Annotated in this window: 58 protein-coding genes, 1 pseudogene and 2 riboswitches (2 of these 61 cut by a window edge); of the genes and pseudogenes, 42 read left to right on the top strand and 17 right to left on the bottom strand. The window is 37.6% G+C overall.

Features of this window, described 5'->3' with window-relative positions; genetic code table 11:
- From AB9L17_RS06165 to AB9L17_RS06190, 6 genes are all read left to right on the top strand, one after another.
- Positions 1-793, top strand: partial view of an ABC transporter permease gene (locus AB9L17_RS06165; protein WP_223552648.1) — the 3' portion only. The gene continues 50 nt to the left of window position 1, outside the view; the window shows 793 of its 843 coding nt (coding positions 51-843); the start codon falls outside the window, past its left edge; its stop codon occupies positions 791-793.
- Positions 793-1,578, top strand: coding sequence for an ABC transporter permease (locus tag AB9L17_RS06170; RefSeq protein ID WP_068983071.1), 786 nt, complete (start codon positions 793-795; stop codon positions 1,576-1,578). The genes AB9L17_RS06165 and AB9L17_RS06170 overlap by 1 nt, the downstream gene beginning before the upstream one ends.
- Positions 1,575-2,576 carry an ABC transporter ATP-binding protein gene (locus tag AB9L17_RS06175; protein ID WP_068983070.1) on the top strand — a complete coding sequence of 334 codons (1,002 nt, stop codon included), beginning with the start codon at positions 1,575-1,577 and terminating at the stop codon, positions 2,574-2,576. Before AB9L17_RS06170 ends, AB9L17_RS06175 begins: the two co-directional genes overlap by 4 nt.
- Complete coding sequence (locus AB9L17_RS06180; protein ID WP_068983069.1) at positions 2,573-3,358, top strand: DeoR/GlpR family DNA-binding transcription regulator; 786 nt, start codon at positions 2,573-2,575, stop codon at positions 3,356-3,358. Before AB9L17_RS06175 ends, AB9L17_RS06180 begins: the two co-directional genes overlap by 4 nt.
- Positions 3,355-4,359: a histidinol phosphate phosphatase domain-containing protein gene (locus AB9L17_RS06185; RefSeq protein ID WP_068983068.1), complete on the top strand. Its 1,005-nt coding sequence runs from the start codon at positions 3,355-3,357 to the stop codon at positions 4,357-4,359. The genes AB9L17_RS06180 and AB9L17_RS06185 overlap by 4 nt, the downstream gene beginning before the upstream one ends.
- Positions 4,360-4,458: 99 nt before the next feature.
- Positions 4,459-5,706: an ATP-grasp domain-containing protein gene (locus tag AB9L17_RS06190; RefSeq protein WP_375200764.1), complete on the top strand. Its 1,248-nt coding sequence runs from the start codon at positions 4,459-4,461 to the stop codon at positions 5,704-5,706.
- 348 nt (positions 5,707-6,054) lie between these two features.
- Here the strand turns inward: AB9L17_RS06190 and AB9L17_RS06195 are convergent, their stop codons facing one another.
- Positions 6,055-6,234: a hypothetical protein gene (locus tag AB9L17_RS06195; RefSeq protein ID WP_375200215.1), complete on the bottom strand. Its 180-nt coding sequence runs from the start codon at positions 6,232-6,234 to the stop codon at positions 6,055-6,057.
- Positions 6,235-6,647: 413 nt separating this feature from the next.
- On the opposite strand from AB9L17_RS06195, the gene miaB reads away from it, so the two are divergent.
- The 12 genes and pseudogenes from miaB to cobT all read left to right on the top strand — a co-directional run bounded on the left by miaB (position 6,648) and on the right by cobT (position 21,767).
- A complete protein-coding gene (miaB, locus tag AB9L17_RS06200; protein ID WP_223552651.1) occupies positions 6,648-8,192 on the top strand; it encodes a tRNA (N6-isopentenyl adenosine(37)-C2)-methylthiotransferase MiaB in 1,545 nt (514 codons plus the stop codon).
- Positions 8,193-8,630, top strand: coding sequence for a RicAFT regulatory complex protein RicA family protein (locus AB9L17_RS06205; protein WP_068983065.1), 438 nt, complete (start codon positions 8,193-8,195; stop codon positions 8,628-8,630).
- A gap of 218 nt (positions 8,631-8,848) precedes the next feature.
- A complete protein-coding gene (gene cotE / locus AB9L17_RS06210; protein WP_254660102.1) occupies positions 8,849-9,514 on the top strand; it encodes an outer spore coat protein CotE in 666 nt (221 codons plus the stop codon).
- A 128-nt stretch (positions 9,515-9,642) separates the two neighbouring features.
- On the top strand, positions 9,643-12,213 hold the full coding sequence (gene mutS, locus AB9L17_RS06215; RefSeq protein ID WP_375200216.1) for a DNA mismatch repair protein MutS: 2,571 nt from the start codon (positions 9,643-9,645) through the stop codon (positions 12,211-12,213).
- Between the two features lie 14 nt (positions 12,214-12,227).
- Positions 12,228-14,099: a DNA mismatch repair endonuclease MutL gene (gene mutL, locus AB9L17_RS06220; protein ID WP_068983063.1), complete on the top strand. Its 1,872-nt coding sequence runs from the start codon at positions 12,228-12,230 to the stop codon at positions 14,097-14,099.
- 319 nt (positions 14,100-14,418) lie between these two features.
- Positions 14,419-16,053 carry a glycerol-3-phosphate dehydrogenase/oxidase gene (locus AB9L17_RS06225; RefSeq protein WP_223552656.1) on the top strand — a complete coding sequence of 545 codons (1,635 nt, stop codon included), beginning with the start codon at positions 14,419-14,421 and terminating at the stop codon, positions 16,051-16,053.
- Positions 16,054-16,068: 15 nt separating this feature from the next.
- Positions 16,069-16,988 (top strand): annotated as a pseudogene (locus AB9L17_RS06230) (alpha/beta fold hydrolase).
- Entirely contained in the window at positions 16,975-17,877 is a 903-nt protein-coding gene (miaA, locus tag AB9L17_RS06235; protein WP_068983060.1) for a tRNA (adenosine(37)-N6)-dimethylallyltransferase MiaA, read from the top strand. The pseudogene AB9L17_RS06230 and the gene miaA overlap by 14 nt, the downstream one beginning before the upstream one ends.
- A 135-nt stretch (positions 17,878-18,012) precedes the next feature.
- On the top strand, positions 18,013-18,243 hold the full coding sequence (hfq, locus tag AB9L17_RS06240; protein WP_375200217.1) for an RNA chaperone Hfq: 231 nt from the start codon (positions 18,013-18,015) through the stop codon (positions 18,241-18,243).
- A gap of 99 nt (positions 18,244-18,342) precedes the next feature.
- Positions 18,343-18,645, top strand: coding sequence for a rhodanese-like domain-containing protein (locus AB9L17_RS06245; protein WP_223552660.1), 303 nt, complete (start codon positions 18,343-18,345; stop codon positions 18,643-18,645).
- A 606-nt stretch (positions 18,646-19,251) separates the two neighbouring features.
- Positions 19,252-20,016 carry a YheC/YheD family protein gene (locus tag AB9L17_RS06250; RefSeq protein WP_223552661.1) on the top strand — a complete coding sequence of 255 codons (765 nt, stop codon included), beginning with the start codon at positions 19,252-19,254 and terminating at the stop codon, positions 20,014-20,016.
- 404 nt (positions 20,017-20,420) lie between these two features.
- Positions 20,421-20,596: riboswitch (cobalamin riboswitch) on the top strand.
- Between the two features lie 115 nt (positions 20,597-20,711).
- Positions 20,712-21,767, top strand: coding sequence for a nicotinate-nucleotide--dimethylbenzimidazole phosphoribosyltransferase (gene cobT / locus AB9L17_RS06255; RefSeq protein ID WP_068983056.1), 1,056 nt, complete (start codon positions 20,712-20,714; stop codon positions 21,765-21,767).
- Positions 21,768-22,118: 351 nt separating this feature from the next.
- Here cobT and AB9L17_RS06260 read toward each other — a convergent pair whose 3' ends face one another.
- A complete protein-coding gene (locus AB9L17_RS06260; protein WP_068983055.1) occupies positions 22,119-22,724 on the bottom strand; it encodes a trimeric intracellular cation channel family protein in 606 nt (201 codons plus the stop codon).
- A gap of 260 nt (positions 22,725-22,984) precedes the next feature.
- On the opposite strand from AB9L17_RS06260, the gene AB9L17_RS06265 reads away from it, so the two are divergent.
- The 3 genes from AB9L17_RS06265 (at position 22,985) to glnA (ending at position 26,198) form a co-directional block, all read left to right on the top strand.
- Positions 22,985-24,235, top strand: a complete 1,251-nt coding sequence (locus tag AB9L17_RS06265) for an aminotransferase class I/II-fold pyridoxal phosphate-dependent enzyme (RefSeq protein ID WP_223552664.1) — start codon at positions 22,985-22,987, stop codon at positions 24,233-24,235.
- A 158-nt stretch (positions 24,236-24,393) separates the two neighbouring features.
- Complete coding sequence (locus tag AB9L17_RS06270) at positions 24,394-24,768, top strand: MerR family transcriptional regulator (RefSeq protein WP_068983053.1); 375 nt, start codon at positions 24,394-24,396, stop codon at positions 24,766-24,768.
- A gap of 95 nt (positions 24,769-24,863) precedes the next feature.
- A complete protein-coding gene (gene glnA / locus AB9L17_RS06275; protein ID WP_068983052.1) occupies positions 24,864-26,198 on the top strand; it encodes a type I glutamate--ammonia ligase in 1,335 nt (444 codons plus the stop codon).
- 114 nt (positions 26,199-26,312) lie between these two features.
- On the opposite strand, the gene AB9L17_RS06280 is transcribed toward glnA, so the two are convergent.
- Complete coding sequence (locus AB9L17_RS06280; protein ID WP_223552666.1) at positions 26,313-26,654, bottom strand: CotD family spore coat protein; 342 nt, start codon at positions 26,652-26,654, stop codon at positions 26,313-26,315.
- 813 nt (positions 26,655-27,467) lie between these two features.
- Between AB9L17_RS06280 and AB9L17_RS06285 the strand changes: the two genes are divergently transcribed.
- The 4 genes from AB9L17_RS06285 to AB9L17_RS06300 all read left to right on the top strand — a co-directional run bounded on the left by AB9L17_RS06285 (position 27,468) and on the right by AB9L17_RS06300 (position 31,316).
- Positions 27,468-28,823, top strand: a complete 1,356-nt coding sequence (locus tag AB9L17_RS06285) for a YjiH family protein (RefSeq protein WP_068983050.1) — start codon at positions 27,468-27,470, stop codon at positions 28,821-28,823.
- A gap of 289 nt (positions 28,824-29,112) precedes the next feature.
- The gene (locus AB9L17_RS06290) at positions 29,113-29,652 is read left to right on the top strand and encodes a hypothetical protein (protein WP_068983049.1); all 540 of its coding nucleotides are present in this window, start codon (positions 29,113-29,115) and stop codon (positions 29,650-29,652) included.
- Positions 29,653-30,036: 384 nt separating this feature from the next.
- Positions 30,037-30,083, top strand: a riboswitch (PreQ1 riboswitch).
- A 97-nt stretch (positions 30,084-30,180) separates the two neighbouring features.
- Complete coding sequence (queF, locus tag AB9L17_RS06295; RefSeq protein ID WP_223552667.1) at positions 30,181-30,681, top strand: preQ(1) synthase; 501 nt, start codon at positions 30,181-30,183, stop codon at positions 30,679-30,681.
- Positions 30,681-31,316: a queuosine precursor transporter gene (locus AB9L17_RS06300; RefSeq protein WP_375200765.1), complete on the top strand. Its 636-nt coding sequence runs from the start codon at positions 30,681-30,683 to the stop codon at positions 31,314-31,316. The genes queF and AB9L17_RS06300 overlap by 1 nt, the downstream gene beginning before the upstream one ends.
- On the opposite strand, the gene AB9L17_RS06305 is transcribed toward AB9L17_RS06300, so the two are convergent.
- Positions 31,310-32,311, bottom strand: a complete 1,002-nt coding sequence (locus AB9L17_RS06305) for an acyltransferase family protein (protein WP_375200218.1) — start codon at positions 32,309-32,311, stop codon at positions 31,310-31,312. The genes AB9L17_RS06300 and AB9L17_RS06305 overlap by 7 nt on opposite strands.
- Before the next feature lie 482 nt (positions 32,312-32,793).
- On the opposite strand from AB9L17_RS06305, the gene AB9L17_RS06310 reads away from it, so the two are divergent.
- Positions 32,794-33,216 (top strand): ester cyclase, encoded by a 423-nt coding sequence (locus AB9L17_RS06310; RefSeq protein ID WP_223552669.1) that lies wholly within the window; start codon positions 32,794-32,796, stop codon positions 33,214-33,216.
- Between the two features lie 49 nt (positions 33,217-33,265).
- On the opposite strand, the gene AB9L17_RS06315 is transcribed toward AB9L17_RS06310, so the two are convergent.
- Positions 33,266-34,827 (bottom strand): IS3 family transposase gene (locus AB9L17_RS06315; protein WP_375199824.1). Its coding sequence is split into 2 segments (ribosomal slippage): positions 33,266-34,170 and positions 34,170-34,827, totalling 1,563 coding nucleotides; the frame shifts between segments, so codons are not numbered across the junction.
- A gap of 249 nt (positions 34,828-35,076) precedes the next feature.
- Here AB9L17_RS06315 and AB9L17_RS06320 point away from each other — a divergent pair.
- From AB9L17_RS06320 to AB9L17_RS06335, 4 genes are all read left to right on the top strand, one after another.
- Positions 35,077-35,328: a phage holin gene (locus tag AB9L17_RS06320; RefSeq protein ID WP_068983044.1), complete on the top strand. Its 252-nt coding sequence runs from the start codon at positions 35,077-35,079 to the stop codon at positions 35,326-35,328.
- Between the two features lie 88 nt (positions 35,329-35,416).
- A complete protein-coding gene (locus tag AB9L17_RS06325; protein WP_375200219.1) occupies positions 35,417-37,534 on the top strand; it encodes a DUF2339 domain-containing protein in 2,118 nt (705 codons plus the stop codon).
- A 280-nt stretch (positions 37,535-37,814) separates the two neighbouring features.
- Complete coding sequence (locus AB9L17_RS06330) at positions 37,815-38,567, top strand: prepilin peptidase (protein WP_375200220.1); 753 nt, start codon at positions 37,815-37,817, stop codon at positions 38,565-38,567.
- 33 nt (positions 38,568-38,600) lie between these two features.
- A complete protein-coding gene (locus tag AB9L17_RS06335; protein WP_223552973.1) occupies positions 38,601-39,323 on the top strand; it encodes a gamma-glutamyl-gamma-aminobutyrate hydrolase family protein in 723 nt (240 codons plus the stop codon).
- 305 nt (positions 39,324-39,628) lie between these two features.
- Here the strand turns inward: AB9L17_RS06335 and lexA are convergent, their stop codons facing one another.
- On the bottom strand, positions 39,629-40,246 hold the full coding sequence (gene lexA, locus AB9L17_RS06340) for a transcriptional repressor LexA (protein ID WP_068983040.1): 618 nt from the start codon (positions 40,244-40,246) through the stop codon (positions 39,629-39,631).
- A 163-nt stretch (positions 40,247-40,409) separates the two neighbouring features.
- Between lexA and yneA the strand changes: the two genes are divergently transcribed.
- Complete coding sequence (gene yneA / locus AB9L17_RS06345) at positions 40,410-40,724, top strand: cell division suppressor protein YneA (RefSeq protein WP_375200221.1); 315 nt, start codon at positions 40,410-40,412, stop codon at positions 40,722-40,724.
- Entirely contained in the window at positions 40,721-41,386 is a 666-nt protein-coding gene (locus AB9L17_RS06350; RefSeq protein WP_223552975.1) for a YneB family resolvase-like protein, read from the top strand. The genes yneA and AB9L17_RS06350 overlap by 4 nt, the downstream gene beginning before the upstream one ends.
- A 157-nt stretch (positions 41,387-41,543) precedes the next feature.
- Here the strand turns inward: AB9L17_RS06350 and def are convergent, their stop codons facing one another.
- The 3 genes from def to AB9L17_RS06365 all read right to left on the bottom strand — a co-directional run bounded on the left by def (position 41,544) and on the right by AB9L17_RS06365 (position 43,123).
- Positions 41,544-42,122, bottom strand: coding sequence for a peptide deformylase (gene def / locus AB9L17_RS06355; protein ID WP_375200222.1), 579 nt, complete (start codon positions 42,120-42,122; stop codon positions 41,544-41,546).
- Positions 42,115-42,306, bottom strand: a complete 192-nt coding sequence (locus tag AB9L17_RS06360; protein ID WP_083226907.1) for a helix-turn-helix transcriptional regulator — start codon at positions 42,304-42,306, stop codon at positions 42,115-42,117. Before AB9L17_RS06360 ends, def begins: the two co-directional genes overlap by 8 nt.
- 304 nt (positions 42,307-42,610) lie before the next feature.
- Positions 42,611-43,123, bottom strand: coding sequence for a GNAT family N-acetyltransferase (locus tag AB9L17_RS06365; RefSeq protein WP_375200223.1), 513 nt, complete (start codon positions 43,121-43,123; stop codon positions 42,611-42,613).
- A 205-nt stretch (positions 43,124-43,328) separates the two neighbouring features.
- Here AB9L17_RS06365 and AB9L17_RS06370 point away from each other — a divergent pair, with 205 nt between their 5' ends.
- From AB9L17_RS06370 to AB9L17_RS06385, 4 genes are all read left to right on the top strand, one after another.
- On the top strand, positions 43,329-43,562 hold the full coding sequence (locus AB9L17_RS06370) for a DUF896 domain-containing protein (protein ID WP_068983035.1): 234 nt from the start codon (positions 43,329-43,331) through the stop codon (positions 43,560-43,562).
- Between the two features lie 381 nt (positions 43,563-43,943).
- Positions 43,944-45,938 (top strand): transketolase, encoded by a 1,995-nt coding sequence (gene tkt / locus AB9L17_RS06375; protein ID WP_375200224.1) that lies wholly within the window; start codon positions 43,944-43,946, stop codon positions 45,936-45,938.
- 491 nt (positions 45,939-46,429) lie between these two features.
- Positions 46,430-47,413, top strand: coding sequence for a serine hydrolase domain-containing protein (locus AB9L17_RS06380; protein ID WP_068983032.1), 984 nt, complete (start codon positions 46,430-46,432; stop codon positions 47,411-47,413).
- Between the two features lie 31 nt (positions 47,414-47,444).
- A complete protein-coding gene (locus AB9L17_RS06385; RefSeq protein ID WP_068983031.1) occupies positions 47,445-48,095 on the top strand; it encodes an HAD family hydrolase in 651 nt (216 codons plus the stop codon).
- A gap of 218 nt (positions 48,096-48,313) precedes the next feature.
- Here AB9L17_RS06385 and AB9L17_RS06390 read toward each other — a convergent pair whose 3' ends face one another.
- From AB9L17_RS06390 to AB9L17_RS06410, 5 genes are all read right to left on the bottom strand, one after another.
- Complete coding sequence (locus AB9L17_RS06390; protein WP_068983030.1) at positions 48,314-48,946, bottom strand: response regulator; 633 nt, start codon at positions 48,944-48,946, stop codon at positions 48,314-48,316.
- On the bottom strand, positions 48,921-49,958 hold the full coding sequence (locus AB9L17_RS06395; RefSeq protein ID WP_068983029.1) for a sensor histidine kinase: 1,038 nt from the start codon (positions 49,956-49,958) through the stop codon (positions 48,921-48,923). The genes AB9L17_RS06390 and AB9L17_RS06395 overlap by 26 nt, the downstream gene beginning before the upstream one ends.
- Complete coding sequence (gene liaF, locus AB9L17_RS06400) at positions 49,955-50,638, bottom strand: cell wall-active antibiotics response protein LiaF (RefSeq protein ID WP_068983028.1); 684 nt, start codon at positions 50,636-50,638, stop codon at positions 49,955-49,957. Before liaF ends, AB9L17_RS06395 begins: the two co-directional genes overlap by 4 nt.
- Positions 50,639-50,747: 109 nt before the next feature.
- Positions 50,748-51,386, bottom strand: coding sequence for a PspA/IM30 family protein (locus tag AB9L17_RS06405; RefSeq protein ID WP_375200225.1), 639 nt, complete (start codon positions 51,384-51,386; stop codon positions 50,748-50,750).
- A 15-nt stretch (positions 51,387-51,401) separates the two neighbouring features.
- Positions 51,402-51,755: an ABC transporter permease gene (locus AB9L17_RS06410; RefSeq protein WP_068983026.1), complete on the bottom strand. Its 354-nt coding sequence runs from the start codon at positions 51,753-51,755 to the stop codon at positions 51,402-51,404.
- Positions 51,756-52,077: 322 nt separating this feature from the next.
- On the opposite strand from AB9L17_RS06410, the gene sirA reads away from it, so the two are divergent.
- The 4 genes from sirA to AB9L17_RS06430 all read left to right on the top strand — a co-directional run bounded on the left by sirA (position 52,078) and on the right by AB9L17_RS06430 (position 53,842).
- Positions 52,078-52,503, top strand: a complete 426-nt coding sequence (gene sirA, locus AB9L17_RS06415) for a sporulation inhibitor of replication protein SirA (RefSeq protein WP_068983025.1) — start codon at positions 52,078-52,080, stop codon at positions 52,501-52,503.
- Positions 52,504-52,603: 100 nt separating this feature from the next.
- Positions 52,604-52,822, top strand: a complete 219-nt coding sequence (locus AB9L17_RS06420; RefSeq protein ID WP_068983024.1) for a YneF family protein — start codon at positions 52,604-52,606, stop codon at positions 52,820-52,822.
- Positions 52,823-53,006: 184 nt separating this feature from the next.
- Positions 53,007-53,510 (top strand): S-ribosylhomocysteine lyase, encoded by a 504-nt coding sequence (locus AB9L17_RS06425; RefSeq protein WP_375200226.1) that lies wholly within the window; start codon positions 53,007-53,009, stop codon positions 53,508-53,510.
- A 158-nt stretch (positions 53,511-53,668) separates the two neighbouring features.
- Positions 53,669-53,842: a hypothetical protein gene (locus tag AB9L17_RS06430; RefSeq protein ID WP_175401656.1), complete on the top strand. Its 174-nt coding sequence runs from the start codon at positions 53,669-53,671 to the stop codon at positions 53,840-53,842.
- Between the two features lie 21 nt (positions 53,843-53,863).
- On the opposite strand, the gene AB9L17_RS06435 is transcribed toward AB9L17_RS06430, so the two are convergent.
- Positions 53,864-54,835 carry an alpha/beta hydrolase gene (locus AB9L17_RS06435; RefSeq protein ID WP_375200227.1) on the bottom strand — a complete coding sequence of 324 codons (972 nt, stop codon included), beginning with the start codon at positions 54,833-54,835 and terminating at the stop codon, positions 53,864-53,866.
- A gap of 217 nt (positions 54,836-55,052) precedes the next feature.
- Between AB9L17_RS06435 and AB9L17_RS06440 the strand changes: the two genes are divergently transcribed.
- Together AB9L17_RS06440 and AB9L17_RS06445 are read left to right on the top strand one after the other, a co-directional pair.
- On the top strand, positions 55,053-56,237 hold the full coding sequence (locus tag AB9L17_RS06440) for an acetyl-CoA C-acetyltransferase (protein WP_068983021.1): 1,185 nt from the start codon (positions 55,053-55,055) through the stop codon (positions 56,235-56,237).
- Between the two features lie 25 nt (positions 56,238-56,262).
- Complete coding sequence (locus AB9L17_RS06445; protein ID WP_068983020.1) at positions 56,263-56,529, top strand: YqkE family protein; 267 nt, start codon at positions 56,263-56,265, stop codon at positions 56,527-56,529.
- 391 nt (positions 56,530-56,920) lie between these two features.
- Here the strand turns inward: AB9L17_RS06445 and AB9L17_RS06450 are convergent, their stop codons facing one another.
- Positions 56,921-57,391 carry a VanZ family protein gene (locus AB9L17_RS06450; RefSeq protein ID WP_068983019.1) on the bottom strand — a complete coding sequence of 157 codons (471 nt, stop codon included), beginning with the start codon at positions 57,389-57,391 and terminating at the stop codon, positions 56,921-56,923.
- On the bottom strand, positions 57,388-57,671 hold the end of the coding sequence (locus AB9L17_RS06455; protein WP_223552985.1) for an aldo/keto reductase. It continues 616 nt past the right edge of the window; the window shows 284 of its 900 coding nt (coding positions 617-900); the start codon falls outside the window, past its right edge; its stop codon occupies positions 57,388-57,390. Before AB9L17_RS06455 ends, AB9L17_RS06450 begins: the two co-directional genes overlap by 4 nt.

A 57,671-nucleotide genomic window follows, 5' to 3' on the forward strand; every position in this document is an offset into this window, starting at 1 on the left:
CCTAGTACTTGTCTTGTTATTTTTCTTAGTACCATTACTGTATATGCTAATAACAAGCTTTCAAAATAGTGATGGATTTACACTTGCACACTATCAATCTGTACTAACGAATGATTACATTTTACAGGGCTTTAAAAATAGCATTACACTGTCCGTTATTTCGGCAGTCATTGCCTTAATGGTTACTCTATTTGCAGTTTATGCGATTATGAGATTTTCTGAGCCAGTACGTGAGAAGATTTTAATATTAACAAACTTAACATCAAATTTCTCAGGTATTCCATTAGCATTTGCCTTTATCGTATTACTCGGAAACAGCGGGCTCTTTACCTTGCTATTCGATCAATGGGGGATCGACGCATTATCGTCATTTTCTCTTTATAGCTGGGGTGGCTTGTTACTTATTTATATTTATTTTCAGCTACCGTTAGCGCTAATGCTTTTATACCCAATTTATGATGGAATTCAGCAACAATGGAAGGAAGCAGCGGCACTGCTAGGAGCGTCTACATGGCAATTTTGGGTGAAGATTGGTGTTCCTGTAATGCTTCCTGGGATAGTTGGAACATTTAGTGTATTGTTTGCCAATGCAATGGGAGCGTATGCCTCAGCCTATGCGCTAACTAGTAGTAGTTACAATTTAGTCGCCATTCGTATTGGTTCTCTTATTCAAGGAGATATTTTTGCCCAGCCAGAGCTGGCAAGTGCGATTGCTGTAATATTAGCAGTAACGATGGTGACGGCAATGCTGTTAAGTGAATGGAGTATTTCAAAAACAAGGAGGAAGTTATAGTGAAAAAAAGAGGCTTTGCTGATTTATTCTTCCTTCTGTTAGTAGTTTATTTGGTGTTGCCAGTTGGTGCAACAATGCTTTATGCCTTTGCGACGAATTGGAATAAGACCATTTTGCCAGAAGGATTGACATTGAAATGGCTTGCTACCTTATTTCAGGATGCAGAATTTATACAGGCGTTTGGACGCTCTGTTTTATTGTCGAGTGGGGCTGTAATAATCGCATTGCTCGTGATCGTACCAGCCATTTTCGTCATCGTGTTGTATTTTCCAAAATACGAAAAATGGATTCAGATGGCAGTTGTTATGGTGTATTCATTTCCGGGAATTATTTTAGCAGTCGGGCTCATTCGTGTTTATAGCCAATTTGATGTGCCAATGATTTTAGTCGTTTTAGGGGCCTATGTCATCGGAATCCTTCCGTACATTTACCAAGGGACACGCAATAGTTTACGCAATGTAGATGCTCGGCAGCTTTTAGATGCAGCGCAATTACTGGGAGCATCGAAATTGCAGGCATTTAGCAAAATATTATTACCTACTGTTTACCCAGGCTTATTTGCAGGTGCATTATTATCGTTTTCTGTACTTTTTGGAGAGTTTGTACTGATTAATTTAGTTGTGGGTTCTCGCTTTGAAACGGTACAAATTTATTTAATGAAAAAACTTAGTACAAGTGGACATATTGCCAGTGCAGTTGTCTTTATTTATATCGTTCTTATGGGCTTATTAACGTTCGTGATTGCAAAATTAATGAAACGATCGAAAGGTGCTACAAATCTATGAGTTATCTTGTTATTGAAGGACTTCATAAAAAATATGGACAATCAACTGTTTTGACAAATATAGATATGAAGATTGAAAAAGGTGAATTTATAACTCTGTTAGGTCCTAGTGGCTGTGGTAAGAGTACTATTTTACGTATTGTAGCAGGATTAACAGATGCATCGGCTGGCCAAATTGTCATTGAAGGTAAGGATATGATGGGTGTTCAACCAAAGGATCGCCAAGTTGGTATGGTATTTCAATCATATGCACTATTCCCAAATATGACGGTGAAGGAAAATGTAGCCTTTGGTTTACGCATGCAAAAAGTAAATACTTCTGAAGTTGACCAGCGTGTTCAAGAAATGCTTGCGCTTGTCCACTTATCTGAAAAAGCAAATGCTTATCCGAAAGAATTGTCTGGCGGTCAACAGCAGCGTGTTGCCCTTGCTCGTGCTTTAATTGTCCGACCAAAAGTGTTGTTGCTAGATGAACCACTCAGTGCACTAGATGCCCAAATTCGTAAAAAATTACAGGCAGATTTACGAGCCATTCAACAAAAGCTAGGCATAACGATGATGTTAGTAACGCATGATCAAGAGGAAGCGATGGCTGTTTCCGATAGAATATTTGTAATGAACAATGGGATGATTGCGCAATGTGGAACCCCTACGGCGATTTATACAAGCCCTGAAAGTGAATTTATCGCTAATTTTATTGGACATTACAATGTTTTTACGCGTCCAGCTCTTGAGAACATGATTGGCGAGACGTTACCAAAGGAATGTTCAAAATTTGCAATTCGACCTGAAGCCATTCATCTCGATCAGAGACAGGGGGATGTTTGTATGACTGGAGAGGCGAAGCAGTCGTTAATGAGCGGCAATGTTATTCGAACAACGTTTGAGGGTGAATGTTTCTTTACAATGGAGCAGCTCCATCAACGAGGATATTCGTTTGAGCTGGGCAAAAAATATACGTGCTATGTGGCAAGGGAAGATGTGATTGCATTATCATGACGTATGCAAAAATTGAACGATTTGAATTTATTTTAAAGCAATTAGAGGTTGATGAGAAAATTGTTGTTGCCAATATTGCGGAAGAATTACAAGTGGCACCTGAAACGATTCGCAGAGATTTTGATGAGCTAGAGCAACAGCGTTTATTAACGAGAGTACACGGAGGAGCTGTCAAGTATACACACGTTAGAAATGAACCAGTATTTTTGCGCAAGCTGCAAATGCAAAAAGAGGCAAAACGTAATATAGCTCGTTTGGCAGCTAGACGTATATGTGATGGGGATACAATTGCTGTTGATACCGGTACAACGACGGTGCATATCGCAGATTTTTTACTGGCAGTCGATGATATAACGGTCGTCACGAATTCCATAGCTGCTGCAGTACAATTTAATTTGGCTATTGAAGAGCGACGAATGACGGGTAAGGTAATTTTACTCGGAGGAACGACGAATCCAAGGCAATCCTCAGTAGCAGGAGCTATGACTTTGGAGGTATTAGGGAATATGAATTTTGATAAAGCATTTATATCATGTGGTGGTATTTGTGATGGTATCGTATACGATTACGATTTGGATGAATCGTTAATTTCTAAAAAAATGCTAGACCGTAGCAAGATGAACTTTTTATTAGCGGATGCATCTAAAATAAATGGTAAGTCCTTTTATCAAATATGTCACATCGAGGAGTGCTCGGAAATTCTTTGTGATATTGCTTGTCCAGTGGAGTGGCAAGCATACGAGGAAAAGTGGACGGTATGTAATGGAGGGAAGAGCGGATGATTGATTATCATGTACATTTAGAAGAAGGTCCATATTCATTTCGTTGGCTAGAGCGTACTTCTCAAGCTATTCGTTTTTTTAATGAAGATGAAGCAGCACAAGGTTCTAAAGCATTTGTGGAGTGGCAAATACAGCAGTTGGCAAAGCGATTACAAAGTGGCTGCTATAGTGAGGAATGGTTAGATTTATATCTACAACAGGCTAAACAGCTTGGTTTGCGCGAGGTTGGCATTGTCGACCATCTATATCGTTTTAAGGAGACGCGAACATATTTTGAGCGTTATATGCAGTTGGGTGATAACGAAGTTGGTAAAGTGCAGCGTTACTGGCTTGATCGTGTGATGACGGAAAGCATGGATGATTTTGTGTCAGCTATTAATCGAGCAAAGGCAAAGTGGAGTCGTCATGGTATTTCCTTAAAGCTTGGTATTGAGGCGGATTATTTTGTCGGTGGTGAGGAAGAATTAGCATCATTATTAGCAGCATACCAATGGGATTATGTCATCGGATCTGTCCATTTTGTGGAAGGCTGGGGCTTTGATAACCCTCAAACACAATACATATTTGAGGGTATGAATACAGCTACTTTACAGCAGAACTATACGCGTTTTTTTGCTACAGTAGAAAAAATGATCCTCTCCAATATGTTTGATTTTGTGGCACATTTGGACAACTTTAAAGTATTTGACTATCAAGTGAAGGATACGGTTTTTCTTGACTCTTGGTATGAAAGAATTGCAAAGGCACTTATGACAACACAAACTGCCACTGAAATAAATGCCGGCTTATATTATCGCTATCCAGTAAAGGAAATGTGCCCAGGACCTCGTTTCTTGCAAATTTTAATTGACCATGGTGTAGCCTTTACAATTTCCTCAGATGCACATTTCCCGGACGATTTAGGCAAGTATACATTTGTCAATGCAGAATTACTTAAAAGCTTTGGTGTACAATCAATTGTAGGTTTTGAACAGCGTAAGAAAAAATTAATTCAGATTTAGCACACCGTAGTTCATAATACTTTTAGTTACATAAGTACAAGACAAATTGCATACAAATGATTAAATTCATTTATAAATGAGAGGCGAGTAAATTTGTCAATAAAAGTAGATCAAATCTTTTTGCCGGTAATCATACAATCTGGCCAAAATGCATATGGTGTAGCCCGCTCCTTTTACGAAGCGTACCGTATAAAAAGCCTTGTATTAGAACCCGCATTGAAAACAAAAGGCATTCGAACACTCTTGCTAGGTGGGACACGAGGAATAGCAACTCAAAATAGTCAAATCATCGACTTTCAATATGTGGACCGATTAGATGAACCAGACTATTTTGTACAAGCTTTAATAGACGTCGCGAAGCAGTTCAAAAATAAGAAACTAATCTTACTTGTAGGTGATTGTTATTATGCGGAGCTTATCATTACCAATAAACAGACGCTACAGCGATATTTCATTTTGCCTTATATAGATGAAGATTTAATGAAGCGGATTCGAACAAAGGAAGAGTTTTATAAGTGTTGTGATTTATATAATATTAAATATCCAAAAACGGTGGTAGTGACAAAGGAACATGCAATAAGTGATGTTCCATTTGATTATCCGATGATTATTAAACCATCGAATTCTGTCGAATATACAAGTTGTTCCTTCCCCGAGAAGAAAAAAGTATTTCTTGCAAACAATGAAGAAGAGAAGCAGCGGATTATTAGCAGTATTTATCGTTCTACATATAAAGATTCTTTAATTCTTCAAGAATTTATTCCAGGTGATGATTCTTATATTCGTGTATTAGATGTTTACGTAGGGAAGGATAAGAGGGTTAAATTGATGTGTTTAGGTAACAAACTTCTCGAAGATCCCTCACCACAAAATATTGGGACGTCTCTGGCGATTATGACGGATTTCGACGAACAGCTAATGGACAATATCCGTTATTTTTTAGAGGATATTGGATATGTTGGATATGCGAACATTGACATGAAATTAGATGTTCGTGACGGGGAATATAAAATATTTGAAATGAACTTACGATCGGGTGCTTCTAGCTATTATGTGACAGCGAGTGGTCATAATTTAATGCAGTATGTCGCTAATGATTATATATTCAATGCAAGTCAAGAGCTAACGTATGTTCAGACTAAGCATTTGTGGTCACTGATTCCAGAAAGTGTGTTGTTTAAAGGTTTGAAAAATGAAAAATTGAAAATAGAAGCCAAACGATTAATAAAACAGGGCAAATATTCGAATGCCCTATATTTTAAAGAAGATATGAACGTAAAACGATGGTTAAAGCTGAAACTATACAATTTTTATTTGAATCTAAAATATAAAAAGTACTACAAATAAGGTCAAGCTAAGCGCAGGGACACCTTTGATACAGAATCCTATCAAAGGTGTCCTATTCTTTTTGGGGAATTAAGGTAGCTAAGAGTAATTAAGGCTCATCACCAAAAGTTGTAGATGACATTTGTTAAGACGTATGTTTTGTTTATAAGTTGATTGGAGTGGAGGCTGGGCGACTCCTTGGGGATCAGCGATAGGGGAACGAAGGCTAAGGGCATCACTTCCTGTGATAACGCCTTCGTGACCAACATCGGTGCTGTTGCTGTCGCTGCGCTTTCGCACAAACAAAAGTGCTGTTGCTGTCGCTGCCCTTTCGCACAAACAAAACCCTCTGCTGCCGCTTAGTTAGCACTACGCTTTCGCGCAAAAAGCATCTGTGGCACGAGACCCTGCAGCGAAGCGGTATGGGGAACGAAGGCTAAAAACATCACGTCCTGTGATAACGCCTTCGTGACCAACATCGTTGCTGTTGCTGTCGCTGCGCTTTCGCACAAACAAAAGTGCTGTTGCTGCCGCTGCGCTTTCGCACAAACAAAACCCTCTGCTGGCACTTCGTCAGGACTACGCTTTCGCGCAAAAAGCATCTGTTGGCACGAGACCCTGCAGCGAAGCGGTATGGGGAACGAAGGCTAAAAACATCACGTCCTGTGATAACGCCTTCGTGATCAACTTCCTGTCACTGCCGCTACGTTGCACTGCACTTTCGTACAAAAAACATCGATTGCCCCGACGCCCTTAGGAAGCTTTGCTCTGTGCGACAGCGGCAAATGTTTTATCCCCAGCAGGAACGGAAATCAATCATACGTTTTGGTAATAAGCCGTAATTAAGTCTAAACCACGACATTTAGTACGCAAACCTTGTAGGATGTAGCAATTATTAAGTATAATAGTAAAATGGGAATTCAAGTGTATGGAATTCGTTTGAAAGGAGTTACCTGATTGCGATGAATGAGGAACAACGTTTAGCTAATCAACAAGTCAATCAACCAAAAAAAGAAGACAAGCTTGAAAAGGATTATAGTAAATATTTTGAAACGGTCTTTACGGCACCTTCATTAAAAGATGCTAAAAAACGTGGGAAAGAAGAAGTTAAGTACCATAAGGACTTTAACATTGCAGCAGAGTTTGCAGGTATGGGCATAGGACGTACATTTTATATTCGTACCTATGGCTGCCAAATGAATGAGCATGATACAGAAGTAATGGCTGGGATCTTTATGCAGCTTGGTTATACGCCTACAGATGTGATCGATGAGGCTGACGTCGTGCTACTGAATACGTGTGCCATCCGTGAAAATGCAGAAAATAAAGTATTTGGAGAACTTGGTTTCCTGCTGAAATATAAACGTAAAAATCCAGAAATGCTTATTGGGGTTTGTGGCTGTATGTCACAGGAAGAATCCGTTGTAAATAAAATTTTAAGAAGCTATCCTCATGTCGATATGGTGTTTGGTACACACAATATTCACCGTCTACCAAACATTTTGAAAGAAGCATATATGTCAAAGGAAATGGTCATTGAGGTTTGGTCTAAAGAAGGCGATGTTATTGAGAATCTGCCGAAAAAACGTCTTGGCTCTATCAAAGCTTGGGTAAATATTATGTACGGCTGTGATAAGTTCTGTACGTATTGTATCGTACCTTATACGCGTGGTAAGGAGCGTAGTCGCCGTCCGGAAGAAATCATTGCTGAAGTTCGTGAACTAGCAGCTTCCGGCTATAAAGAAATTATGCTACTTGGACAAAATGTCAACGCTTACGGTAAGGATTTCGAGGATATTGATTACCGACTTGGTGATTTAATGGACGAATTACGAAAAATTGATATCCCGCGTATTCGCTTTACAACGAGTCATCCACGCGACTTCGATGATCATTTAATCGAAGTCCTTGCAAAACGTGGTAACTTAGTAGAGCATATTCACTTACCAGTACAATCTGGTTCGAATGAAGTGTTAAAAATTATGGCACGTAAATATACGCGTGAGCATTTCCTTGGATTAGTAGCAAAAATTAAAGCGGCTATTCCTGAAGTAACGCTAACGACTGATATTATTGTTGGCTATCCGAATGAAACAGAGGAGCAATTTGAAGAGACGTTAGCCTTGTACCGTGAAGTAGGCTTTGAAATGGCCTTTACTTATATTTACTCTCCTCGTGAGGGTACACCTGCTGCCAAAATGGTGGATAATGTACCTGAAGAAGTGAAAAAAGAACGTCTTCTGCGATTAAATGAGGTTGTAGGGGAATACTCTCGCAAAGCATTAGAGAGCATGAAGGGTGAAATTGTCGAAGTATTAGTCGAAGGTACAAGTAAAAAACGCGATGATGTGTTAGCTGGCTATACTCGTAAAAATCGACTTGTAAACTTTAAAGCCCCAGCAGATTTAATTGGTCAATTAGTGAAGGTGAAAATAGTTGAAGCTACTTCATATTCATTGAGTGGAGAATTCGTAGAAGTAGTAAAAAATGAAAAGGTGGAAGCGTAAATGACACAAGTATTATATACAAAAGAAGATCTAATCAAGAAGTCACACGAAATTGCGCATATGATTGCCAATACGCCAGAAGTTGAATTTTTCAAAAAGGCAGAAGCACAAATTAATGAAAACCAACAAGTACGTGAGCGTATTGCAAGTCTAAAAAGCCTACAAAAGCAAGCTGTTAACTTCCAACACTTAGGAAAAGAAAAAGCGCTGAAATTGATTGAAGACAAAATTGCTAAAATCGAAGAAGAAATCAACGCAATTCCAGTAGTCCAACAATTTAAAGAATCTCAAGGTGATGTAAATGATTTATTGCAATTAGTATCAAATACAATTGCTAACAATGTCACAAATGAGATTGTTCGCTCAACAGGCGGCGATGTACTACGTGGAGAAACTGGCTCATACGTAGCAAATACAAAACCAGGCAGCTGCTCATAAAAATAATAGAAGAAAAAGCTCGAATGAATGATTTCATTCGGGCTTTTCCTATTCAGGACACCTTAATTTCATTGACATTATAGTTTTTCAACAATATGAAAAGCTCGAATGATGTTATTAAGGCTATTTTTATGTGTTATTCTTCAATACTCGTGGAAGTTATCGTGATTTAGACATATGAAGTTAAATCCGGATGCAATTTAATTCTATAAAAATATATGTTCACCCAATGGGCGCTACCTGCATATGATGGAGTGAAAAGAGTCGAAGGAGGAATTGCGCTGAAACGTTTACGACAAATCGTGACGAAAGCAGTAGTTGCCAAAGGGAAGAAGAGAACGGAAGAACGTGTAACATTATGTCCATCAAATAAACCGACGAGTATTCTTGGTTGCTGGGTCATCAATCATACTTGCTCCGCAAAAAAAGTCGGTAAATTTGTAGAAGTATCAGGGAAATTTGATGTCAATGTCTGGTATGCCTATAGTAATCATTCGAAAACAGCAGTGTTTTCTGAAACGGTTCACTATAAAGACAAAGTGAAGCTCCATTTTAGAGATGGCGAAGTGAGTGTTAGTGATGAAGTTCGAGTGCGTGTAGTTCAAGAACCAAACTGCATAGAGGCAATCATTTCTCCATGCGGCACAAAATTTGAAATTGTAGTAGAACGCGAAGTCGTTGTAGAGGTAATGGGTGAAACGACGATTTGCATTAGTGTACATCCACTAGATTTCGAAGAGGAATGGAACTTTAAAGATGAGAGCTCATCTTCATCTAGCTCAAGCTCCAGCTCTAGCTCCAGTTCAAGTTCATCGTCTAGTTCTAGCGGAGAAGGAAGGTTTGTTTTAGAGTCCTCATCGTTTCCTGGTGAAAAACCAAGATAATACTAAAAGCCATATTTCTTTCATACATGCGAAACGCTAACATCTTAAAAAAGGTGAATGAGGCGTTTCGCATGTATCTTTTGTTATAATAAAAATATCTATATGGCAAGAGCGAGGTAAATTAAAAAATGACAACATACACACCGATGATGCAACAGTATTTACAGGTAAAGGAAGAATATAAGGATGCCTTTTTATTTTTTAGATTAGGCGATTTTTACGAGATGTTTTTTGAGGATGCAATTAATGCCTCACAAATTTTAGAAATAACATTAACGAGCCGGGATGCAGGTGCGAAAGAGCGTATTCCAATGTGCGGCGTTCCTCATCATTCGGCGAAAAATTATATTGAAACACTTGTGCAAAAGGGCTATAAGGTTGCCATTTGTGAGCAGACAGAAGATCCGAAGCAAGCAAAGGGTGTAGTGAAACGTGAAGTCGTACAACTTATTACACCGGGTACGATTATGGAAGGGAAAGCACTCGATGGTAAAACCAATCATTTTATTGGTGCGGCAGAGCAAATTGATGACAAAACATTCGGCTATGCATATTTAGACTTATCGACGGGTGAAGCAGTTGCTTCCTCTATTGAGGGCGATGGCAAAGCACTCTTAATGCAAATGCAGGCATATGGTATTCGTGAACTGATTGTAACGGATAGTTTACAGCTTTTGTTAGCGGAGCACGCAGTCAATGCGAGTATTGTGCTTTCCGTTGAAACGGATGAAATGACAATGGACAAAGTAGCAAGCTATTTAGAAGCGGTGCCAAATGAGTTACATGTTGTTTGTCTTCGTTTGCTTGCTTACATCGATAAAACACAAATGCGTTCGTTATCGCATATTCAAACATTTACGTATAATGAAATGAAAAATTATTTACGAATTGACTCTAGCTCAAAGCGTAATTTAGAGCTTATTCAATCTATACGCGGTGGCGATCAAAAAGGTACCCTATTATGGCTATTAGATGACACAGTAACTGCGATGGGTGGGCGAAAGTTAAAGCAATGGTTACATCAGCCTCTTGCAACACGTTCTGCCATTGAAGCAAGATTAGCAATCGTGACTGATTTATTGGAAGAGTATTTTGTAAGAACAGAGCTACAAGCCTCTTTAAAACAAGTATATGATTTAGAGCGTTTAGCTGGTCGTGTAGCTTTCGGGAATGTTGGTGGACGAGATTTAGCACAGCTACGTGATTCGTTACGTCAAGTACCTGCTATTCAGCAACAATTACTTAGTACCAATAAAGAAACATTGCATAAGTTAGGTGCAACATTGGATATGTGTGAGGATGTAGAGGCACTATTAGCTCGTGCTATTACAGATAATCCACCAATTACGATTAAAGAAGGTGACGTTATTCGTGATGGCTATAATGAGCGATTAGATGAGCTACGCTATGCTTCTCGTAATGGAAAGGATTGGATTGCCCAGCTAGAGCAAGAAGAACGGACGAAAACAGGCATTAAAAACTTAAAAATCGGCTATAATCGAATTTTCGGTTATTATATTGAAATTACAAAATCCAACATCCATTTAGCTGATTTAACACGCTATGAACGTAAGCAAACTTTGGCAAATGCCGAGCGTTATATTACACAGGAGCTTAAAGAAAAAGAAGCATTAATATTAAATGCTGAAGAAGAAAGTTTAACGTTAGAGTACAACTTGTTTGTAGAAATACGCGATGAGTTAAAGGCGTTTATTCCACGTGTACAAGCGTTAGCGGCAAGTATTAGTGAATTAGATGTGCTTTTAAGCTTTGCGAGCGTTTCGGAGAAATATCGTTTTACGAAGCCTGAATTTCATGAAGGTCGTGCCCTTGAAATCATTGAGGGGCGCCATCCGGTTGTTGAGAAAATGCTCAATAAGCAAATGTATGTGCCGAATGATTGTGTACTTGAGGATACTAATAATATGATGCTTATTACAGGACCGAATATGTCCGGTAAAAGTACGTATATGCGTCAGGTTGCACTGATCGTTGTCATGGCACAAATGGGCTGTTATGTACCTGCTGAAAAAGCTAGATTACCGATTACAGATCAGATCTTTACACGTATCGGTGCAGCGGATGATTTAGCTGCTGGACAATCAACATTTATGGTGGAGATGTTAGAATCGCAGCACGCTATTATGCATGCTACGAAAAATAGTTTGATGTTGTTTGATGAAATTGGTCGAGGGACATCTACTTATGATGGCATGAGTCTTGCTCAATCGATGATGGAATATATCCATGATAAAATTGGGGCAAATACACTGTTTTCAACGCATTATCATGAATTAACAGCACTTGAAAAGGAGCTTCCTCGACTGCAGAATGTACACGTATCTGCTACTGAAAAAAATGGCACAGTTGTCTTTTTACACAAGGTGAAAAAGGGAGCTGCCGATAAATCTTATGGAATTCATGTAGCACAGCTTGCACAATTGCCAGCGGAAATTTTAACAAGGGCACGAGTTTTGCTTGAAAACTTCGAGGCGGGAACGGTAGTAGCTGAGTCCCGGGAGGAGGTTGCTGAACAGCCAGTGCAAATGTCACTATTTGCGAAGGCGGAACCAATCGCTCCAGCAGAGGCAGAGGTGCTTAAAAGCTTAGAAAAGGTAAATATTCTGGGCACTTCACCAATGCAAGCGATGAATATATTATATGAATTACAGCAGCAATTATTAAACGCAAAAAAGTAAAGGAGTGATGCGCTATGGGAAAAATACAAATTATGGACGAGTGGCTGTCCAATAAAATCGCTGCAGGGGAAGTAGTTGAAAGGCCAGCCTCTGTAGTCAAAGAGCTTGTTGAAAATGCGATTGATGCAGGAAGTACGTCCATTGATGTTTTTTTACTAGAAGCGGGCCTCACTTCAATTCAAATAATTGATAATGGTAGTGGCATGGATGAAGAGGATGCATTAATATCATTCTCTCGCCATGCAACAAGTAAAATCCATCAGGAGCATGATTTATTTCGAATTCGTACACTTGGCTTTCGTGGTGAGGCGTTAGCTTCAATTGCATCGGTGTCTAAAATGACACTCATTACGTCAAATGGTGAATCAGGTACTTATTTAGAGCTTGAAGGTGGACACGTCGCTACACATAAACCTGGTCCTTTGCGTAAAGGAACAGATATTACAGTGTCACAGTTATTTTTCAATACACCTGCTCGATTAAAATATATGAAAACAATACAGACCGAGCTTGGGCATACCATTGACCTAATGAACCGTCTTGCACTTGGAAATCCACAAATTGCGTTTAGATTGCTACATAACGGTCAGCAATTGTTACAAACAAATGGACGAGGTGACGTGCAGCAAGTATTAGCTGCCATTTACGGTGTGCATAATGCTAAGAAAATGGTGTCCTTCAATGGAGAGTCACACGATTATAAAATTTCTGGTTTTGTGTCATTACCGGAGGTGACTCGTGCTTCGAAAAACTATGTGTCGTTGTTTGTTAATGGTCGCTGGGTGAAGCATTATTTAGTACAAAAAGCGATTGTAGATGCCTATCATACGTATTTACCAATTGAGCGTTTTCCGATTGTAGCACTCTTTATCGAAGGTGATCCCTATTTAACAGATGTCAATGTTCATCCTGCTAAGCATCAAATACGTTTAAGTAAAGAACCAGAGCTTCTTAAACTAATTGAGGAAACAATACGGGAGCAAATACGCCATGTTATTCGCGTGCCGCAAATGGAAAAGAAGGAAAAAGTCGCGAAGCCGGCGACGGAGCAGTTAAATATATGGAAGCCGGCACCAAAGCTTAATGTGGAGAAAATGAATGCCATAGTAGAAAAGCTTTATGATGTGCAAACTGTTCAGGAGCAAAAACAATTAGAGCCTATAGTGGCAGAGCCCGTCCCTACTGTTATTGAAGGTAGCTGGCAGCCAACACCAATGATGGAAGCAAATCCTCCTGAAGAAATGACGCTAGAGGGGCTAGAGGAACCTAGAGAAGTTTTACAAGATGAGCCTATTAAAGAACCATTCCCTGCGCTTGAAGTAGTAGGGCAAATTCACGGTACGTACATTGTTGCACAGATGGAGGATGGCTTTTATTTAATCGATCAGCACGCGGCACAGGAGCGTATTAAATATGAATTTTTCCGTGAAAAGGTCGGTCAGGTAAACCCGAATGAACGACAGGCTTTATTGCTCCCGTTGACCTTCCATTATGCAGCTGATGAGGCGCTTCTTTTAAGAGAAAATAGACAGGAATTAGAAGCTGTCGGTGTATTTTTAGAGGAGTTTGGACAGTCCTCATTTGTCGTGAGAGAGCATCCTAGCTGGTTTCCTAAAGGGGAAGAACAGGAAATTATCGAGGACTTAATTGAACAGGTGCTGACAACGAAAAAGGCGGACGTTAAAAAAATGCGTGAGGCAGCAGCGATTATGATGAGCTGTAAAAAATCGATAAAGGCCAATTATTATTTAACGAAAGAGCAAATGGAAACGTTATTACAAGATTTACGTAATGCTGATAATCCATTTACATGCCCACACGGACGTCCAGTACTTATTCATTTTACAACTTATGAAGTGGAGAAAATGTTTAAACGGGTAATGTAGTTGTAACGCCTGACATTTTAGAAAGGGGGACAATGTATTGCCACTCGTACATTGCTGTATAATACCTACGACTTGAAGTGGGATGAAGAACTTTGTACGCTATTAAATACCCTAATGTCAATGTTACTAGAGGTGAAAATTTCTTCAGAGATTTATACAAAGACTGCTCCAATTCTATTCTTTGATGAGGATATTCCGCTTGCAGGTAACTTATCAATCAGAAATGGATGCACAATAAGGACCGGCTCTTAAAGCGATCTAGCAAAAAGTTGTAGAGGTTACATGTATTTTCAAATCATAGCTAATGGGGGAAAAAGGTATGTTTTCATTTGAACATCGTCCTAAAATTATACATTTTTTAGAGCAATATAGCTTTGACGTATTAGTCATTGGTGGCGGGATTACTGGTGCTGGCATTGCACTTGATGCTGCATCTAGGGGATTGTCAGTCGCCTTGATCGAGAAACAGGATTTTTCTGCTGGCACATCCAGCCGTTCAACAAAGCTTATTCATGGTGGACTTCGGTATTTAAAGCAACTTGATGTAGGTGTTGTAGCTGAGGTTGGGCGTGAGCGTGAAATTGTTTATGACAGTGCGGTTCACGTTACAACGCCCGAAAAAATGCTCCTGCCATTATATAAGAAGGGCTCACTTAGTCCATTAACAACATCACTGGCATTGAAGGTATATGATCGATTAGCAGGTGTCAAAAAGCATGAACGTAGAACAATGCTGAATGCTCAGGAAGCAGCAGCGCTAGAGCCTTTACTCAATCGAGATGAGCTTGTCGGTGGTGGTTATTATGTTGAATATCGTACAGATGATGCCCGTCTGACAATAGAGGTACTGAAAAAAGCGGTTGAATACGGGGCACTTTGTCTAAATTATGCGGAGATGACAGAATTTTTATATCAAAAGAAAAAGCTTGTAGGAGTGCAAGTAAAGGATCATGTGACAGGGAAAATGATAGAAGTGCATGCTGCGCAAATCGTTAATGCTACTGGACCTTGGGTAGATGAGGTCCGTCACAAGGATAAAGTAGCAGACAAAAAGCAATTACGACTCACAAAAGGGGTTCATATTGTCCTTGATCAAAAGGATTTTCCATTAAGGCAAGCAGTATATTTTGATATAGTGGATGGACGCATGGCCTTTGCAATTCCACGTGATGGCAAAACTTATGTAGGAACAACGGATACAGTTTACGAGGGAGACCCAGCACATCCTGTCGCAACCAAAGAGGATGTTGATTATTTAATGGATGCTGCAAAAACTGTTTTTCCAACAGCAAATATTTCAATAGAAACGATTGAATCGTCGTGGGCAGGTGTACGTCCCCTTATTTTTGAAAAAGGAAAGGATCCATCTGAAATTTCACGAAAAGATGAAATATGGACGGCTCCAAGTGGACTAATGACAATCGCAGGTGGCAAATTAACGGGCTACCGCCAAATGGCAGAAACAATCGTTGATAAAATTGTGAAAACACATAGATATAAGCACGCAGGTCCATGTATAACGCGTGAGATATCGCTTTCTGGTGCGAAAGGCCTCAATGCTCTCAATTTCCCTGACTATACAGCGTATAAAGCAAGAGAAGGTGTTCAATATGGTCTTAATTATGATGAAGCGAAGACGCTCGTTCAAAAATATGGCACGAATGTAGATGCGTTGTTTAACCAGGTGAAATATTTGCATGAGCATGGAAGTACGATGCCTCTTGCCTTACATGCAATGTTACTTTATGGCATAGAAGCAGAAATGGTGTACACACCAAGTGATTTCTTTATTCGTCGTACAGGTTTATTATACTTCGATATTGATGCAGTAAAACGTTATAAACAGCAGGTCATTCAAGTTATGCAACAACATTTTCGCTATACAGAGTCACAAAGAAATACTTATATCGCTCAACTAGAGCAAGCTATTTTAGATGCAACAAGTTTTATATAGGAAGGGGTGTAGGTAATGGAGCGCTATATTGAAATGTCAGATGGTCATTTCCTATTTACTCGAACATTCAAGCCGTCGAATCCATGTATTGGTCATATTCATATTTTACATGGTATGGCGGAGCATAGTGGACGTTATGTGAAATTTGCTCGTACTCTTAATGAAGCTGGCTATGCAGTAACAATGCATGATCATCGAGGACATGGAGAAACAGCAGCTTATAATGGCACACTAGGTTTCTTTGCCGAACAAAATGGTTTTGACCGTGTAGTAGAGGATGCTCATGAGGTAGTAACATTAATGCATGTACAATTTGCAGATGTACCTTTGATTTTATTTGGTCATAGTATGGGGTCGTTCATTACTAGAAGATATATTCAATTGTATAGCGAGCAAGTGGATAATGCGATTCTTTGTGGAACAGGGAATGTTACAGCATTGCATAAGATGGGGAATTTAGTAGCAAAAGCATTGGCCAAGCAATTTGGTAAAGAGACGGAGAGCAAAATATTAAATAAGCTCAGCTTTGGTAGTTTTAATAAGCAGTTCCCAAGTTCGAAGACTGCGTATGATTGGTTATGCTCGACAGAGGATGAGGTGCAAAAATATATAGATGATCCATATTGTGGCTTTATCCCAACAAATCAATTTTTTGTGGATTTAACAACGGGTTTTAAGTCGTTAAATCGTAAAAAAGAGATAGCGAATATAAAGAAAGAGTTACCGATATTATTGATAAGTGGTAGCATGGATCCAGTTGGAGAACAAGGTCAAGGCGTATATACTCTGTGGCAGAACAATTTGCAGCAGCGGGCTTACAGGATGTGACGGTTTACTTATTTGAGGATAAGCGTCATGAAATTTTGAACGAAGATAATCAAGAAGCAGTCTATAAAGTTTTATTACGGTGGTTAGAAAAATATGATACAAGATAAAATACAGCGAGCAGAGGTTGTAGCAATCGTAGGACCTACTGCTTCTGGTAAAACGGCACTAAGCATTGAGTTAGCGAAAAAATATAATGGCGAAATCATTAATGGTGACTCCATGCAGATTTATAAAGATTTAGATATTGGTACAGCGAAAATTACGGAAGAAGAGATGGAAGGTGTGCCACATCATTTAATTAGCTTCAAAGAGCCAACGGAACCTTTCTCAGTAGCTGACTATCAAAAATTAGTGCGTGCTAAAATTGCGGAAATTCAAGCACGCGGCAAGCTACCGATTATTGTAGGGGGCTCAGGATTATATGTACAGGCAGTACTCTATGATTTTCAATTTACTGAGGAGCAGGTAGATGAAGTAGCAAGAAAAGCCTATTATGAAGAACTGGAGAAATTAGGTCCAGAGGCTATGCATGCTAAACTTAAAAACCTTGATCCACAAACAGCAGAGACCATTCATCCAAATAATACTCGCCGTGTCATACGTGCGTTAGAAATGATTGAGCTTAGTGGCGTTTCAAAGGCAGCAGAAGCACATAATCGTGGAGAAGTTCCACTTTACAATCATGTGATTATAGGGCTTGGGCAAAATATGTCACGTGAAGAGCTCTATGATCGTATTAACCTTCGCGTTGATATAATGATGGAAAAGGGGCTTTTGGAAGAAGTAAAGGGTTTATGGCAGCAAAATATTCGTGGTGTACAGTCAATCCAAGCAATCGGCTACAAGGAATTATATGATTACCTAGATGGAAAATGTTCTTTAGAAGAAGCTGTTGACAGTTTGAAACAAAATTCTCGCCGCTATGCGAAAAGACAACTAACATATTTCCGCAATAAAATGGATGTTTACTTTCTTAAAAATGAAGAACAACTTTAGTTGATTGATCTCGCCTTATCGTAGATTTTGTTTTTATACTTTTGATAAATTTCTAAAAATTACTAATTGATAAATTGGTAGAACGTGCTAATATAGGAATTAAGAGGTAGGAAGAGAGCAAGGGGGGTATATTTGATGAAATCAATTAACTTGCAAGATACATTCTTGAACCATCTACGTAAAAGCAGTGTTTTTGTTACTGTGTTTCTGTTAAACGGATTCCAGTTAAAAGGGACTGTGAAATCCTATGATAATTTTACAGTGTTATTAGTAGATGTTGAAAGTAAACAGCATCTTATTTACAAACACGCTATTTCCACATTTGTTCCAGCAAAGCAAGTCGATTTTTTAGAGACAGAAGAATAGAAACATTAGAGTAAAACAGTTAGTGTTCATGACACTAGCTGTTTTTTTGCCTTCAGGCTATAATGTAAAAGGAAATCGATATATTGGAGGACTACACAGATGAAAACGATGGAGACAACAGAAATATTAGAACTATTAGATGCGAACGAAGATCTATACATTATTGATGTTCGTGAAGATGATGAGGTAGCACAAGGTATGATTCCTGGTGCTCAACATATTGCTCTTGGGACAATCCCTGATCGCATAAATGAATTAGATGCTTCAAAGCCATACATTATCGTTTGCAAGGCTGGCGCTCGTTCAGCAAATGCATGCTCATACTTAGAAGCTCAAGGGTTTGACGTGACAAACCTTGAAGGCGGCATGCTTGCATATGATGGAGAGTTAGAATTTAAATAATGACATACTTTAAAGAGAAAGAGCCTATTAATATTTGCTCTTTCTTTTTTCTTGTTCTTATTTTTTAGTGAGTTCATGATGAGGCTAAAATTTTATTGTATGGATTATCCTTTTTTTGCTCACGAATCTTTAGGTTATAACTGGCAAAGTTTAAACTAGTATATCTAATGCCTACGTCCATGATGCTTCATTATTATCTCTTACACCTAATGATCCTTATATCGATAGACCACTCGCCCATATCCCATTTAAACCAACTTCCTCTACAACTTTTGCGGAAAGACCGTTATAGGTATCCATTAAAAATTTAAGTGTGTCTGAATATATTTTTTCATTAAAAAATTTTGTTGTTTTTCCGTATATTAGAAACTAATGTTTTGAAATCAAAAAATGGTGTATTGAGAACAATCATAATACTACTTTTCTAGTGTAGTAAATTTAATTATGGGACTCAAAATGAAAAATATGAGATATCGCGTTACCAAGTCTCACCCACCTATGCAAGATAAATCTATTTACATAGAATACAGTAACCTCCATAAGTGGAGAGGACTACACTATCAATACAAAAGAAATGAAAATATCTAACTAAATGAGGTGAGTTTATTGAAAAACGGACTTGGAAAATGGGAACAATGCTTACTTTTAAAACAAAATCCTTTAACAACTAACTGCATGCCAGAATCAATACTTTACAGTCTAGAAAACCTAATCTATTTATTAAATAAGTATGAGTATATTTATGTGAAACATAATAGCGCTGGACAAGGAAGAGCAATTTATAAAGTCTACAAAAGAAAAGATGGACACTATTGTTTTAACGGATTTACCATGCAAGGTGAGGAAATAAGTAAATGTGTAGCAGCAATTGAGGATTTCCACCAAGTTCTACATCCATATGAGAAACAAGGTAGATTAAGCGGAATTTATATTATACAAGAGGGGGTCAAAAGTCTAACCCCTGATGGGAATTCAATATCTATTCGTGTTCATGTTCAAAATCTAAAGGGAAAATGGGTAATTGGTGGGATTTACGGAAGAGTGGCAACTGAGGATCATGGGATTGTCAATTCAAATCGAGGTTCTAAAGCAATATCGATTGAGGAATTATTATCAGGTTATTTGATGATGGATAATACAAAGAAAGATCAAACAATAGATTCTCTAAAAGAGGATTCAATTTTAGTAGCTGAAGTAATAGCATCCCACTTTCCTTGTAGAGAATATGGCATTGATTTTGGAATAAATCTAGAAGGAAAACCTATATTATTCGAAGTAAATACAACGCCAAGCATACGTAGTTTTGCCAAAGTTGATAGGGCGATCTGGAAGAATATTGTTGAGATTAGGAAAATGCAAAATGAAGGCTAAGTTTGAAATGTAGTTATTTTTCATGTTAGTCATCAGCATATTTTTATTCAATAGACATACATCAAAAAATTACTTTCCCTACTATATTTATAGGAAATAAGTTTTAATTGAATCCGTTACTTGTGAACGATTAGGAATTTACCTAGGAAAAATAGATTGTGGTTGAGTAGGCGCGTTATGAATCAATTTTCTATTGGAGAGAAGATTCAGCATGGGCTCAAATTGCCAGCCCTCAGGAACCTAAATTCGCGTACGTTAGATTTATTTGGTTATTCGAAGTGTTAAAAGACTCTTTTACTGGAATTCACTATTTTGGAACGAATGCCAGCAAAGGAATCCCTGGAACAATTTTTCATTTAATTAAATATATTGACACAAAAAACACTTTATCGTAAATTTAAAATAATTGCATAAAAGCATTAGGTGCCCATTGCGGGAGAATAGGGAATAAAGTGAAAAGCTTTAGCGGTCCCACCACTGTAAAAGAGAGTTTCATGGAGAATGCCACTAGCATAGTCTGGGAAGGTTCTATGAAATGTTGAAATTGAGCCAGGAGACCTGCCTAACTGCTGCGTATTATATAGACGATGGAAAAGTCTGTAGTTTATTTGTTATGAAATAAACTACAGGCTTTTTATTTTTTTCTCTAAATCATATCTTCGAGTAATGAGGCAAAAAAGAAAGGGGAAATTTTCATGCAATTATTACAACAGACGATTCAAAACATTCACAGTACTGACCACAAAATGATGGAGCAGGCAAGAGAACGCATAGATGCACTATGCAAGCCTCCTGGAAGTTTGGGAAGACTAGAAACCCTTGCTGTGCAACTATCTGGGATTACAAGAGAACTATTTCCTGCGATTGATAATAAAGCGATTATTGTGTGTGCCGCAGATCATGGTGTTTGTGATGAAGGGGTGACATCTAATCCACAAAATGTGACGGTCTTTCAAACATTAAATTTTCCTAGAGGTGGAACTGGTGTCTGTGCTATCGCAAGAATCACAGATGCTAAAATTGTCACAGTAGACGTTGGCGTAAAAGAAGATATTCCGCATGATGCTGGTGTTATCCTAAAAAAAATTAAATATGGAACGGACAATATGGCAAAAGGTCCTGCCATGTCAAGGGAAGAAGCCATTCAATCTATTGAAGTAGGAATTGAAGTAGCTACCGAAGAAATAGCAAAAGGGGCGAATGTACTCGGGACAGGTGAAATGGGGATTGGAAATACAACACCGAGTGCTGCAATATTATCGGTTCTTCGTGCATGTCATCCGATTGAAGTGACAGGGGTCGGTGCAGGTGTTGGGCCAGGTGGAATCGACCATAAAATAGAAGTTATTCATAATGCTATTACATTAAACAAACCAAATCGTGATGATGCTATTGACATTCTTGCAAAAGTTGGTGGTTTAGAAATAGGTGCTATGGCTGGAGTTGTACTCGCTGCAGCTGCAAATCGCAAGCCTGTTGTGATTGATGGCTTCATTTCTACTATTGCTGCACTTATTGCATACGAACTCGAACCAAAAGTAAAAGACTATATCATTCCTTCTCATGCTTCCGAAGAACCAGGTGCTAAAATTGCTGCTGAAATGCTCGGAGTTGAACCGATGTTGCAGATGAATATGCGATTGGGCGAAGGCTCTGGTGCAGCTTTAGCGTTTCCTATTTTGGACGCAGCATGTTCCATGATGAAAAACATGACAACATTAGAGGAAGCTATTCTGCTGTTAGAAAAGTAATTAAATATTATGAGATTCTAAAAACAAGTTCTTATGAAAGTAGTTACTCAGCAAGCAAAAAGTTTACTTAGGGTAACATACTATTTCTATTAGGATATATTGTTTCTAGGCGCTGCTACACATAAACAAAAGTTATAGTTAAAGGATTTAAAATCTGCTATTGATAAAAAATAAGAGGCTGGGACAGAACTCGATTATTTTGAAAAATAGCGAAAACAGGTAATAACCTTTTCGCTTCAATGAGTAGAGTGTTCCTTCCTAAATCAAAAAAATGTTAGACCGAAATCGATCTAACATTTTTTCTTTCTGTCCCAGCCTCTTGTTGTTATACGGTGATGTAAGGAAACTTAGCTATGCCCGCTGCAATTTCCGCAACGGTAAACGCCATTTCTTCATATATGAAAGAACTCTTAGTGCAGTAATTACACCAAATAATACATATAAATAGATATCCCCTGAAAATAATCCAAGCCCAATAATAAGTCCAGCTAGTGCTGCCCAAACACCATAGACTTCATCACGGAGAATTAATGGTTGTCGTCTAGCTAATAAATCTCGAACAATTCCACCGCCTGACCCTGTTAAGACAGCAGCTACAATAACTGCACTAATGGGCATGTCGAGCTTCACGGCATAGAGAGCACCCTGAATTGCAAATGCCGATAAACCGATAGCATCAGTGAAATTGCCCCAGCGATGCCAATGTTGGATGAGTCGATGTGGAAATAAGAAAAAAATTGTAATGGCTGCAATGGCAATTTGGAACATCATATCCTGTCCCCACAGTGTTGTTACAGGCAAACCTATGAGCAAATTTCGTATAGCTCCTCCGCCAAAAGCGGTTACAATCCCGAGTATATATACACCGAATAAATCGTATTCTTCCTCCATTGCAATGATTGCCCCAGAAATAGCGAAGGCAATTGTTCCAATAATACTAAAAACCTCCCAAGCCAACCCTTTCACTCCCTATATGAATAAATCTTTTTGATTAGTTGCAAACCCTTTTTGTAGCGTAGAAGTTTTTGCTAAGAAAAGTATCAACTTATGCTTTGGAATTATCAGATATTAAATATCCTATTATAGTAGGACATAATAGATGAAGTCCGCAATTTAGATTAGCGTAAAATGCAATTAGAAACAATAGCAAGTTTTGCAGGCAAGCATACAAATTGTTAAGATAGGATTTGAACAAATGTGAAATGGAGAAGAATATAATGACTTTTACAACAAATTTAATGGAAGAAACACTAGCATTAGCAGCTAAAATAGAAGAAAAGGTGCGTCCTTTTCATGCAAAGGTAGAAGACATGGCATTCTTCAACCAACAAAAAGTGCTTGCTGCGTTTAGAAAGCATCAAGTAAGTGATTATCATCTGCATCCGTCTAATGGTTATGGCTATGATGATGAGGGGCGTGACAATCTAGAACGTGTTTATGCAGAGGTCTTTGGAGCGGAGGCTGCCATCGTACGTCCGCAAATTATTTCAGGTACACATGCAATTACGCTTAGTTTATTCGGAGTATTACGTCCTGGTGACGAATTACTTTATATTTCGGGTCAGCCGTATGATACATTGCAATCAATAGTCGATGGTGGCGATAAGGATACTGGCTCCTTAAAAGATTATAAAATCGGTTATAGCCATGTAGATTTAATCAATAATCAAGAGATCGATTGGGAGGGCGTTGCAGCTGCAATTACACCAAACACAAAAATGATTGCTATCCAACGTTCGAAGGGCTATGCAACACGCCCATCCTTTACCATTTCACAAATTGCAGACATGTGTGCAAAAATCCGTGAATTAGCGCCAAATGCCGTTATTTTCGTTGATAATTGCTACGGTGAATTTGTGGAGGCACAGGAACCGACCGAGGTTGGGGCTGATTTAATGGCAGGTTCGCTCATTAAAAATCCTGGTGGAGGCTTGGCGAAAATTGGTGGTTATATTGCGGGTCGTGCAGATTTAGTTGAGAAATGTGCTTATCGTATGACATCACCAGGTATTGGTGCTGAGGCAGGAGCAACATTAAACACGCTTGGTGATTTCTATCAAGGATTTTTCCTTGCACCACATGTTGTATCTCAAGCATTAAAAGGTGCCATTTTCACAGCTGCTATGCTAGGGGAAATTGGGATGAATACATCACCAAGGTATGATGCTAATCGTACAGATTTAATTCAATCGGTTTCTTTCCAAACCGCGGAACAAATGATTGCGTTTTGTCGTGAAATTCAAGCAAACTCACCAATTAATGCGCATTACGCACCAGAGCCAGCGTACATGCCTGGCTATGAGGATGATGTCATCATGGCAGCTGGAACATTTATTCAAGGTTCAAGTATTGAGCTTACAGCAGACGGTCCTATTCGTCCGCCGTTTACAGCATTTATTCAAGGTGGGTTAACATATGAGCACGTAAAATTTGCTATTTGTAGTGCTGTACAAAAAATCCAAAAATAGGAGATGAAAAAACTATTCAATACTTTCGTTTTGAATAGTTTTTTACAATTTTTCATCAATTCGAAAAAAATATTTTAATTGATGTAAGGAAACCTTACATGACTGGTTGACAGTGTAAAATTTTCGTTATATGATTAGCGGGTATTGGAGGGACTTAAATGAGTCGTGAAATTAGACGAACTATGCCGTTATTATCCATGAATATTGTGATGCAATTGACTGAGCTTTCGGCACGTCAAATTCGTTATTATGAAGAACACCATTTAATTGAGCCGCACCGAACAGAAGGCAACCGTCGAATGTTTTCATTAAATGACGTCGACATACTGCTTGAAATTAAAGATTACTTAGAACAAGGTATGAATATGGCGAAGATTAAAAAACTATTCGCTAAAAAGAATGATGCTGTTGCAACAGAAGAACCAAATTTAAGTGATTCAGAATTACGTCGCATTATGCGTGAAGAAATGCGTCAAGCACAGCGCATGCAAAAATCTTCCATCAGACAAGGGGATTTATCTCGATTCTATTAATTAAAGTAAACGTACGCTTCTGGTAACAGTTTAGATTATTTTAATAGGGTAGGGTAATAATAAAAGCTAGACAATTTATAGGAGTGTGGAAAACTGTGGGTAAATACACAAAAGAGGACATTAAACGTCTTATCGAGGAAAAAAACGTAAACTTTATTCGATTACAATTTACGGATATTCTTGGCACAATTAAAAACGTTGAGATTCCTGTAAGCCAATTAGACAAAGCGCTAGAAAATAAAATGATGTTTGATGGCTCATCCATTGAAGGCTTTGTTCGTATCGAAGAATCGGACATGTATTTACATCCTGATTTAGATTCTTTCGTAGTGTTCCCTTGGACTTCTGAAAAAGGGAAAGTAGCACGTTTCATCTGTGATGTATACACTGCTAAAGGCGAGCCGTTTGCTGGTGACCCACGTAACAACTTAAAACGTATCCTTAAAAAAATGGAAGAGTTGGGCTTCTCAAGCTTCAATTTAGGGCCTGAGCCAGAATTCTTCTTATTCAAATTAGATGCAAAAGGTGAACCAACATTAGAAGTAAACGACCATGGTGGTTACTTCGACTTAGCACCTACAGATCTTGGCGAAAACTGCCGTCGTGATATCGTATTAGAGCTAGAAGAAATGGGCTTTGAAATCGAAGCATCTCACCATGAGGTAGCTCCTGGACAACATGAAATCGACTTTAAATATGCAGATGCAATCACAGCTTGTGATAACATCCAAACGTTCAAATTAGTAGTTAAAACAATTGCACGTAAACATGGCTTACATGCTACTTTCATGCCGAAACCATTATTCGGTGAAGCTGGCTCTGGTATGCACTTCAATGTTTCATTATTTAAAGGTAAAGAGAATTCATTCTACGATGAATCGACTGAACTAGGTCTTTCTGAAACAGCAATGCAATTCATGGCGGGTGTCCTTGCTCACGTTCAAGGTTTCACAGCTGTAACAAACCCAACAGTTAACTCTTATAAACGTCTTGTACCTGGTTACGAAGCACCATGTTATGTAGCATGGTCAGCTCAAAACCGTTCACCACTTATCCGTATTCCATCAGCACGTGGTCTTTCAACTCGTGTAGAAGTACGTTCTGTGGATCCATCTGCAAATCCATATTTAGCAATGGCTGTTATTTTAGAAGCTGGTCTTGAAGGTATTCGTCAACAATTAACACCACCAGCTGCGATTAATCGTAACATCTATGTAATGACTGAAGAAGAGCGTAAAGCGAACGGTATTGAAAACTTACCACCAGCACTTGACGATGCTTTAGCATTACTAGCTAAAGATAAAGTAGCGCAAGAAGCTTTAGGCGAGCATATCTACGCAAACTTTAAAGAAGCAAAAGAAATCGAGTTCGATATGTACCGTACAACAGTACATCAATGGGAACGCGACCAATATTTAAAAATGTACTAATATATTAACCGAGTACCTAATCAAGGTACTCGGTTTTTTTCTTTTGAAATTCATAATTTGATAGTAAATACTATAACAAGAACTGATAGGCGCTAGACATTTTCAATCAAATATTTAGTAGCCCATATATTTTTGGTGGTGATGATGATGATGGTGTGGCATGTGATGATGATGGTGCATATGGCAAGGATCAGGTCGCATATCGCAAAGTGTATGATTTTCGCAACATTCATTCACTACACATTCTGTGAAAGGGAAGTAATATTGATGATCAATCATATGTTTGTTAACTGTTGTAATATGTGCTGGTTGTACATGTGGCACGACAGTATGGATGTAATTGGTACGAATATATTCTTCTGGTGGTAAAAAATGTGGTGGGTCAAATTGAGTTGGGCATGCTTGTGGTGGACAACAATGTGGACCTTTTGCATGGTGATGCATACGTTTAAACATGTTATAACCTCCTGTTTTGATAAGTTGTGGTTCATACTTAAGATATGAGATGAAAGACAATGTGGTCTATTTGTATGCCTATTAAGAGTTGGTTAAATCTCTTAGGCAATCAAAATAGGTATGATTATTGAAAAATTTCATCAAATGTTAATAATGTAAACTACTATCGAAAACCGAAGTGATGAAATGCATGTCGAAATTTAAAGTATTTATGACCTTTTCAATAATTTTTTGATGATAGGTGTGCTTTTTATAGTTCGAAAGTGCTAGTATGTAAGAAAGATCCGTCCTTTGAACAAGGTTGGATACATTAAATGTTACACATATAATTTAGACAACATTTTAGCTATTGTAAAATTGAGCTTTGTTGAAAGGTAATGATACAAAGAAGAAGTGCTGGATGATATCAGATGAGAATTATAACAATAACTAATATTTTACATTGAATAAAAATTCATTTTGTTGTAGAATTAACCGGATGTGTTGTTGGGTTTACGGTATTTTTGTAGCTCATAAATGTAAATTATGAATAATGTTGGGATTGTTAAAATTTCGCATTGCAGATGTTAATTATAAAAAAGTAGTGTTTAGGCGTTCCTTTATTACTTTTTAGAGGAATGCTTTTTTTATTTTATCCCTCATTAACCGCTCGTAAATGCCCAATTGGCAAATAATAATCAGCGAAGATAAAGAAATTTCCACTGATTAATGTTTCGCTTTATACAGATATACTTCTTGGCGGTTGAACAGTATATAACTAACAAGCCTGATGTATACAACTTTGATAAAACTAGAGAAATGAGGCTTTTAATTATGAAAAAATATCCTACTTCTTCATACTTTTACTTCATAATCCCCTCTCTTATTGGTGTCCTATTATTCATGACACCAGTCTTAACAGATGAGGGATGGAAAGTTCCAATTGCTATTTTAGCAAATATATTAGCGGGTGTTGTTGCGCCTGTGATTAGTTATTTTACTATCATTATGTTTGCGATTTCGGCAATTGGTTCACTTATTGCCAAATTCATTCCTCGCGATCATACAAAGAAGCCTAGTATTTTAGATACATTGTTTTATGTCAATTGGTTTTGGACAATAATACGAATTATCGGTTTAATATTTGCTTCAATGGTTGTATTTGATTTTGGACCATCAGCGATTAACAATGAAAATACTGGTGGGTTATTAATGAACCCTGATGATGGTTTGGTAACGTTTTTATTTACGATTTTCTTATTTGCGGGTCTACTATTACCATTTTTAACAAACTTCGGCTTACTTGAATTTTTCGGAACAATGATGGTAAAAATTATGCGTCCTCTCTTTAAAAGTCCTGGTCGTTCATCGGTTGATGCACTTACATCGTGGGTGGGGGATGGAACAATTGGTGTTCTGATGACGAGTAAGCAATATGAAATGGGGAACTACACGAAAAAAGAGGCTGCCATTATTGCAACAAGCTTCTCTGTAGTATCCATCACGTTCTGTATCGTCGTATTGGATACAGTGCATTTGTCACGCTATTTTATTCCATATTATGTAACGGTTGTACTTTGCGGTCTTGTGTTAGCGGTAATAATGCCGCGAATTTATCCGCTTGCTAACAAAGAAGATACGTATATCGATGGTAGTCCAGTAGATTTATCACGTGAGGAATTACCCAAAGGTTATAATTCGATGTCACATGGTCTAGAAAATGCTTTAGCAGTCGCACATGCAAATCGTGATCCTCTTCAATTTATTAAAGATGGATCTAGAAATGTCTTGGATTTATGGATTGGCGTAGCGCCCGTTGTTATGGCATTTGGTACCATTGCTTTAATGCTTGCTGAATTCACTAGTATTTTTACCGTTTTAGGGAAGCCATTTGAACCTATTTTAACAGTGCTTGGTTTACCTGAAGCAGCTGAGGCGGCACAAACAATGGTTGTCGGCTTTGCAGATATGTTCTTACCTTCAATTTTAGGAGAAGGAATCGAAGCTGAAACTACACGATTTGTCATTGCTGTCGTTTCTGTTACACAGCTTATCTATATGTCAGAAGTCGGTGGACTAATTTTAGGTACGAAAATTCCGCTGAAGTTTTTTGATTTAGTTGTTATTTTCTTATTACGTACGATTATTTCACTACCAATCGCAGCATTAGTTGCACATTTACTTTTCTGATCTAAAAAGCAATTGTTCGCATTTAATGAGTGCGAATAATTGCTTTTTCTTTATTTAAATCAGCGTGACAGAGAGAATATCCGCGTAAAAAGGGTGAAATACCCGCGTACTAGAGGTGATTCTTTGCATATAGACTTCCGGTGCAAAAAATATCTATTTCACACGCTTTAAAACAAGTTGGATCTAGTTATGATAAAAAAGAATAAATAACTGTGAACATACTACAACTTGCTGCATAAATTCATTGTGTTGGGAAAAACTACGCCTAAAGTGATACTGAGGTGATAAAATGGACAGAATTTTTTCTCTCTGCTTAAGTTCCTTTTATTTATTATTTTCTCAACCAAATAATGCCTATCTAAATGATTCGTTCAGTCCTTATGAAGAAATTTATCCTGAAATAGGCTATAAAACGGTTGAAGCAGCTGCCTCCGATTTTGAGCGGCACTTTCATCAAGAACTAAAGCTACCACTTCGAGTACCTCCTATTAGTTTTACGCATCATTTTGGTCGATTTAATAATCTTGATGGTGATAGGAATGATTTTTATGAAGTTACATTTATTAATAATCGACTTCCGGAGCATCATTATAAAATAACTGTTCGACCTAATCATTTTAAGTTACTATCTAAAAAGGACTATATAGTAAAGACATTCGAATTGAAAAACGGAACGACTTCAATCTATATGGAAATATCAGGTTTCAATGTACTCGCTTTTGAAAGAGGAGATTGGCAATATATGCTGTGGATTGATAAAAGGGTTTCCGAAAAGGTGACACCTGAAGTGTTAGTCGACATCGCCAATTCCATTGACTATACAAACTAAAATGATAACCGTGGTTAATTCAGCTAAAATGCCAAGTCCTTTAAATGGGGCTTGGCATCACTTTTTTTTGAAAGTATTTCGAATATCCTCAAGTTGACCGAGAGTTACAGAAACATTTCGGATTATGATAGAGTAAGGTAGACATATTTGATAATAGTTCAAACAAAGAAGTAGACAACTTGAAAATAATCATAATAATCGGAATTGAGCAAAATTGTAACCACTGATAGTTGCTAAACGATAAAAGACAACATGCAACAAAAGGCTGAAGAGTAGGAAAGGAGCAGTAAAACAGTATAACTTGAAAGTGTTTTTGTCAATGCATTGGATATGAAAAAAATTAGTTGACGGATTGCATTCATTAAGTTAAGATAACTAGCGAATATAAAAGAGGTTCATAGCGCATACCCTCTATAAAAAACTATGGATGACGTCATTTACGCCATGTCCCAAAAATGCGGATATGGCGATTTTTTTTTATTAGGTTTCACGCATAATGGACTTCTCACAACTTGAGGAGGCATTTTTATGGCAGGAAGAACAGATGAACAAGGATTACAAGATTTAACACTACTTGGTAACCAAAACACAAAGTATTTATTTGAGTACTCACCGGAAGTACTTGAGGCAGTCGATAATTTGCATACGGGAAACGATTTTTTTGTAAAATTTAATTGTCCAGAATTTACAAGTCTTTGTCCAATGACAGGGCAGCCTGACTTTGCAACAATGTATATTTCTTTTATTCCAGATAAAAAGCTAGTAGAGAGTAAGTCACTAAAGCTTTATTTATTTAGCTTCCGTAATCACGGAGACTTTCATGAGGACTGTGTCAATATCATCATGAATGATCTAGTTAAGCTGATCGAACCGCGTTATATTGAGGTATGGGGCAAGTTTACGCCGCGCGGTGGCTTGTCTATTGATCCTTGGTGCAACTATGGCCGCCCAGGCACAAAATATGAAAAGATGGCGGAACATCGTTTGATGAACCACGATTTGTATCCTGAAAAGGTGGATAATCGTTGATGCTGTATTATTTAAATGGGTTGTTTGTTGGCTTTTTAATTTTGGCAAATGTTTTAGCTGTTAAAGTGTTTAGTATAGGCGAATGGATGATACTTCCGGCAGCAGCAATACTTATTATTTTCACGTATCCTCTTATTGATGTAATTTGCGAAGTGTACGGTAGGGAAGCGGGCAGTCGCACGGTAAGAACGGGGCTTATAGCACAAGTGTTTGCGGCATGCTTTATTGCTATTGCCATTGAGCTACCACCTGCACAAGCCTTTGCTCATCAAAAGGAGTTTGAGATAATTCTTGGTGGCAGTATGCGTGTCATTATTGCAAGCCTTGTTGCGTATACGGTTAGTGTAAATTTGGATGTCATGATATTTAGTAAATTTAAGGAAAAGCATGGCGACGGTAAGCTTTGGCTTCGAAACAATGCGTCTACGATGGTAAGTCAGCTCATCGATACGGCACTATTTATTACGATAGCCTTTTATGGTGTAATGCCATTTAAAGTATTACTGACATTGTTTATAACACAGTATATGTTTAAATTTTTAGCGTCGATTGTAGCAACGCCACTTGTTTACGGGTTAGTTTTTGTGGCACGGAAATTTGACAAGCGTAAAAGCATAGAGCCATCTCATTACTGAGATGGCTTTTTAATGTGTGCCTTGCCAATTAGATAAGCACTATAAGGTAAAAATGAAATGATTTTTATAATCAACATACAGACAACTACGCTCGAAAGAAATAGCGCGATGACTTGAAGAGAGGTAGTAGGTATTTGTGCTGTATAAGGGACTAAAAATTCTTGAACAAGCCAATGGATCAAAAATATACCAAATGAATATTGACTTACTAAATTAATGATTTTTAGCTTCGGCACAATTTGACCAAATGCTAAAATGCATAAAGTTATTGAAATAATAAGCAACATCATATCTAATCGTCTAGATGTGATTTCAGTGGCTCCCAAATAATAGTTGATCGCCAGTATAGATGCTGAAAGAACAACGAAAACTAGCGTAAAGAATTTGTACTTACTAATATATAAGGTAACCCATCGATAATGCGTACCGATTAAATAAGCAATTGCGAAATAAGGAAGCCAACCAATAAATAGTAAACGAACAAGATTATCGTTTACTATAAAGAATTCACCATTCAGCTTTGCGAGCGTCATATATAAAATACCAAGTGCCAACATAATTGGTGTTAGCCATATGCTTGATAGCTGATACTTTTTTATGATAAAGAACAGAATGTATAATTGAAAGATTGTCATGACAAACCATCCCGAGAAATCTCCTAAGAGAATATGGCGATACAGTGCATTCCAAAAGCTTTCATCATAATGAAGTGCTGCATATACTGCATACAAAATACTAGCAGCAACAAATGGAATATAAACAAATTCAAAACGTCGCCATAAAAAATTAGGAGGTAGTTCGACTGGGTAGCGCTTTGCTAAAATAATAATAGATAATAGAATAAATGTTGGCGTCGCGAAACATAATAATAATCTGAAAAATTGATAGTACGGATTTTCGATGTATCCGTTAATAATTTCTGTATTAGTTGTAGCGTGTAATAATACAATAGATAAGCAGGCAATTGCCCTTAAAACATTCCACTCATACACCATTTCGATCACCCACTATATGCAAATTTGAAGGCATCAGCGCTAAGCAAGATGCATCTTAACTATTTATATGAACGTAGCATCTATGATAAAACATCAGGTGTGTAGATTAGGAAAATATATATTGACCGATAAAAGGTTGTTTTTTGTTGATATTTTACTAATATATTACAATTTTCAACTGATGTAGCCCGCAGTGAAATTAGTGTTCTTGAATATATTTGAATGAATAAAATGTTTAATAAACATACCTGATAAAACATATAAAAATGGAACCCTCAGCAAAATTTCAAGAAAGTTATCAATCAGTACAACTGCAAAGGGCGTTGTGTGAAAGCTAGTCAAGGTTATTATAAGTTCCATGAAGTGGAGAGTGGAATTTGTAGAATATGGTTCCAATATCTTGTCTCTCGAATTATTATTAAGCATGGGGAGATGAAGTGATTCTCGTCAGAATATATAGTAAATTATAGCGGAGGGTTCAAATGACACCAGAACAAATTGTGAAGAAATTTTTTGAAGAAGTACGTTCAGGGAATAATCCAGATTACGCAACAGAGTTAATGGCAGAACAAGTATTGGCACACCAAGTTATTTCGGAAGAGGAGTTAACGGTTTTAAGAACTCCCCAAGATTATGCTGACCATGTAAAAGAAATGGTAGAAGCATATGGCGATTTTTCATTAGAAATCCAAGAGTTTATGGTACAAGAAAATAAAGTATATGTACGATGGAAACAAGTTGGTACACATGTTGGAAAAGTTGATGGATATCAGCCAACAAGTCTTCCTGTTATTGAAATAGCAAGCGCAGTTTATAGAATTGAAGATGAAAAGATAGCAGAATATTGGATTCAGATTGATCGGGCTGGTATTGAAAAACAACTCAACCGTAATAAAATTAATTAACATCTGAACTGCTCCCTGTCAAGTAGACAGTGGAAATAATAAAAAGCTTTTAAGCGGCTTTAGCCCTATATTCTAATGGGCTTAAGCCGTTTAATCGTTCTTGGTATCTATCGTTATTGTAAAACTGGATATAATCCTCAATCGCTTGTTGTAACGCTTCAAATGTTTGGTACTTATGTAAATAATACTTTTCACATTTCAATGTTCCCCAAAATGATTCCATTGGTCCGTTATCTATACATTTGCCTACACGGGACATGCTATGAATCATCTCTGCTCCATCTATTCTTCTTTTAAATCCATGTGATGTGTACTGATAGCCACGATCACTATGAAGTAACGGTTGTTCTCCATCTTTTAAAGTAAGCATTGCTAAATCAAACGTCTTAAATACCAATTCATTATTATTTGAATGCCCCAATACATAACTGATAATAGAGCCATCGTAAAGATCTAGAATAGCGCTTAAATAAGCTTTCTTTCCATTTCCTAATTTGAACTCCGTCACATCTGTTACCCATTTTTCGTTGGGTTTGCTTGCAGTAAATTCACGATTTAATCGATTTTCAGCGACATGTTGTGCAGGTGAAGAAACATATCGCTTTCTTTTTCGGCGAATCACGGATTGTAAACCACTGATTTGCATTAATCGATAAATACGTTTGTGATTGAACTTTTTATTGTATTTACGATTGATATTTAAAGTCATTCTTCGATATCCATAAATTCCTTCGACTTGTCGAAAAATAGCTTGGATATCCTGAAGAATCGCTTTATTCTCTAGCTCTCTATCTGTTGGTGTACGTTGTAGCCATTTATAATAGGCAGCACGAGATAAACCGGCAATATCACATAAAAGGATTACTGGCAGATTTTCTTTCGCATGTAACTCTTGAATCGCTCTATATTTATTTTGTAAACGAACGCTTGTTAACGATTCCTCCTTTCGAGTTCTTCCAACTTTTTTAAAAAGGCATTTTCTGCGCGTAATCGTTCATTTTCACGTTCTAAACGTTTCATTTCTAGCTTAAATTTTTCTTCAGCTGTTAATTCCTGTTCTTCTTTCTTGCGACCACGTTTATCCTGCAGAGCCTCTTCACCATTTACTTCGAATTTTTTGACCCATTGATACACCTGTTGATAAGACACTTCATAGGTTTCTGCAGCGAGCTGATAGTTTTTCTGATGTTCTAGACAGTAATTTACAATCTGTATTCTTTCTTCTAACGTCGTTGTTCTTTTATTAGTCATAGAGTTTGTCATTCCTTTACCGGTATCCTTTAATTCTCTATGACTATTATACTTTTGAATCCAATTTCTCAAAACGGATTTGTCAGAAATCTTGTATTTTCTTGTAACTTCTTTTAAAGAATATTGTCCAGATAAATAGTCTTGTACAGCTGCTAACTTTAGCTCTTTCGAGTAAGAATTCCAAGAAGTGGACTCTTCAAGGCCAATTTCTCCATCTATTTCATATTTGTAGTTCCATTCTTCAATGGTTTTATAAGAAACCTGAAATATAGTAGCTAATTCTGAAATTGTCTTTTGTCCTTTGTGAAGAAGTCTTAGAACCGCTAATTTTTCATCTTTTGAGTGGTTACTTCGAGCCATAAAAAAATGCCCCCTAGATAAACAGATTTTTATTTTTTAATCTGTCTACCTAAAGGGGAGCATATCAATCCTTAGGGGTGTTTTTTTTTGCCCTAAAAAGTGAGTATTGAGCAGAATTCCCTCCTAATTGTGAAGACAGCGAGATAAAGGAAAATTTCTGTAAATTCATGTTGGATGCTCCATTTTTGCATATGTGTCATGTAACCACGGAGCATATAATGTGATTGAGAAGGGGGGAGGTGAGCGTTTATGAGAATTAACTGGAGAATCCGTCTTCTGCATAAACCATTTTTACTGTCGCTATTTTCATTGATATTATTACTCGCACAGCAAGTAGCAGCTATTTTTGGCTATGATTTAACGAGTGCAATGAGTGCGCAGCTAACGTCCATTATTAATATTGTTTTATCGATTCTTGTTTTAATGGGAGTTGTCGTAGATCCAACTACAAGGGGAACCAGTGATAGTGAACGTGCTTTAATGTATCGTAGACCTAGATAAAAAGTAAAAATGAAACAAAAGTGTAATTTTACAACAATGGTAAATATGTTATAATGTTGAAAAATGATTAAGTGGGGTGGATGATTGAATGTCGCTTGAAATGGAGCAGAGGATTGTCAAACTCGAGCAAGAAATGATGGATTTACGGAAAGAGTTAGAGGCCGTGAAGTGTCAACAATCAGTTGCAAAAACAAGTACACTGAGTGCCGAAAAATCCATGATTGAGCAATCTACGCTAAAGCCTGCGCCAAACCTAAAGCCAAAACCGAATCCAAAACTAAATTCGGAGCCAAATCCAAAGCAAATGTCAGCACCAGAAAAAAAGGTGCAGCCACAGCGAACGTTAGAGGAACGTATTATGTGGGCACTACCAAAAGTATTTATGGTTATTTTAGTGATGGGAGTGCTTTGGGGTCTAAAGCTAGTAAGTGATTATGGCTATTTATCGAACGAAGTTAAAATCATCCTTGCCTATGTATTATCGCTTGCCTTAACTTTAATAGCTTATGTTTTAGAGCGCAAAAAAGTAGGATCATCAGCTGTTACGATTTCGTTATATGGCGGAGCATTTATTGTTGGGATATTAACGACAGCGGCTGGCGCGATATTATATGAAATAATAGGTTTAACACTTGCGCTTGTGATAGCGATGGTTTATATCGGCTATGGTATTGCTATTAGTTTCTTAAAGAAAAATGAGGTGCTAACAGTATTTGTAGCATTTACCTCACTATTACTACCTTATTTACTAGAATATATGGATTTTAGTCCTGTTATTATTTTAATCTATGTGATTGTACTGTTTACGATGTTGCAATTTGTCATTAATCAACACAAGCAGAAGTGGGCACTCTATATCGCAACCTTTTTCACTGTGCTAGCGATCAGCATAGAAACATTTATGAATAATGACAATCAAGTTGTTTTTGCAATAGGTTTGCTTGTTATGCTATCTATTTTTAACACGAGTTGGTGTCGTTTATATAATGTAGCGTCTACATGGAAATATACTCATGTTGGTATGCAATTTAGCCTTGGTTTATTCAGTTTATTGCTCATGAATTTTATTATTACAACAATTGAATTTGGAGAAGCACTGTTACTCGTAATAGTCAGTTTATTTGCAATTTTAGCGGGTTATGGCTATAAGCAAAAATGGCAGGAGGCATTTGATAGTGCCGTAACACTCGCGTTTATTACACTATTTAATACGCTACTAGTTATGAATTTACCAGGGAAAGTGGATCACATATTGATCCCGTTCATCGTCTTTGCAGGTGTTATGATGAGTTTACGTTTACGAGCAAGTATCATGAAGGTTGTCGGCTCATTCTTATTTATGATTGTACTTGCCATAAACTTTAGTATTCATGATCCTGCACCATTTTTCAGCATAAATCATGCGAGTTTGGTGATGCCTGGAATTTATCTCCTGATTATTTATTTATATGCGAGACGTCCAAAAGAGACACTGACTGTATTTGAACAGATCATGAAGGATATGTATGTGATTGATATTTTAGCTTTAATAACAACTAGTTATTTCTTAGCTTATATCGGAAAGATTGATGCAACTTATTTTGCGGATGTTAGTAATATTCCGCATCTGATGTGTATAATAATCGCTTTATTATTTGTCGGATCGCTTCTAGTACCAATAAAATATAAAGGGCGTGCATTAACACCTGCTCTTAGTGTATTTTTCCTTCTCTTTACACTAATGCTTGTAGCTATACCATACAATATGCAAGGTGTCGCGTGGTTAAATATAGTGACAAGAATCGTGTATATTGCGGTTATCGTAGCAATTATTGTCGATTTACTAAAGAAGGGGCGCATTTATCAAACCTATCAAGTGCAACTAGAGAAACTTTTGGACCCAATTGTAAGTGCAGGCGTTGTGCTTACGATGATAGCTGTTAAGGGGCTAATATTCCAACTTGCATATAATGGGATACTTGATTGGAAGTTAAGTATTGTGTTCTCAACAATTACATTATTCCTTACAGCAAGCGTTGCACTATGGCTTAGCTCAGGTCGTCATTTACGAGCATTACGCCTAACTGGTTTTATCATCTTAATTATTGCTTTTGTAAAACTTATATTCTTCGATTTGTCGGCCCTCGATTTACTAATTAGAGCAATACTGTTTATGACGGTTGGTGGAATTGGGTTGCTGCTGTCGGGACGATTGTTGAAAAAATAATAGAGATCGTTTGAAAAAGCCTGTTAGAAGTATTTTCTAATAGGCTATTTTCATTATGATTGTCATTTAAATCTTCAAATTTTAAGTTGCTAGAAATGTATTTTAAAAAATCTGAAAATTATAATACAAAGCGTGTGATGAAAACTGCTATAATTAACTTTAGTATACTAGAAGATTAGGAAAAACAGGTAACGACGATCTATTTTGAAGGATCACAATAATGTAAATGGCGCGCATACTTGAATTGTATGGGCGTCTATTGGTATAGGAGGACATAAAGATGGAAATGGCTTATACAATTATTGTTTTACTTTTTGGCTTCGTTCTTGGCTCTTTTTTTAATGTAGTGGGCTTACGGATACCAATAAAAGGGTCGATTTTCCGTCCACCTTCGCATTGTATTCATTGTAAGAGAAAGTTGACTGTGCTTGATTTGATACCTGTGTTGTCTTATATGTTTTTAGGTGGGAAATGCCGTAGCTGTGGTCAAAAAATTTCTGGGATTTATCCACTGATGGAACTTATAACAGGCATATTATTTGCCTTGGCTTATTGGAAATTAGGCTTTAGTGCAGAATTTTTTGTAGCACTATTATTGATTTCATTATTAGTAATTATTGTTGTATCGGATTTTGCGTATATGCTTATTCCTGATAAAATACTCCTATTCTTTTTACCATTACTAATTATTGGACGCTTGATATCGCCGTTGTCTCCGTGGTGGGATAGTATAGTTGGTGCTGTCGTAGGATTTTGCATACTATATAGTATTGCTGCTTTATCAAGAGGTGGTATGGGTGGTGGCGATATTAAATTATTCTTTTTACTCGGTCTTGTACTCGGCACAATACATACACTTCTGACACTATTTGTATCAGCTGTGATTGGAATGATTGTTGGGATAGTGGTGTTAAAGGTCCGTAGGCAGGGAAGAAAAACGCCTATACCATTTGGACCATCTATTGCGCTAGCAGCTATCGTTGTCTATTTTTATGGAGACGCGTTGATGAATTGGTATTTTGAATGTTGGTAAGTCGTAAATCTTGTGGATCATGGAGGGGATAAAGTGAAACCAGTTATCGGTATAACGGCCTTTGTGGAAGATGATTTGTCTTCTAGATTAAATGCCGCCTACAGCAAAAGTGTCATTGAAGCTGGTGGAATTCCATTGATAATTCCGCTTGGCATAGAAGAGGATGTAGCACAAATTTTATCGTTAACGGATGGATTATTATTATCGGGTGGCTATGATGTACATCCATTTCTCTTTGGTGCAGAACCTACACCGAAATTAGGGAAAGTTCATCCAGAAAGGGATTCTGTGGAGCTTGCCTTAATTGAAGCGGCCTTTATTCGCCAAATGCCGATTTTTGGCATTTGTCGAGGGATGCAAATACTAAATGTAGCGCTAGGAGGTACGGTCTATCAGGATATTGATAGCGAATATCATAGTAGTAAATTATTAAAGCACAAACAACAAGCGGCTCGAGGCGTTGCTACACATTATGTTCATGTTACACCTGATACACTACTAAAAACGATTATTGAGGAAGCGCAAATTGCTGTTAATTCATTTCATCATCAGGCTGTAAATGTAGTTTCGGAAAAAATGAAAGTAGCAGCAAAATCAAGTGATGGTATCGTTGAAGCGGTAGTACACGAAGATTTACCATTTTGTCTGGGCGTACAGTGGCATCCTGAAGAGCTTGCCATTGTAGGAGATGGTGGATCGAAGAAATTATTTACTGCATTTGTAAGGGCAAGTTTGAAATTCAAAGTAGAGGCATAATACTTGATAACTTAAAATTGCTAGTTCGACGTTTCGATGCTTACTAGGAATCCATGCTAAAGTGGATTCTTTTTTTCTTTTAAGCAAAGTTATGATCAAAAGAAAAAAGATGTCCGAAAAGTCTCCTTCGACATCTTCATTTAGTACTATTTCTAGCAACGCGTTTTCGTATTTTGATTTTTTCCAAAAGGACTGGACTAAATGCGTGTACTCGTGCTCATCTTGCTTGATTCTCTAGCCTTAAATTAAGAAAAAGAGGTATATGCGAACATAATATCCTCTTTTTATACTTTAATATTGAGATACTAATGTACACGACGATAGAGACCAACAACTTGCCCCAAAATAGAAACTTGGTCTACGATGATCGGCTCCATTGTTGCGTTTTCAGGCTGTAAACGAAAATGGTTTTTTTCCTTGAAGAAACGCTTTACAGTTGCTTCATCCTCTTCAGTCATGGCTACGACAATATCACCATTATTAGCTGTTGCTCTTTGTTTAACTATGACTAAATCACCGTCTAAGATGCCAGCTTCAATCATTGATTCACCCATAATTTCTAGCATAAATAACTCATCTTCGCTTGTACCATAAATATCTGGAAGTGGGAAGTATTCATCGATATTTTCAATAGCAGTAATTGGAGAACCTGCTGTAACCTTCCCAACAAGTGGGACATGTACAACTTGTTGCTTTTGAATAGAATCCTCTGGCTCTAGGATTTCAATAGCGCGTGGTTTAGTTGGGTCTCGACGAATGAAGCCCTTTTGTTCTAAACGAGCTAAATGTCCATGAACTGTTGAGCTTGAAGCAAGTCCAACTGCTTCACCAATCTCACGTACAGATGGTGGATACCCCTTTGTGCGTACTTCTTCTTTGATGAACTCTAATATGGCTTCTTGTCTTTTCGAAACTTTTTTCATGATTGCTCACCTCTTTTTTTCTAATCATTCTACTTATTAGTAGTATAACAGAATGCGAACACTTAAGCAAACATAGGTTCGAAAAGTGTTTGACAAAAACATTTGTTCGTATTATTATGAGAACATACATTCCGAACAAACATTCTAAAAAGGGGTTATGATGATGAACTGGTTAAAGAAAAATCCACATATTACTACTTTGTTAGGGGTATGTCTACTATTTGCAGCATACCTTTTTATAACAGATCCAGGCGATGTTACTTACGCCGAAATTGAAATCGAACATGGTGATAGTTTATGGTCGTTAGCTGAGCAATACTCTGGTAAAATGAAAACGGATGATTGGATTAAGCTTGTAAAGGCAGAAAATGAATTATCGAACGTTGATATTATTGCAGGTAAATCCCTAGTGATTCCAGTAGTGGGTGACCAGTCCATGCCCATAAATTCAATTGAAATTGCGAGAAATGAACAATGATTAATAAACAACAATCGGCTGTTGTCTATTGCCGTGTAAGTACAGAAAAAGAGACACAAAGTTCCTCGCTTGAGCGTCAACAAGAGGAGTTGATGCGCTATGCTAAAGAGCAGGGCTACGAAGTGAAGCACGTTTTTATGGATAAGCATAGTGGCTATGATGTGGAACGTGAGGGCTTACTTGAAATGCTCGACTTTATTAAAGAAAAAGAAGTTAAAGCATTATTTGTACAGGATGAAACACGTTTAGGACGTGGAAATGCTAGAATGGCAGTATTGCATTTATTACAAAAAACTGAAACGGATGTTTTTTCTATGCGAGACGAGGGCCCTGTACAATTAAATGAAATGGATACGATGCTACTAGAGATTTTAGCGATCGTAGAGGAGTACCAGCGCAGAATCCATAATGCTAAAATACGTCGTGGTATGCGTCGTGCCGTTGAAAATGGCTATCGTCCTGAAAACAATTTATCTAATCGGGGAAATCCTAATGGTCAAGAACGTAAGGATGTGCCTGTTGAAGAGATTATCAAGCTACGTAATCGAGGCTTCACATTTGATGAAATTGCCATGACACTAAAAGGTCTAGGCTTTGATGTAAGTAAAGCTACTGTACATCGGAGATATAGGGAACATCAAGAAAGTTTGACGGGTAAATAAAATGAAACTTCAATCAGTGGGAGTTTTGTCATCCTGCTGATAGGAAGCCTTATCTTGTGGCGACACTAGGGGACCAACGTTTTGTTGGCCCAATAACGGTCAGTTAATCGTACTGACCGTTATTTCGGGTGAAATTGCACTACTAGTCTTTTCTTAATTAATACAAACTCTCAATCATAACATTGTCTGGTAGTTTAAATGGATTTTCTTTATTTATTCTGTCATAAAACATGATACCGTTTAAATGATCTATTTCGTGTTGCATTACGATGGAACCGTATCCATTGAAATGATAAATGGCTTCTTGCCCATGTATGTCATATGCTTTAACTTTAATTCTTTCATATCTTGGAACAAAGCCATTAACGTTTCTATTGACCGAAAGACAACCTTCCCCCTCCGGTAAATAAATCATGTTTAAAGAGTGACTAACGATTTTTGGGTTAATTAACATATATTCATGATATTTACCTCCATCTTTATAAAGTGCAGTAAACATTCGTTTATTCAGACCAATTTGATTGGCAGATAAGCCAACTCCTGAACGTAATTTATATTTTTTTGAAATATCCGGATCTTGGCTATTTTTTAAATACTTAAGCATACAAATTAATGTATCTTGATCTTCTTTTGAAACAGGTAACGTAACCTCATTCGTATTTTTTCGTAATATCGCAGCACTCTCCTTTACAAAATCTTTCATTGTTATCATATACTCAAGATGGAATTTACTCATATATAAACACCTCATCAACTTTTTTATTTAGAGCTTTAGCAATTTTAAAGGCTAATTCAAGAGTTGGGTCATACTTATCATTTTCAATACAATTAATAGTGTGTCTAACAACCCCACATTCCCTTGCAAGGGCTTCTTGTGTTAGTCCTAATTTTTTTCTTAGTGCTTTTATTATATTCTTCAGACTTATACCTCCTTTTGTCTAAAGTGTTGGTTTATTTATTACATGGAAACTAATGTAAAATGTCCAATGTATTGGACATTTTGACTTTAAAAAAGAGGCTGCAACAAAAAGAAAAAATGTTAGACCTTGCAATTGGTCTAACATTTTTTTGATTTAGGAAGGAACACTCTACTCATTGAAGCGGAAAAGTTATTATCTGTTTTCGCTATTTTTCAAAATAATCGAGTTCTGTCCCAGCCTCCACTATTTTTATTTCAACTAATAGCGTTTCCTACGATCTATTAACAAAAGTATAAAGAATTGGTTATGCCCATTCCTCATCTATTACAGCATAATAATATTCATCCCACCACTCGTCTCCGTGTGGTATACATTTTTTAAAATAACCTTCGCGTCTCATGCCGATTTTCTCCATCACTCGATACGATGGGATATTTTCTGGCTGACAAGTTGCAATAATTCGATGAAGTTTCATTTCTTTGAATCCATAGTCTAGTACAGCTCTTGCGGCTTCAGAGGCGTAGCCATTATTGTAATAGTTCGGATTCAATACCCAACCAATTTCATACGTATGGTCACCAAAACATTGATGGAAAACCATATGACCAATGACAATATTTTCATTTAGTAAAATAACAGGAAAGTGTTTTGCTTTGTCACCGCTATTTTCAGAAACAAAATTTTTTGCGTTCTCCTCATTAAAAACGCCCTCTGGAATATACTTCATCACATTTGGATTTGAAGTATATTCATAGACAGCTTGCCAATCTTGAACCTCAAATTCTCTTATTAATAGTCTTTTCGTTTTGATAAACATTTCATTTTTCCCCCAAACATAAATGGATCTTTTTGTACCCCATAAATTAGTTTACACAACTAACTTCACAAAGTCATGTATGGTGTGGCATTTATTGTAAATGTTGAGGGTCACTAAAAAGGTTGGTATAACTGCATTTTAAGGGAATCCATGCTATACTTTGCATACCATATTCATTAAGATATGTATTGAAAGGTGTGTAACTATGTTATCAAAAGAAAAAATTAACCGAATCAATGAACTTTCTGCAAAGGCTAAAAGTGGACAATTAACAGAGTCAGAAGCTAAAGAACAAACAGCGCTTCGCAAGGAGTATCTAGCTACATTTAGAGCAACGATGCGTGATACAATTGAAAATGTAAAAGTGGTAGATCCAGAAGGTAATGATGTAACACCAGAGAAGGTAAAACAAGCGAAAAAAAATAAATTTCTAAATTAATGTGTCACATTTAGATCAATTACTCCTCAGCGTAATTGCGTCCGGATTTTGAATTGTGCTTAGGCCTGCACGATGCAGGTCAGTTAGCCGTTTTCACAGGATGCGAAGGTTTTAGGCTAACATCCTTATATTAACTCCTTTCAAAATCCGTGACATCCGCTGGAGGCATTATCTTTATTCAGTTGGCCTTATACGGTCACATCTGTGAAAATATTATATTTAAATAAATATTTTTTTATAATTAGGCGGTATTTTTCTACTGAATAAAGATAAAGTATGTAACAAAACATAAATAGTATAACAAAAACATTGTTTTCTGAAGCAATGTTGACTAAACTGTAAAAGAACAATATATAGGACGAGAAAGGATGTCACAACATAATGACTCAACATGCGGATCAACTAGCGATTAATGCTATCCGAACTTTGTCAATCGATGCAATTGAAAAAGCAAACTCAGGTCACCCAGGTTTACCGATGGGGGCAGCGCCAATGGCTTATACGCTTTGGACAAAACAACTTCGCCATAATCCGGCAAATCCAAAATGGTATAACCGCGATCGTTTTGTACTTTCTGCAGGTCATGGCTCTATGCTTCTATACAGCCTACTTCATCTTGGTGGCTACGGCTTACCAATGGAAGAAATTCAAAACTTCCGTCAATGGGATTCATTAACTCCAGGACATCCTGAATATGGTCATACTGTTGGGGTAGAGGCAACAACAGGTCCTCTAGGTCAAGGTATTGCTATGACAGTTGGTATGGCAATGGCTGAACGTCATTTAGCAGCTACTTACAATAAACCAGGTCATGACATCGTTGATCACTATACATTCGCACTTTGTGGCGATGGCGACTTAATGGAAGGTGTAGCAGCTGAGGCTATTTCATTAGCTGGTCACTTAAAGCTTGAAAAGTTAATCGTTTTATACGATTCAAATGATATTTCTTTAGACGGTGACTTAGAAAAGTCATTCTCAGAAAACGTGCAAAAACGTTTTGAATCTTATGGCTGGAACTATTTAAAAGTTGCTGATGGTACAGATGTTGAAGCGATTAACACAGCTATCGAGGAAGCTAAAAAATCAACTGGCAAGCCAACACTTATCGAAGTAAAAACTATCATTGGTTTCGGTTCACCTAACAAATCAGGTAAAGCAGATTCTCACGGTGCACCATTAGGTAAAGATGAGACTGTATTAACAAAAGCAACATATGAATGGGCACATGAACCATTCCAAATTCCAACTGAAGTATACGATACATTTACTGCAGCTGCAGAGCTTCAAGGGGCACAACCAGAAGAAGCTTGGAATGCTATGTTTGAAGCATATAAGCAAGAGTTCCCAGAATTAGCAGCACAATTTGAAAAAGCAATGAATGGTCAATTACCAGAGGATTTCGCTTCAGAATTACCGGTATACGAAGCAGGTAAATCAGTAGCTACTCGTTCTTCTTCAGGAGAGGCAATCAATGCAATTGCGAAGAAAACACCATCATTCTTCGGTGGTTCAGCTGACCTTGCTGGCTCAAATAAAACAACAATGAAAGGCGCTGGAGATTTCTCTGCAGACGATTATGCTGGCCGTAATATTTGGTTTGGTGTACGTGAATTTGCAATGGGTGCAGCTATGAACGGTATGGCACTTCATGGTGGTCTTAATGTATTCGGCGGTACATTCTTCGTATTCTCTGACTACGTTCGTCCAGCAGTACGTCTTTCTGCATTAATGGGTCTTCCTGTTACTTATGTATTTACACATGATTCAATTGCTGTAGGGGAAGATGGTCCAACACATGAACCAATCGAGCACCTTGCATCTTTACGCGCAATGCCAAATCTATCTGTTGTTCGCCCAGCTGATGCAAATGAATCAGCAGTTGCATGGGAGCTAGCAGTAGCATCTGAAAAAACACCAACTGTTTTAGTATTATCTCGTCAAAACTTACCTGTGCTTGACGCATCTATTGATACAGTGCGTGAAGGTGTTACTAAAGGTGCTTATACAGTGTCTCCTGCTACAAAAGAAGTGGCAGATGCCATTTTAATTGCAACAGGCTCTGAGGTTTCACTTGCAATTGAAGCACAAAAAGCATTAAAAGCTGATGGTGTGGATGTAGCAGTAGTTTCAATGCCTTCTATGGATCGCTTCGAAAAACAAGATGCAGCATACAAAGAGTCTGTTCTTCCAAAAGCTGTAACAAAACGTCTTGCAATCGAAATGGGCGCATCATTCGGCTGGCATAAGTACACTGGTTTCGAAGGAGACGTTCTTGCAATCGACAAGTTCGGCGCTTCTGCACCAGGTGAATTGGTAATGGAAAAATACGGATTCACAGTAGACAATGTTGTAGCGAAGGTAAAAGCACTATAATTTATAAAATACCGCAATACTCAGTAGGTTAAATCTCCTCTGAGTACTGCGGTATTTTTTCATGTTTAGAGGACTTCACTAAAGAAATCCAAACAGCTGCACAATGAATGAGAAGCATAACGACAAAACAGTAAAAGCCCTTGTTACTTCCTCCTAAATTTAGCTCATCAACAATAATGCCACTAAACCAAAGGAGCTGACCTGTGACAATTACTGAGAGGCTTGCAAAAAGTAAACAAAACCAAATAGATACTTTTTTTATAATCACGATAATAGTAGCAAAACAGCAAAAAGTAGGGTAGTTTCAAAAATCGGATCAAGAAGTGAAAACGTATTTTCATTTACGAAATGCTTATAAGTAAATCGAGTATCCACACAACCCCTCCTTATAAATAATAACGTTTATGGTAATAAAAGGTTCCTTGGAGAAGGAACCTTCTGGTATTAATTTCTGTTTGGTATACAATGAGAAGAGTAGGAGGGCTATTTAAATGAACTCACAAGCTATACTCACACAAGTAAAGAAAACTTTCTCACAATTAGATTGTACTGGTGGCGGAGTTATTATTAATAAGCATGGTCAAACCGTACTAGAAGAATATTTTGGCATGCAAGGACAACACCAAGACGCAAAGAGGGTAGGAACGCATACTCTTTTCCATCTTGCTTCTGTTCGTAAAACATATGTAGGTTTTGCTGTAGCGTATGCGATTTATCATAACTATATTGCCTCAATAGATGATCCACTAAGTGATTATTTAGAAAATGAAAAAGTTTTTGCCGATGTATCAATTAGACATCTACTAACACATACTCACGGCTTACGTCGTCAAAATGAAAAAATAATGAAGGAATTCGAAGCAGGTTATAACTGGGCATACCGAGATATTAATGTAGAATTACTTGCAAAAGTCATTTATAAAGTTACTGGAAGAACGATTGCAGAAATCGTGGATGAACAAGTATTTCAGACATTGTCTTTTACTGAAACAAATTGGTTCAGTGAAAAAAACGAACAGCATATAGAAGTAATTCATAATGATAGTCCATTTTGGTATGAAAGTGATATATGCGATGGCAGCAAAATGAATATGTATAGTTCATTAAGAGAGCTAGCTAAATGGGGGCAAGTTCATCTGAACAAAGGGAAAATAAATGGAAAACAAATTATACCTGAGGAAATCATACAGCTTTCAACGTCAATTCAATCCCCGAATTCTAAACCTAAGCACTCTCCAACTAATGGATTTTTCTGGTTTATTCAGCCTCAACAGAGGGAGGGGATTACAGAGTTAAGCCCGATATTACCTCAAGGAAGTTTTCAATTACTTGGTTATACAAGCGTAGCAGTACTGGTAATTCCAAAAGAAAATATTGTGGCAGTTCGAGGATTTAATAGCTTTGGTTCACCAGATAGGTTTGACTACATCGAAGATATTCATGATTTTGGTTCAACAGTCTATCAATCAATTTGATAAAGTAATTTTTTTATAAGGAGAGCTTGTGATGAAGAAATATAGCGTTGTTTTATTTGATTTAGATGGAACATTATCTGATCCGAAGATAGGGATAACGAAATCAGTTCAATACGCATTACAAAAGGCAGATATCGAAGTAAGCGATTTAGATGAACTTGAAAGTTTTATAGGACCGCCATTACAAGTATCTTTTCGTGAAATTTATGGATTTAATGATGCGCAAATTGAGCAAGCTATTAGCGATTACCGGGAACGATTCACGGAAAGAGGGATGTTTGAGAATAAACTGTACGAAAATATTCCAGCTTTGTTAGCCGATTTAAAGCAACAGGGATATAGATTAGCAATTGCTACATCAAAGCCAACTTTATTTGCCGAACAGATTTTAAAATATTTCAACCTTGAACATTTTTTTGACCTTGTTGCAGGTAGCAATCTTGATGGTACACGATCCGCAAAAGGAGAGATTATCGCATTTGTACGCGAACATTTTAATGAAGTGGATAACAATCAATTTATGATGATTGGAGATCGAAAATACGATATTGTTGGGGCACATGAAAATCAAATTGATTCTATCGGTGTTACTTTTGGCTATGGCTCACTCGAAGAATTAACGGATGCACAAGCAACATATATAGTTAACAGTGTAAATGAAATTAAAGAACTTCTTGGTTAATAGATAGTCAGAAACTGCATTGGTAGAAATGCAGTTTCGTATTTTTTGGAAAACAGACGAAAATCGCTGATAAGCTAGGTAGAATCGCTGATAAAAGACGAAAATCGCTGATAAGCAAGGTAGAATCGCTGATAAAAGATCAGAAATCGCTGATAACCCAAGCAATATCGCTGATAAACTAGCAAGACCAGTATTTAATCAAACGACCCAAGAAAAATTTACTTCGCAAGCCCATTTTGAAAAGCGTAGACAACTGCTTGTGTGCGATCTTGAACATCGAGCTTCCCTAAAATATTGCTGACATGTGTTTTCACCGTTTTTAAAGCAATGTATAGTTCATCGGCGATTTCCTGATTTGCTTTGCCCTGTGCCATCAGCAGTAATACTTCCATTTCACGATCTGTAAGTTGCTCATAAAGTGGGCTGCTATTGCCGTGGCGCATACGATGCATCATTTTTGAAGTTACTTCTGGCTCGAGCACGGTTTCGCCGCCCATCGTTTTGCGAATGGCATCCGCGATTTGCTTTGCATTTGAAGTTTTTAAAATATAGCTAACTGCACCAGCCTCTAATGCAGGATAAACTTTATCATCGTCTAAAAAACTTGTAACCATCATTATTTTTGCCTCTGGCCATGCTGCTAAAATTTCAGCTGTCGCCTCAGCTCCAGTCATGATTGGCATGACATTATCCATTAAAATAATGTCTGGACGTAGGGCGAGAGCTCGTTCCACTGCCTCTTTACCATTTTCAGCTTCACCGACGACAGTGATATCTGGTTGTGCTGACAAATAGGCAGAAACACCGATACGCACCATTTCGTGATCATCCACTATTAACACTTGAATCATTCACTTCTTCCTCCTTTTGTAGCGGGATTTTAACCTCTACAATTGTACCTTCACCAGGCACTGACACAATTTTATACATACAGCCAATCTCTACAGCACGTTCAGCAATATTTTGCAGACCATAAGAAGTAGATTTATCAGCTTCGACATCAAAGCCGAGGCCATTGTCCTGGATACGTAAAATAGCTAAATCATCGCGGGCAACGAGCAGTAATTCAACTTCGCTCGCTTTGGCATGGCGTAGCGTATTGGATAACGCCTCCTGTGCAATGCGGAATAAATGATCCTCTTCCGCTTTTGATAATGACATTTCCTCTAGCTCATATTCAATATGAAAAAATACTTTTTGCTGCAGCTCAATAATTAACTCCTCAAGACCTTGAGCAAGAGTTTTATTATGCAAAGCTACCGGACGTAAATGCAATAATAATGCGCGCATTTCAAGCTGTGCCTGTTGTACAATTTTTTCGACCTGCTTTAAGCTTGTGGCATTTTCGTCAGTTTCCGTTAAAGCGGAAAGTAACATCGAAGCAGCGAATAATTGCTGCGATACAGAATCATGCAGTTCACGAGCAAGGCGTTGGCGTTCAGCAATAATTCGTTCTTGAATAATTTTATCGTTGGCTTCTGCACGTTCATTGGATAAGCGCTGTAAGCTTTTTCGTTGAGTATCGATTAACTCACTTGTTTGTTCCAAAGCTTTTTTCAAAGGTTTCGGTAAAGGTTGTTTTTTAGGTAATACAAAATCTGGTTCAATTAATTGTTTCACAATGCGGGTTGCCTGAGCTTCTCTTGCACGAGCAGTCATACTAATCCAGCTTGCAATAAGTAAACTGATCGCAAAAAGACTGAGGGCAATATAACCGCCAAGTGGTATATTATTATAATTCTGCTGCCATAATGGCCCCCATATTTTCTCATTTGGCTCGCCCCAGATAGCGACAAGGAGTCCAAATGCAGCACTCAACAAAATAAAAAATAGCGTAAATAATCTCGAGATAAAGGCTATCATTTACGTAGCACCTCCAAGTCCCCAAGCCATGTTGCAACATGTATAACGAGTGTACGTTTTGCATCCTCGGGGTTTCCATCTGAGAAACTTACACTTTCATTGAGTATGCGTTGTGGCCCAACATGTAGACATTTCAATTCACCAAACAATGTTGTGTATTGTAAACGGAATGGAATTTCATATGGAATATAAACTTGCACCTTACCAATGCCTTGGCGAATCGTAATGAGACTTGTGCCAGCTGGTAAAATAGTTTGTGTTGTATCAATCGTAATGTCACCTGCAAGTCGCTGAATTTGTACATCTTGCCATTTATAGGCTTCTACAGGTGCAGGCATTGTACCGATTAATTCGTTTTTCGTAGCGGGGAGCTTTTCGAAAAGCTCCAAACCAACAACTTTTGGTTGGTTTTCTCTTTGCAAGTATTGGTAGAGCATATATAAGAGAATAATGACGATAAAGAAGCGTAAACTCCACATTGTAAAGAGTGCGATTGCGATAAAGAAAATCCCCGTCCATTTAAAGAAACGAACTTTTTTTGAGAAACTTAAATAAAGAAGTCCGGCTCCAATTAATAAACAAAAGGCACCACCGTTGTTAAAAATTGTGAGCTCCACAAAAACGAGTAAAAAGAAGCATAGTACCCAAAATGTGAGCTTATTAGTTGTGAAATTTTGCAAGAGGGTCACCCTTCTTTCTACTATTAGTATAAGAGGGAATGGGTCCCTCTAGTTCAAAACGTGAAAGAATGCGCCGCTAAATATGGCGCATTTCCTTCATTATAACATGTTATTTGTTTTCAATAAGCAGTGGTGTGTTTTCTTCTGCGGCATTTTTTTCAAGCTGTGCAAGACGAGTCTCGAAAGATGTTACTTCATGATCTTTGTCGATTTGGTAAGCAAGCTTATCGATATATGACTCTAAATCTTCAAAGTTCGTTTTATTGTTTTTAGCAATCATTCCGTCCATTTGATGGTGTGCGCGTGTCACGTTTTCTTTGCCCATAAGCTGTAATTGACGCACTTTCATGTCTTTAATTTTGTGTTTCATTGTTTCAAATTTACGCTCAAGCTCAAAGTATTCACGTGTGCTTGCTTCAATGCTTGCTTGTAATGTGTTGTTACGTGCTGTGTAAGCAGCTACTTCGTCAGTTGCGAAGTCGATTAAATCTTGCTCACCGCTAGTAGTAGCTAATTTTAGTTGAGCTTCACGTTTAGCTAGTAATTCTGCATTTTGCTTAAATTCCTGCTCAAGCTTTTCCTTTAGCTGACCTTGACGCTCTAATAATTTTCCAGTTTGCTCGGTTTGCTTTTCTGCCTCACGAATGTATTGGTTTAACATTGCAATTGGATTTTTTTGTTCCTTCTTATCAAATACATGATGTAAATCTGCCTCTATTGTATATTTAAAACGTTGAAATAAGTTCATTTAAATTCGCTCCTTTTATTTTGTTAAGTTTGACCATTCTCTTTCAAAGTTTGTAAACGGATCTTCTTCTTTCGCTTCAATTGTTGGAATTTTTACATCTTCGTTATTCCATTTTTTGTAGATCACATAGATGATAGCGATTGCCGCTAAACCAACCATAGCCGGGACATTAGATATTGCTGATAGAACACCCATCAGACCAACTGTAAACCAAATGATTTTGCCGAATGTCGACTTGCTTGCAATATAGAAGTGCATGCCAAGCGCTACAAATAAACCAGAAAATAGTAAGCCAGCGAGCGGTCCAACTAAGGCAAGTGCAACACATGCTGCGATGAAGCCTCCTGTTAATAAAAGAAATTTTCTCATATGTTCTAGCTCCTTTCGTTTGTACTTTTATATTACCTATTAGAAAGCTCTTCTAAAACGGACTGGAAATTGATTTTGCTCTAGGTCTTGAGGCTGAGAATAGTCTAAGCTGCTATAGAAGAGGTGCACATTTGCAAAAATAGAACACAGATAGGACATGTAATAACTAATAAGAAACGCATTATGTCATAAAGTAATTGATAGAACCGAAAGTAGAAAGTTTTCGACAAAAATAGAAGATGAGGGCCTCCTTCGTTTGACAAATTAAAGAGTTTGGATGAGCTATACTTATGAAAAAGAAATGAGCGAAGGAGGATTTCTAGTGAGAACCTATTCCATATATAAAATTAAAGAAGAGCATTTAACGTTTATTTTCGGCAGAGAGCGTAAGTTATTAGAAATGATGCAAGGCTGTGAAGACGCTAATGAGAAATCCTTAAAAGAGCTTGCATATATATGTGAAACGGTTCGCTTCGAAGAGATAGCTACAATGCTAGAGGCGCAACTAGATTCCAAGTATGCACATTTAGAGAGGGCTCGTAATGCTTTATTTTTAGAACATCCAATAAAAGGGAAAATGGCTATTTATTTAGTGGAACGTAAAATTTGTGTCTATTGTGAAGGATCACGAATGCTCGATTTGGATCTATTTCAGATGCTTGCGAAAATGAGTGAGCGTTTTATTGCTTTTAATAAACAGGATAATGAGTGTGGGTGGTTAAAACCAATGAAGTATACAATGCATTAGGAAAATTCACTACAATATATAGTAACACGCTAAAATTTGGTGTATAATGGAGCGTGGAGAGTTTTTTTCTCGGTATATTGTAGTGGAGGAGGTTGGTTGTATGCCTACATGGGGCTGGATTATTATTGTTATTATCGCGTTAGCAGCGGGCGCAGCACTTGGTTTCTATTTCGCTCGTAAAGCTATGATGAAATATTTAAAAGAAAACCCACCAATTAACGAACAAATGATTCGTATGATGATGGCACAAATGGGTCGTACGCCGTCTGAAAAGCAAGTACGTCAAATGATGACACAAATGAATAAATTCCAAAAATAGTAGGAATTTTTAAAGAGCAACTAGTCCAAGCCTTGGCTAGTTGTTTTTTTAATTTCTTTCAGCGGGTATCCAAAAACCCGCAGAAAGAAGTTAAAGCTTCCGGACGCAATTACGCCAAGGTAACCTCGAAAAATATTTGAATAATTCTTAAAAATCATACAATTCTATCGGAAAACTCGTTATAATGGACATATTCTATATAAAGGAGTTTTGTGCATTGCAGAAAGAAAAAACAAATGTTGAAAGCTTTGATTTAGATCATACAAAAGTTAAAGCACCGTATGTACGTTTAGCGGGTGTAAAAACAGGGAAAAATGGCGATGAAGTATACAAATATGACATTCGTTTTAAACAGCCAAATAAAGAGCATATGGAAATGCCTGCATTACATTCCTTAGAGCATTTATCGGCTGACATTATTCGAAATCACTCCGATCAAATTGTGGATTTCAGTCCAATGGGATGCCAAACAGGCTTCTATGTATCACTTATTAATCACAATAATTATCAGGACTTGTTAAATATTTTAGAAAAAACTTTTACGGACGTTACAAAGGCAACTGCTGTTCCTGCTTGTAATGAAGTACAATGCGGCTGGGCAGCTAGCCATAGTTTAGAAGGTGCACAAGCGTTAGCCAAAGAATTTTTAGCGAAACGTGATGAATGGCATATCGTTTTTGCAGAATAAAAACACTTTGAAAAACCTTGCGTGCATGTTCATTCTGCTCGAAAGGTTTTTCAAAGTGTCTGAAAACAAAATAGTCAAAGCAATCTTTGTAATGGTTATGACGCTTTAAATGAGGGGATTTCCATTCCAGACTACTTGCTTTCTTGAGGATATGAGTCATGCCGCTTTGCTTTCACACTGATGTATTGTTGAATTTTCGTTTTATCTGTGCGAAAGCGAAGCGACAGCAACAAATGTTTTCTGTAGCGAAAGCAAAGCGACAGCTACAAAGCGCTCAGTCTGAACGGAAATCAACCTCTCGTTTTGCGGAAGAGCTATATTTTATTTTTTGACACAAGAGCTTTTCATATGCACTAAAAATGAAATGGAATGACATTAGATGAAGAAGAATCATGCTTAATTCTTTGATAGATAAAATTTTCTAAAAAGTCATGAATTAAATCCTCATATTCAGCCATATTTTCATTAAAGGACTGTGCATGAGCACCGTTATCAAATAGCTTCAGTTTCTTTGGACCAGTCTTTTTATGGTATAAGTCCAGTGACATGGAAGCCGGAATAAATGTATCTGGAATACTGTGAATAAAGAGCACGGGCTTTTCAATATTTGTCACAGCCTCAGCAGGTGTAACACTTTTGAAGGAATAGCCGTCACGCAAGCGGACAAAGAAATCTGCAAATCGAATTGGAATAATTGAGCCGTATTTAAATTCTGTCTTCGCAATTTGTTTAAGCAGCATTGAGAAATCAGAAAACGCACAATCAGAAATATAGAAATCTGCACCGTCCTCTACCGTCCCTGCATATAGTAACATTGTTGCAGCACCCATCGATTCACCATGAATACCAAGAATGGCGTTTTCCCCAATCATAGCTTTTACAGTTTTGACAACTGCGTCAAGGTCATTTTTTTCATAGTAACCGTAGCTAGTCGTTTTCCCACCTGTCTCCCCGTGCCTACGGTGATCAAAAATAACGGAATTGTAGCCAAGTCGTTCAAAAAGTCGAGCATATTTGACTGAGTTGATTTTATTTTCTGTTACCCCGTGGCAAATGATGATAGTGTTATTTGTTTCTAATGGCTGAAACATAATACCGCGTATCGTATAGCCGTTTGGAGAGTCAATATTTAATTCGCATTTTAAATTTTTATTGTACCAAGCTTCGTCAAAACGTTTAGCAGTAGTTTCGCGTTCACGAACAAATTCAGGATCCTTTTGCTTAATGTACATTAATTTATTAGAAAGAGCGAAGCCGAACAGACCTGTTGCTGCTGCGGCAAGCGTTGTCGTTATACCTGAAAATAAAAGCATTTTCTTTTTCATTATTAACACCTCCAACGTCCTGTGTATGCACTTTTCTTACTTGTAATGTTCCCAACTGAGATTGTTTAAAACACGTCAACATTTTACAATATCTTTGGCAAAAGTGCGATTATTTCTATCTATCGAAAATCGTCAAAATATTTGTTAAAATATATATATCTGCTAGTAGCATATGCATGCAGTGTTGATTTTGAACGGGGAAAAGGGGAGAAATGTGATGTCAAAAGAGGTTGTAATAGTGAGTGCTGTACGTACAGCTATTGGTTCATTCCAAGGAACATTAAAAGACGTAGCAGCGACAAAATTAGGGAGCATTGTTATTAAAGAAGCATTAGCACGTGCTGGCGTAGCAGGTGAACAAGTCGACGAGGTCATTATGGGGAATGTCTTATCGGCTGGACTTGGTCAAAACCCAGCTCGTCAAGCAGCAATTGCAGCAGGCTTACCACATCAAGTATCAGCATTAACAATTAACAAAGTTTGTGGCTCAGGACTAAAAGCAGTTCACTTAGCGACACAGGCTATTTTAGCAGGCGATGCGGATATTATCGTTGCAGGTGGCTTTGAAAATATGAGCCAAGCACCGTATGTATTAAAAAATGCACGAGAAGGCTTCCGCATGGGGGATCAAAAAGTAGTTGATACGATGATTCATGACGGATTATGGTGTGCATTTAATGATTACCATATGGGTATTACAGCAGAAAATTTATGTGATGCCTATGAAATTTCACGAGAAGAACAAGACGCTTTTGCAGCACGTTCACAACAGCGTGCGGAAGCGGCAATTGCAGCAGGGAAGTTTAATGATGAGATTGTAGCTGTGGAAATTCCACAGCGCAAGGGAGATCCTATTGTTTTCAAACAAGATGAGTTCCCGCGTAATGGGGTTACTGGAGAGTCTCTATCTAAACTACGACCTGCCTTTAAAAAGGAAGGCACTGTAACAGCGGCAAATGCTTCAGGTATTAACGATGGTGCAGCGGCTGTAGTGGTGATGTCGAAAGAAAAAGCGGTAGAGTTAGGCATTCAACCAATGGCGCAAATTACAGCAAATGCAAGTGCAGGGGTTGATCCAGCTATTATGGGAACTGGTCCAGTAACGGCAGTAAAAAAGGCATTGGCAAAGGCTGATGTGACGTTAGATAATATAGATTTAGTTGAAGCGAATGAAGCATTTGCAGCTCAATCTATTGCTGTGGATCGCGAACTAGGCTTTAATCATGATAAACTAAATGTCAACGGGGGAGCAATTGCTCTTGGTCACCCAATTGGTGCAAGTGGTGCGCGCATTTTAGTCACGCTTTTACATGAAATGGAAAAGCGTGATGCGAAAACAGGTCTCGCAACATTATGTATCGGTGGTGGGCAAGGCGTAGCAACAGTTGTCAAACGCCCGTGAAGTCGATAAGAAGGTGAATTACAAAATGGGAAAGAAACGAAAACAGCAGCAACATGCAAATGATGGCATGAAAGCCAGCTTACCAAAGCAGGAGGCCGTTACATTAGCGGATCAGCTTGGCGGTGACGTGCTTGCCAAACTAAAAGCTGCAAAACAAGATTTAACAGCGAAAGAACAGGCCGCTGAGGAAGAGCGTCAAGCAAAGCTAGCATTTGAACGCAAACAACGTGAAAAAAACAAATCGTTTGAAGAACTACTCAACGAATACGGCGATAAAGGCTCAAAATTTTAAAGAAAACAGTGAATCCAAATTTTGCGGATTCACTGTTTTTTATGTTTTATCGGAAAGATTTCGAGATTTATCGGAACAATTTTATGTTTTATCGGAAAGATTCTGAGATTTATCGGAAAGATTCTTGTTTTTATCGGAATAATACTCAATTTCACCGACATTATTCAGAACTCCCTTAATAATGGTAGGTGAAATTTGTATACCAGAATTAACGATCTTAAGTACTTTTTTTGAAGCGTTGGAGTTAGGGATAAATTTTCTAATTGTAAATTTTTAAGTACACGATTAAATTCAGGAGAGTTTAATTGGATTTGTTTCATTTTAAATTGCTCCCTTCTCTTACTTTTTATTATAAGCTGTAGTAACAACTCTTTCATAACAAAGGGTATTTTTAGCGTGCCCTTTGTCTTTTGAAAATTTTCTTCACCAACACTACAATCCCTACAAAAACAATCGCTCCAGCTGTATCCAAAATAACATCCTGTCCACTCATCATACGTCCTGGTGTAAAGCTTTGACGAAACTCATCTAGTATGGCAATAAAGGCTGTTCCCGCAATAGCGACACCTGCGGCGAACCGACGTTTTCCCCATGCAAAGTAAATACCAAGTGCGATACAACCGAATCCAACAAAATGCGTTAATTTTCGAATTAAAAATTCTACAAATTTAAAGTAACCGCGCTCTTCAACAGAAACAACTGTGTCCCAATAAGGTATTTTTAAAACAGATAATTGCTTCTCGAAAGGTTTATTTGCCAATGCGTCTTCTAATTCTGGAAGTATACTTTGTTGTTCATAGGTCATGCTAGAGGAAATAGCAAGTATTACTAAAAATGCAATTAAGACCAGCCATTTCTTCATCGGTGATCTGTATACTGTTCTGTTTTTGTTCGTTCATTTACTGCTGTAAAATCTGTTATTGAGTCTATTTTTTCATAGGCAGCGAGTGTTTGTGCAAGTTGTTCTTGTGAGCTTGCACCTATTACCGTTGAGGCTATAGTAGGCTCCTTTAAATTAAAGGCGATTGCTAGTGCATGTAAATCGTCGTAATGTGAAGCTAAGTCTGTTAATGCTGTTGTTAATTCGTCCGCTGTATATGTGTTAAAGCTATTTACACGCTGTAAACGTTCTTTCCAGCTAT

The organism is Lysinibacillus sp. RS11 (genome assembly GCF_042019215.1).
Lineage (GTDB): Bacteria > Bacillota > Bacilli > Bacillales_A > Planococcaceae > Lysinibacillus > Lysinibacillus xylanilyticus_A.

Excerpts from the sequence above, each read along its gene's own strand:
- AB9L17_RS06175 (WP_068983070.1), top strand. The coding sequence starts at position 1,575 with ATGAGTTATCTTGTTATTGAAGGACTTCATAAAAAATATGGACAATCA.
- AB9L17_RS06180 (WP_068983069.1), top strand. The coding sequence starts at position 2,573 with ATGACGTATGCAAAAATTGAACGATTTGAATTTATTTTAAAGCAATTA.
- AB9L17_RS06185 (WP_068983068.1), top strand. The coding sequence starts at position 3,355 with ATGATTGATTATCATGTACATTTAGAAGAAGGTCCATATTCATTTCGT.
- miaB (WP_223552651.1), top strand. The coding sequence starts at position 6,648 with ATGAATGAGGAACAACGTTTAGCTAATCAACAAGTCAATCAACCAAAA.
- AB9L17_RS06205 (WP_068983065.1), top strand. The coding sequence starts at position 8,193 with ATGACACAAGTATTATATACAAAAGAAGATCTAATCAAGAAGTCACAC.
- cotE (WP_254660102.1), top strand. The coding sequence starts at position 8,849 with ATGTTCACCCAATGGGCGCTACCTGCATATGATGGAGTGAAAAGAGTC.
- mutS (WP_375200216.1), top strand. The coding sequence starts at position 9,643 with ATGACAACATACACACCGATGATGCAACAGTATTTACAGGTAAAGGAA.
- mutL (WP_068983063.1), top strand. The coding sequence starts at position 12,228 with ATGGGAAAAATACAAATTATGGACGAGTGGCTGTCCAATAAAATCGCT.
- AB9L17_RS06225 (WP_223552656.1), top strand. The coding sequence starts at position 14,419 with ATGTTTTCATTTGAACATCGTCCTAAAATTATACATTTTTTAGAGCAA.
- miaA (WP_068983060.1), top strand. The coding sequence starts at position 16,975 with ATGATACAAGATAAAATACAGCGAGCAGAGGTTGTAGCAATCGTAGGA.
- hfq (WP_375200217.1), top strand. The coding sequence starts at position 18,013 with ATGAAATCAATTAACTTGCAAGATACATTCTTGAACCATCTACGTAAA.
- AB9L17_RS06245 (WP_223552660.1), top strand. The coding sequence starts at position 18,343 with ATGAAAACGATGGAGACAACAGAAATATTAGAACTATTAGATGCGAAC.
- cobT (WP_068983056.1), top strand. The coding sequence starts at position 20,712 with ATGCAATTATTACAACAGACGATTCAAAACATTCACAGTACTGACCAC.
- AB9L17_RS06265 (WP_223552664.1), top strand. The coding sequence starts at position 22,985 with ATGACTTTTACAACAAATTTAATGGAAGAAACACTAGCATTAGCAGCT.
- AB9L17_RS06270 (WP_068983053.1), top strand. The coding sequence starts at position 24,394 with ATGAGTCGTGAAATTAGACGAACTATGCCGTTATTATCCATGAATATT.
- AB9L17_RS06280 (WP_223552666.1), bottom strand. The coding sequence starts at position 26,654 with ATGTTTAAACGTATGCATCACCATGCAAAAGGTCCACATTGTTGTCCA.
- AB9L17_RS06285 (WP_068983050.1), top strand. The coding sequence starts at position 27,468 with ATGAAAAAATATCCTACTTCTTCATACTTTTACTTCATAATCCCCTCT.
- AB9L17_RS06290 (WP_068983049.1), top strand. The coding sequence starts at position 29,113 with ATGGACAGAATTTTTTCTCTCTGCTTAAGTTCCTTTTATTTATTATTT.
- queF (WP_223552667.1), top strand. The coding sequence starts at position 30,181 with ATGGCAGGAAGAACAGATGAACAAGGATTACAAGATTTAACACTACTT.
- AB9L17_RS06300 (WP_375200765.1), top strand. The coding sequence starts at position 30,681 with ATGCTGTATTATTTAAATGGGTTGTTTGTTGGCTTTTTAATTTTGGCA.
- AB9L17_RS06305 (WP_375200218.1), bottom strand. The coding sequence starts at position 32,311 with ATGGTGTATGAGTGGAATGTTTTAAGGGCAATTGCCTGCTTATCTATT.
- AB9L17_RS06310 (WP_223552669.1), top strand. The coding sequence starts at position 32,794 with ATGACACCAGAACAAATTGTGAAGAAATTTTTTGAAGAAGTACGTTCA.
- AB9L17_RS06320 (WP_068983044.1), top strand. The coding sequence starts at position 35,077 with ATGAGAATTAACTGGAGAATCCGTCTTCTGCATAAACCATTTTTACTG.
- AB9L17_RS06325 (WP_375200219.1), top strand. The coding sequence starts at position 35,417 with ATGTCGCTTGAAATGGAGCAGAGGATTGTCAAACTCGAGCAAGAAATG.
- AB9L17_RS06330 (WP_375200220.1), top strand. The coding sequence starts at position 37,815 with ATGGAAATGGCTTATACAATTATTGTTTTACTTTTTGGCTTCGTTCTT.
- lexA (WP_068983040.1), bottom strand. The coding sequence starts at position 40,246 with ATGAAAAAAGTTTCGAAAAGACAAGAAGCCATATTAGAGTTCATCAAA.
- yneA (WP_375200221.1), top strand. The coding sequence starts at position 40,410 with ATGAACTGGTTAAAGAAAAATCCACATATTACTACTTTGTTAGGGGTA.
- AB9L17_RS06350 (WP_223552975.1), top strand. The coding sequence starts at position 40,721 with ATGATTAATAAACAACAATCGGCTGTTGTCTATTGCCGTGTAAGTACA.
- def (WP_375200222.1), bottom strand. The coding sequence starts at position 42,122 with ATGAGTAAATTCCATCTTGAGTATATGATAACAATGAAAGATTTTGTA.
- AB9L17_RS06365 (WP_375200223.1), bottom strand. The coding sequence starts at position 43,123 with ATGTTTATCAAAACGAAAAGACTATTAATAAGAGAATTTGAGGTTCAA.
- AB9L17_RS06370 (WP_068983035.1), top strand. The coding sequence starts at position 43,329 with ATGTTATCAAAAGAAAAAATTAACCGAATCAATGAACTTTCTGCAAAG.
- tkt (WP_375200224.1), top strand. The coding sequence starts at position 43,944 with ATGACTCAACATGCGGATCAACTAGCGATTAATGCTATCCGAACTTTG.
- AB9L17_RS06380 (WP_068983032.1), top strand. The coding sequence starts at position 46,430 with ATGAACTCACAAGCTATACTCACACAAGTAAAGAAAACTTTCTCACAA.
- AB9L17_RS06385 (WP_068983031.1), top strand. The coding sequence starts at position 47,445 with ATGAAGAAATATAGCGTTGTTTTATTTGATTTAGATGGAACATTATCT.
- AB9L17_RS06390 (WP_068983030.1), bottom strand. The coding sequence starts at position 48,946 with ATGATTCAAGTGTTAATAGTGGATGATCACGAAATGGTGCGTATCGGT.
- AB9L17_RS06395 (WP_068983029.1), bottom strand. The coding sequence starts at position 49,958 with ATGATAGCCTTTATCTCGAGATTATTTACGCTATTTTTTATTTTGTTG.
- AB9L17_RS06405 (WP_375200225.1), bottom strand. The coding sequence starts at position 51,386 with ATGAACTTATTTCAACGTTTTAAATATACAATAGAGGCAGATTTACAT.
- AB9L17_RS06410 (WP_068983026.1), bottom strand. The coding sequence starts at position 51,755 with ATGAGAAAATTTCTTTTATTAACAGGAGGCTTCATCGCAGCATGTGTT.
- AB9L17_RS06420 (WP_068983024.1), top strand. The coding sequence starts at position 52,604 with ATGCCTACATGGGGCTGGATTATTATTGTTATTATCGCGTTAGCAGCG.
- AB9L17_RS06425 (WP_375200226.1), top strand. The coding sequence starts at position 53,007 with ATGGACATATTCTATATAAAGGAGTTTTGTGCATTGCAGAAAGAAAAA.
- AB9L17_RS06430 (WP_175401656.1), top strand. The coding sequence starts at position 53,669 with ATGCCGCTTTGCTTTCACACTGATGTATTGTTGAATTTTCGTTTTATC.
- AB9L17_RS06435 (WP_375200227.1), bottom strand. The coding sequence starts at position 54,835 with ATGAAAAAGAAAATGCTTTTATTTTCAGGTATAACGACAACGCTTGCC.
- AB9L17_RS06440 (WP_068983021.1), top strand. The coding sequence starts at position 55,053 with ATGTCAAAAGAGGTTGTAATAGTGAGTGCTGTACGTACAGCTATTGGT.
- AB9L17_RS06445 (WP_068983020.1), top strand. The coding sequence starts at position 56,263 with ATGGGAAAGAAACGAAAACAGCAGCAACATGCAAATGATGGCATGAAA.
- AB9L17_RS06450 (WP_068983019.1), bottom strand. The coding sequence starts at position 57,391 with ATGAAGAAATGGCTGGTCTTAATTGCATTTTTAGTAATACTTGCTATT.